Source organism: Luteipulveratus halotolerans, assembly GCF_001247745.1.
GTDB lineage: Bacteria > Actinomycetota > Actinomycetes > Actinomycetales > Dermatophilaceae > Luteipulveratus > Luteipulveratus halotolerans.
Genome location: NZ_LAIR01000002.1, coordinates 564892 through 619758, shown reverse-complemented (window position 1 = coordinate 619758; position 54867 = coordinate 564892). Strand labels below are relative to the sequence as shown.

Annotated in this window: 64 protein-coding genes, 1 pseudogene and 3 riboswitches (2 of these 68 cut by a window edge); of the genes and pseudogenes, 13 read left to right on the top strand and 52 right to left on the bottom strand. The window is 70.0% G+C overall.

Annotated features, from left to right (window positions below):
* Positions 1-131 carry the start of a tRNA pseudouridine(38-40) synthase TruA gene (gene truA, locus VV01_RS03525; RefSeq protein ID WP_050668679.1) on the bottom strand. The gene continues 712 nt to the left of window position 1, outside the view, so only the first 131 of its 843 coding nucleotides appear in the window; its start codon is at positions 129-131; its stop codon lies off the left edge, out of view.
* Positions 132-252: 121 nt separating this feature from the next.
* Here truA and VV01_RS03520 point away from each other — a divergent pair, with 121 nt between their 5' ends.
* On the top strand, positions 253-1422 hold the full coding sequence (locus tag VV01_RS03520; RefSeq protein WP_050668678.1) for an MFS transporter: 1170 nt from the start codon (positions 253-255) through the stop codon (positions 1420-1422).
* A gap of 51 nt (positions 1423-1473) precedes the next feature.
* On the opposite strand, the gene rplQ is transcribed toward VV01_RS03520, so the two are convergent.
* The 32 genes from rplQ to VV01_RS03360 all read right to left on the bottom strand — a co-directional run bounded on the left by rplQ (position 1474) and on the right by VV01_RS03360 (position 19664).
* Positions 1474-2229 (bottom strand): 50S ribosomal protein L17, sunset domain variant, encoded by a 756-nt coding sequence (gene rplQ / locus VV01_RS03515; RefSeq protein ID WP_050668677.1) that lies wholly within the window; start codon positions 2227-2229, stop codon positions 1474-1476.
* Between the two features lie 59 nt (positions 2230-2288).
* Entirely contained in the window at positions 2289-3329 is a 1041-nt protein-coding gene (locus tag VV01_RS03510) for a DNA-directed RNA polymerase subunit alpha (protein ID WP_050668676.1), read from the bottom strand.
* 159 nt (positions 3330-3488) lie between these two features.
* Positions 3489-4097, bottom strand: a complete 609-nt coding sequence (gene rpsD, locus VV01_RS03505; protein WP_050668675.1) for a 30S ribosomal protein S4 — start codon at positions 4095-4097, stop codon at positions 3489-3491.
* Between the two features lie 32 nt (positions 4098-4129).
* Positions 4130-4537 (bottom strand): 30S ribosomal protein S11, encoded by a 408-nt coding sequence (rpsK, locus tag VV01_RS03500; protein ID WP_050668674.1) that lies wholly within the window; start codon positions 4535-4537, stop codon positions 4130-4132.
* Positions 4538-4636: 99 nt separating this feature from the next.
* A complete protein-coding gene (rpsM, locus tag VV01_RS03495) occupies positions 4637-5014 on the bottom strand; it encodes a 30S ribosomal protein S13 (protein ID WP_050668673.1) in 378 nt (125 codons plus the stop codon).
* A gap of 188 nt (positions 5015-5202) precedes the next feature.
* Complete coding sequence (gene rpmJ, locus VV01_RS03490; protein ID WP_007928044.1) at positions 5203-5316, bottom strand: 50S ribosomal protein L36; 114 nt, start codon at positions 5314-5316, stop codon at positions 5203-5205.
* A 59-nt stretch (positions 5317-5375) separates the two neighbouring features.
* Positions 5376-5597, bottom strand: a complete 222-nt coding sequence (infA, locus tag VV01_RS03485) for a translation initiation factor IF-1 (RefSeq protein WP_006946284.1) — start codon at positions 5595-5597, stop codon at positions 5376-5378.
* Between the two features lie 181 nt (positions 5598-5778).
* On the bottom strand, positions 5779-6639 hold the full coding sequence (map, locus tag VV01_RS03480; protein WP_050671697.1) for a type I methionyl aminopeptidase: 861 nt from the start codon (positions 6637-6639) through the stop codon (positions 5779-5781).
* 12 nt (positions 6640-6651) lie between these two features.
* Positions 6652-7233 (bottom strand): adenylate kinase, encoded by a 582-nt coding sequence (locus VV01_RS03475; RefSeq protein ID WP_050668672.1) that lies wholly within the window; start codon positions 7231-7233, stop codon positions 6652-6654.
* The gene (gene secY, locus VV01_RS03470; protein ID WP_050668671.1) at positions 7233-8555 is read right to left on the bottom strand and encodes a preprotein translocase subunit SecY; all 1323 of its coding nucleotides are present in this window, start codon (positions 8553-8555) and stop codon (positions 7233-7235) included. The genes VV01_RS03475 and secY overlap by 1 nt, the downstream gene beginning before the upstream one ends.
* A gap of 156 nt (positions 8556-8711) precedes the next feature.
* On the bottom strand, positions 8712-9179 hold the full coding sequence (gene rplO, locus VV01_RS03465; RefSeq protein ID WP_050668670.1) for a 50S ribosomal protein L15: 468 nt from the start codon (positions 9177-9179) through the stop codon (positions 8712-8714).
* Positions 9179-9361: a 50S ribosomal protein L30 gene (rpmD, locus tag VV01_RS03460; protein WP_050671696.1), complete on the bottom strand. Its 183-nt coding sequence runs from the start codon at positions 9359-9361 to the stop codon at positions 9179-9181. Before rpmD ends, rplO begins: the two co-directional genes overlap by 1 nt.
* Positions 9361-10035 (bottom strand): 30S ribosomal protein S5, encoded by a 675-nt coding sequence (gene rpsE / locus VV01_RS03455; protein ID WP_050668669.1) that lies wholly within the window; start codon positions 10033-10035, stop codon positions 9361-9363. The genes rpmD and rpsE overlap by 1 nt, the downstream gene beginning before the upstream one ends.
* A 34-nt stretch (positions 10036-10069) precedes the next feature.
* Entirely contained in the window at positions 10070-10444 is a 375-nt protein-coding gene (gene rplR, locus VV01_RS03450) for a 50S ribosomal protein L18 (RefSeq protein WP_050668668.1), read from the bottom strand.
* A gap of 3 nt (positions 10445-10447) precedes the next feature.
* Positions 10448-10987: a 50S ribosomal protein L6 gene (rplF, locus tag VV01_RS03445; RefSeq protein WP_050668667.1), complete on the bottom strand. Its 540-nt coding sequence runs from the start codon at positions 10985-10987 to the stop codon at positions 10448-10450.
* A gap of 25 nt (positions 10988-11012) precedes the next feature.
* Positions 11013-11411: a 30S ribosomal protein S8 gene (gene rpsH, locus VV01_RS03440; RefSeq protein WP_050668666.1), complete on the bottom strand. Its 399-nt coding sequence runs from the start codon at positions 11409-11411 to the stop codon at positions 11013-11015.
* 77 nt (positions 11412-11488) lie between these two features.
* A complete protein-coding gene (locus tag VV01_RS03435) occupies positions 11489-11674 on the bottom strand; it encodes a type Z 30S ribosomal protein S14 (protein ID WP_050668665.1) in 186 nt (61 codons plus the stop codon).
* 2 nt (positions 11675-11676) lie between these two features.
* Positions 11677-12246: a 50S ribosomal protein L5 gene (rplE, locus tag VV01_RS03430; RefSeq protein ID WP_050668664.1), complete on the bottom strand. Its 570-nt coding sequence runs from the start codon at positions 12244-12246 to the stop codon at positions 11677-11679.
* Entirely contained in the window at positions 12246-12614 is a 369-nt protein-coding gene (gene rplX, locus VV01_RS03425; RefSeq protein WP_050668663.1) for a 50S ribosomal protein L24, read from the bottom strand. The genes rplE and rplX overlap by 1 nt, the downstream gene beginning before the upstream one ends.
* Before the next feature lie 3 nt (positions 12615-12617).
* Positions 12618-12986: a 50S ribosomal protein L14 gene (gene rplN, locus VV01_RS03420; RefSeq protein ID WP_050668662.1), complete on the bottom strand. Its 369-nt coding sequence runs from the start codon at positions 12984-12986 to the stop codon at positions 12618-12620.
* Between the two features lie 116 nt (positions 12987-13102).
* Positions 13103-13405, bottom strand: a complete 303-nt coding sequence (rpsQ, locus tag VV01_RS03415; RefSeq protein WP_050668661.1) for a 30S ribosomal protein S17 — start codon at positions 13403-13405, stop codon at positions 13103-13105.
* A gap of 2 nt (positions 13406-13407) precedes the next feature.
* Positions 13408-13656: a 50S ribosomal protein L29 gene (gene rpmC / locus VV01_RS03410; RefSeq protein ID WP_050668660.1), complete on the bottom strand. Its 249-nt coding sequence runs from the start codon at positions 13654-13656 to the stop codon at positions 13408-13410.
* Positions 13656-14075: a 50S ribosomal protein L16 gene (gene rplP / locus VV01_RS03405; protein ID WP_050668659.1), complete on the bottom strand. Its 420-nt coding sequence runs from the start codon at positions 14073-14075 to the stop codon at positions 13656-13658. Before rplP ends, rpmC begins: the two co-directional genes overlap by 1 nt.
* On the bottom strand, positions 14075-14902 hold the full coding sequence (gene rpsC, locus VV01_RS03400; RefSeq protein WP_050668658.1) for a 30S ribosomal protein S3: 828 nt from the start codon (positions 14900-14902) through the stop codon (positions 14075-14077). The genes rplP and rpsC overlap by 1 nt, the downstream gene beginning before the upstream one ends.
* Positions 14902-15267, bottom strand: coding sequence for a 50S ribosomal protein L22 (rplV, locus tag VV01_RS03395; protein ID WP_050668657.1), 366 nt, complete (start codon positions 15265-15267; stop codon positions 14902-14904). Before rplV ends, rpsC begins: the two co-directional genes overlap by 1 nt.
* 55 nt (positions 15268-15322) lie before the next feature.
* Positions 15323-15604 carry a 30S ribosomal protein S19 gene (gene rpsS, locus VV01_RS03390; protein ID WP_022919833.1) on the bottom strand — a complete coding sequence of 94 codons (282 nt, stop codon included), beginning with the start codon at positions 15602-15604 and terminating at the stop codon, positions 15323-15325.
* A 15-nt stretch (positions 15605-15619) separates the two neighbouring features.
* A complete protein-coding gene (rplB, locus tag VV01_RS03385) occupies positions 15620-16456 on the bottom strand; it encodes a 50S ribosomal protein L2 (RefSeq protein ID WP_050668656.1) in 837 nt (278 codons plus the stop codon).
* Positions 16457-16473: 17 nt separating this feature from the next.
* On the bottom strand, positions 16474-16773 hold the full coding sequence (rplW, locus tag VV01_RS03380; RefSeq protein WP_050668655.1) for a 50S ribosomal protein L23: 300 nt from the start codon (positions 16771-16773) through the stop codon (positions 16474-16476).
* Positions 16773-17699, bottom strand: a complete 927-nt coding sequence (gene rplD / locus VV01_RS03375; protein WP_050668654.1) for a 50S ribosomal protein L4, sunset domain variant — start codon at positions 17697-17699, stop codon at positions 16773-16775. The genes rplW and rplD overlap by 1 nt, the downstream gene beginning before the upstream one ends.
* Positions 17696-18358, bottom strand: a complete 663-nt coding sequence (gene rplC / locus VV01_RS03370) for a 50S ribosomal protein L3 (protein ID WP_050668653.1) — start codon at positions 18356-18358, stop codon at positions 17696-17698. The genes rplD and rplC overlap by 4 nt, the downstream gene beginning before the upstream one ends.
* Before the next feature lie 26 nt (positions 18359-18384).
* On the bottom strand, positions 18385-18693 hold the full coding sequence (gene rpsJ, locus VV01_RS03365) for a 30S ribosomal protein S10 (RefSeq protein WP_050668652.1): 309 nt from the start codon (positions 18691-18693) through the stop codon (positions 18385-18387).
* A gap of 305 nt (positions 18694-18998) precedes the next feature.
* Positions 18999-19664 (bottom strand): FadR/GntR family transcriptional regulator, encoded by a 666-nt coding sequence (locus VV01_RS03360; protein WP_050668651.1) that lies wholly within the window; start codon positions 19662-19664, stop codon positions 18999-19001.
* A 56-nt stretch (positions 19665-19720) separates the two neighbouring features.
* On the opposite strand from VV01_RS03360, the gene VV01_RS03355 reads away from it, so the two are divergent.
* Positions 19721-20947, top strand: coding sequence for an MFS transporter (locus VV01_RS03355; protein WP_050668650.1), 1227 nt, complete (start codon positions 19721-19723; stop codon positions 20945-20947).
* A gap of 54 nt (positions 20948-21001) precedes the next feature.
* Here the strand turns inward: VV01_RS03355 and ppsA are convergent, their stop codons facing one another.
* Genes ppsA through VV01_RS03340 form a run of 3 tightly spaced genes read right to left on the bottom strand, consistent with a single transcriptional unit; the run spans position 21002 to position 25505 of the window.
* Entirely contained in the window at positions 21002-23392 is a 2391-nt protein-coding gene (gene ppsA, locus VV01_RS03350) for a phosphoenolpyruvate synthase (RefSeq protein WP_050668649.1), read from the bottom strand.
* Between the two features lie 40 nt (positions 23393-23432).
* Positions 23433-24272, bottom strand: a complete 840-nt coding sequence (locus VV01_RS03345) for a pyruvate, water dikinase regulatory protein (protein ID WP_050668648.1) — start codon at positions 24270-24272, stop codon at positions 23433-23435.
* Positions 24273-24314: 42 nt separating this feature from the next.
* Complete coding sequence (locus VV01_RS03340) at positions 24315-25505, bottom strand: endonuclease (protein WP_050668647.1); 1191 nt, start codon at positions 25503-25505, stop codon at positions 24315-24317.
* Between the two features lie 176 nt (positions 25506-25681).
* On the opposite strand from VV01_RS03340, the gene VV01_RS03335 reads away from it, so the two are divergent.
* Complete coding sequence (locus VV01_RS03335) at positions 25682-26074, top strand: hypothetical protein (RefSeq protein ID WP_050668646.1); 393 nt, start codon at positions 25682-25684, stop codon at positions 26072-26074.
* Here the strand turns inward: VV01_RS03335 and VV01_RS03330 are convergent.
* The 5 genes from VV01_RS03330 to VV01_RS03310 all read right to left on the bottom strand — a co-directional run bounded on the left by VV01_RS03330 (position 26064) and on the right by VV01_RS03310 (position 31574).
* The gene (locus tag VV01_RS03330; protein WP_050668645.1) at positions 26064-26831 is read right to left on the bottom strand and encodes a VOC family protein; all 768 of its coding nucleotides are present in this window, start codon (positions 26829-26831) and stop codon (positions 26064-26066) included. The genes VV01_RS03335 and VV01_RS03330 overlap by 11 nt on opposite strands.
* 6 nt (positions 26832-26837) lie before the next feature.
* Positions 26838-28124: an aminotransferase class I/II-fold pyridoxal phosphate-dependent enzyme gene (locus VV01_RS03325; protein ID WP_050668644.1), complete on the bottom strand. Its 1287-nt coding sequence runs from the start codon at positions 28122-28124 to the stop codon at positions 26838-26840.
* 99 nt (positions 28125-28223) lie between these two features.
* The gene (locus VV01_RS03320; protein ID WP_050668643.1) at positions 28224-29615 is read right to left on the bottom strand and encodes a DUF222 domain-containing protein; all 1392 of its coding nucleotides are present in this window, start codon (positions 29613-29615) and stop codon (positions 28224-28226) included.
* Between the two features lie 76 nt (positions 29616-29691).
* Entirely contained in the window at positions 29692-30927 is a 1236-nt protein-coding gene (locus VV01_RS03315; RefSeq protein ID WP_197274982.1) for an MFS transporter, read from the bottom strand.
* Positions 30924-31574: an ArsR/SmtB family transcription factor gene (locus VV01_RS03310; protein WP_050668642.1), complete on the bottom strand. Its 651-nt coding sequence runs from the start codon at positions 31572-31574 to the stop codon at positions 30924-30926. Before VV01_RS03310 ends, VV01_RS03315 begins: the two co-directional genes overlap by 4 nt.
* A 70-nt stretch (positions 31575-31644) precedes the next feature.
* Between VV01_RS03310 and VV01_RS03305 the strand changes: the two genes are divergently transcribed.
* Entirely contained in the window at positions 31645-33141 is a 1497-nt protein-coding gene (locus VV01_RS03305; protein ID WP_050668641.1) for a cobyric acid synthase, read from the top strand.
* Entirely contained in the window at positions 33138-33893 is a 756-nt protein-coding gene (locus VV01_RS03300) for a cobalt-precorrin-6A reductase (protein WP_050668640.1), read from the top strand. Before VV01_RS03305 ends, VV01_RS03300 begins: the two co-directional genes overlap by 4 nt.
* Here VV01_RS03300 and VV01_RS03295 read toward each other — a convergent pair.
* Genes VV01_RS03295 through VV01_RS03280 form a run of 4 tightly spaced genes read right to left on the bottom strand, consistent with a single transcriptional unit; the run spans position 33871 to position 36799 of the window.
* The gene (locus VV01_RS03295; RefSeq protein ID WP_050668639.1) at positions 33871-34791 is read right to left on the bottom strand and encodes a cobalamin biosynthesis protein; all 921 of its coding nucleotides are present in this window, start codon (positions 34789-34791) and stop codon (positions 33871-33873) included. The two genes, VV01_RS03300 and VV01_RS03295, sit on opposite strands and share 23 nt — an antisense overlap.
* Positions 34788-35816: a nicotinate-nucleotide--dimethylbenzimidazole phosphoribosyltransferase gene (gene cobT, locus VV01_RS03290; RefSeq protein ID WP_050668638.1), complete on the bottom strand. Its 1029-nt coding sequence runs from the start codon at positions 35814-35816 to the stop codon at positions 34788-34790. Before cobT ends, VV01_RS03295 begins: the two co-directional genes overlap by 4 nt.
* Entirely contained in the window at positions 35813-36562 is a 750-nt protein-coding gene (locus VV01_RS03285; RefSeq protein ID WP_050668637.1) for a CbtA family protein, read from the bottom strand. Before VV01_RS03285 ends, cobT begins: the two co-directional genes overlap by 4 nt.
* Before the next feature lie 12 nt (positions 36563-36574).
* Complete coding sequence (locus VV01_RS03280; RefSeq protein ID WP_050668636.1) at positions 36575-36799, bottom strand: CbtB domain-containing protein; 225 nt, start codon at positions 36797-36799, stop codon at positions 36575-36577.
* 52 nt (positions 36800-36851) lie between these two features.
* Positions 36852-36986, bottom strand: a riboswitch (cobalamin riboswitch).
* 32 nt (positions 36987-37018) lie between these two features.
* On the opposite strand from VV01_RS03280, the pseudogene VV01_RS24255 reads away from it, so the two are divergent.
* Positions 37019-37498: pseudogene (locus VV01_RS24255) on the top strand (histidine phosphatase family protein); the annotation flags it as partial.
* Here the strand turns inward: VV01_RS24255 and cobA are convergent.
* Genes cobA through VV01_RS03255 form a run of 4 tightly spaced genes read right to left on the bottom strand, consistent with a single transcriptional unit; the run spans position 37493 to position 43657 of the window.
* Positions 37493-38617 (bottom strand): uroporphyrinogen-III C-methyltransferase, encoded by a 1125-nt coding sequence (cobA, locus tag VV01_RS03270; RefSeq protein ID WP_050668634.1) that lies wholly within the window; start codon positions 38615-38617, stop codon positions 37493-37495. The pseudogene VV01_RS24255 and the gene cobA sit on opposite strands and share 6 nt — an antisense overlap.
* Complete coding sequence (locus VV01_RS03265; RefSeq protein WP_050671694.1) at positions 38614-41055, bottom strand: cobyrinate a,c-diamide synthase; 2442 nt, start codon at positions 41053-41055, stop codon at positions 38614-38616. The genes cobA and VV01_RS03265 overlap by 4 nt, the downstream gene beginning before the upstream one ends.
* Positions 41052-41666, bottom strand: coding sequence for a cob(I)yrinic acid a,c-diamide adenosyltransferase (gene cobO, locus VV01_RS03260; protein WP_050668633.1), 615 nt, complete (start codon positions 41664-41666; stop codon positions 41052-41054). The genes VV01_RS03265 and cobO overlap by 4 nt, the downstream gene beginning before the upstream one ends.
* On the bottom strand, positions 41666-43657 hold the full coding sequence (locus VV01_RS03255; RefSeq protein WP_050668632.1) for a magnesium chelatase subunit D family protein: 1992 nt from the start codon (positions 43655-43657) through the stop codon (positions 41666-41668). The genes cobO and VV01_RS03255 overlap by 1 nt, the downstream gene beginning before the upstream one ends.
* A gap of 37 nt (positions 43658-43694) precedes the next feature.
* A riboswitch (cobalamin riboswitch) is annotated at positions 43695-43870 on the bottom strand.
* Positions 43871-43905: 35 nt separating this feature from the next.
* On the opposite strand from VV01_RS03255, the gene cbiE reads away from it, so the two are divergent.
* The 3 genes from cbiE to VV01_RS03240 are packed head-to-tail and all read left to right on the top strand — an operon-like array spanning position 43906 to position 46538.
* Positions 43906-45102: a precorrin-6y C5,15-methyltransferase (decarboxylating) subunit CbiE gene (gene cbiE / locus VV01_RS03250; RefSeq protein ID WP_050668631.1), complete on the top strand. Its 1197-nt coding sequence runs from the start codon at positions 43906-43908 to the stop codon at positions 45100-45102.
* Positions 45099-45848, top strand: a complete 750-nt coding sequence (gene cobM, locus VV01_RS03245; RefSeq protein WP_050671693.1) for a precorrin-4 C(11)-methyltransferase — start codon at positions 45099-45101, stop codon at positions 45846-45848. Before cbiE ends, cobM begins: the two co-directional genes overlap by 4 nt.
* Positions 45849-45857: 9 nt before the next feature.
* Positions 45858-46538, top strand: a complete 681-nt coding sequence (locus tag VV01_RS03240; protein ID WP_050668630.1) for a Pr6Pr family membrane protein — start codon at positions 45858-45860, stop codon at positions 46536-46538.
* Here the strand turns inward: VV01_RS03240 and VV01_RS03235 are convergent.
* Genes VV01_RS03235 through VV01_RS03225 form a run of 3 tightly spaced genes read right to left on the bottom strand, consistent with a single transcriptional unit; the run spans position 46459 to position 49511 of the window.
* Positions 46459-48006 (bottom strand): precorrin-2 C(20)-methyltransferase, encoded by a 1548-nt coding sequence (locus VV01_RS03235; RefSeq protein WP_050668629.1) that lies wholly within the window; start codon positions 48004-48006, stop codon positions 46459-46461. The genes VV01_RS03240 and VV01_RS03235 overlap by 80 nt on opposite strands.
* A complete protein-coding gene (locus VV01_RS03230) occupies positions 48003-48665 on the bottom strand; it encodes a precorrin-8X methylmutase (RefSeq protein ID WP_050668628.1) in 663 nt (220 codons plus the stop codon). The genes VV01_RS03235 and VV01_RS03230 overlap by 4 nt, the downstream gene beginning before the upstream one ends.
* Entirely contained in the window at positions 48666-49511 is an 846-nt protein-coding gene (locus VV01_RS03225; protein ID WP_197274981.1) for a precorrin-3B synthase, read from the bottom strand. It lies immediately after the preceding gene.
* A gap of 52 nt (positions 49512-49563) precedes the next feature.
* Between VV01_RS03225 and VV01_RS03220 the strand changes: the two genes are divergently transcribed.
* The 4 genes from VV01_RS03220 to VV01_RS03205 form a co-directional block, all read left to right on the top strand.
* Positions 49564-50205, top strand: a complete 642-nt coding sequence (locus VV01_RS03220; RefSeq protein ID WP_050668626.1) for a LysE family translocator — start codon at positions 49564-49566, stop codon at positions 50203-50205.
* Between the two features lie 18 nt (positions 50206-50223).
* A riboswitch (cobalamin riboswitch) is annotated at positions 50224-50344 on the top strand.
* A gap of 37 nt (positions 50345-50381) precedes the next feature.
* On the top strand, positions 50382-53990 hold the full coding sequence (gene cobN, locus VV01_RS03215; RefSeq protein WP_050668625.1) for a cobaltochelatase subunit CobN: 3609 nt from the start codon (positions 50382-50384) through the stop codon (positions 53988-53990).
* Positions 53987-54754 carry a precorrin-6A synthase (deacetylating) gene (gene cobF / locus VV01_RS03210; RefSeq protein ID WP_050668624.1) on the top strand — a complete coding sequence of 256 codons (768 nt, stop codon included), beginning with the start codon at positions 53987-53989 and terminating at the stop codon, positions 54752-54754. The genes cobN and cobF overlap by 4 nt, the downstream gene beginning before the upstream one ends.
* Positions 54755-54829: 75 nt before the next feature.
* A protein-coding gene (locus VV01_RS03205; RefSeq protein ID WP_050668623.1) for a hypothetical protein crosses the window boundary here: on the top strand, positions 54830-54867 show its 5' portion. Its footprint extends 817 nt past the window's final position; only the first 38 of its 855 coding nucleotides appear in the window; it begins with the start codon at positions 54830-54832; its stop codon lies off the right edge, out of view.

Sequence of the window (54867 nt, the reverse complement as noted above, 5' to 3'; positions counted from 1 at the left end):
ACGGGCTCGGGCGCGCGCAGCACCGTCGTCAGAGCAGCTGACAGCTCGCTCTCGACCGTCCGGCGTCCGGGTTGGGCCGCCCAGCCCGAGAAGTCGGTGCCGTCGTAGGCGAAGTCGATCCGCAGGCGCACGGGTCAGGCCTCGGCGAGCACGAGCGTGACGTCGATGTCGGTGAAGGTCGTCTCTGCGCGGGCCACGACAGGTGAGCGTAACTGAGCCACGGAAGTTGGTCGCCTGTGCAAGAGTGCGCGGGTGACCGTCACCGCAGTGCGTTCGTGGACTCCGCAGCGGCGGGCCGTCGCCCTCGCCTTCCTGTCACAGGGTCTGGTGTTCATCAGCCTCACGACGCGCCTGCCGCGCATCCAGGACGACTTCGACCTGTCGTCGGTCCAGACGTCCGCGCTGCTGCTCGTCGTCGTCCTCGCGGCCGGAGCGGGCTCGGTGCTGTCCGAGGCCGTGGCTCGGCGCCGCGGCAGCGGGCTCACCCTGCGCTCGGGCCTGGTCGGCACCGCTCTGGCGCTGCTCGTCATCGGGCCGGCGCCCAACGTGCCCGTCCTCGTCGTCGGACTCGCGGTCTACGGAGTCGCGCTCGGCATGGTCGACGCCACGAGCAACATGCAGGCCGTTGCCCTCGAGCACCGCGAGCGTCACGCGATCCTGCCGTCGTTCCACGCGGCCTGGACGCTCGGCGGCATCGGCGGCACGCTGCTGACCCTGGCCACGCCGGACATCTCGCTCGGCGTCGGCGCGCTCGTCCTGGCGCTGCTACCCCTGGGTGTCAGCACTCGCCCGTTCCTCGGGCACGAACGCGGCGAGGCCCTCACGGCCGCCGAGGCGGTCGCGGTGCCCTGGCGCCGCATCCTGCTGGTAGGCGCTGCGATCGTGCTGTTCTACATGGTCGACACCGCGTCGACGACCTGGGGCTCGATCTACTTCGACGACGTGCTCGACTCGCCCTCGCGACTCGTCGCGCTCGCGACGCTGCCCTATCTGGTCGCCTCGCTCATCGCCCGCACCCTCGGCGACGGCCTCACCGACCGCTACGGCGCCGCGCCACTGCTGCGCGGCGGAGCCGTGGTGTCCGCCGCCGGACTCGCCGTCGTGGTGCTCGCGCCCTCCTGGCCCGTCGGCATCGTCGGGTTCTTCGTGCTCGGCCTCGGGGTCGCCGTCATCGCACCCTTGAGCTTCTCGGCCGCCGCAGCCATCGCCCGTGAGGACGCCGGCGAGGACCCCGAGCTGCTGCGCGCACGGGTCGACTCGGTGATCGCCCGCTTCAACCAGTTCAACTACGTCGGCGGTCTGCTCGGCGCGGTGATGACCGGGGTGTTCGGCGCGAGCACCCTGCGTGCCGGTTTTGCGGTGCCGATGGTGCTGATCCTCGGCATCCTCCCCCTGGCGTCCGCCTTCGCCGCCGAACGCTGACGGCCCCTGCACCGTGAGGTGCAGGGGCCGTCGTACGGCACGAGGTGCCCGTCAGGCGTCGACCTGCTGGGCGGCCTCGCCGCCGGCGGGCTCGAAGCCCGCAGCAGCAGCGGCCTCAGCGGTCGTGAACCAGACCTCGGCCTCGGTCGCGTCGTACCAGCGCGAACCCGCGACGTGGTACTTCATCGAGTCCTTGTTGCCCTTGACGGTGAAGCCCTCAGGGGCCGAGCCGTCCGCGAGCGGAGCCGCGGAGTCGGCACCGAAGCCACCGTCAGCGGCCTCGTTCTTGGCGGCGTCCGCGGCGGCGGCGTCGTCCACGGGGACCTCGACGGCCTCAGCGGTCTCGGCGTCGACCAGCGGAGCGGCCTCAGCAGCCTCGGCGTCCTTGGCGGACTTCTTGGCAGCACCCTCGGCCTCGGCGACCACGGCGCGCCTCGGCTTGGCGTTGACGGGCTCGCGGACGAGCTCGATCACGGCCATGGGCGCGTTGTCGCCCTTGCGCGCAGCGATCTTGGTGATGCGGGTGTAGCCGCCCTGGCGCTCGGCCATGTCGGGCGCGATCTCAGTGAAGAGACGGTGCACGACGCCCTTGTCGCGCACGACCGTGAGGACGCGACGACGGGCGTGCAGGTCACCGCGCTTGGCGAACGTCACCAGACGCTCGGCCAGCGGACGCAGGCGCTTGGCCTTGGCCTCGGTGGTGGTGATGCGGTCGTGCTCGAACAGCGCCGTGGCCAGGTTGGCCAGGATGAGCCGCTCGTGCGCGGGACCGCCGCCGAGGCGGGGGCCCTTGGTGGGGGTAGGCATGGTTTCTCCTTGGTTCCAAACGGCTGACGACTACGTCGCCGGCCGAATCACAAAGCGGCTCAGTACTGCTCGTCCTCGGCGAAGCTGGTGTCGTCAGCCTCACCGGTGGTGGACACGTCATCGTCCTCGTAGCGGTCGGCGATGGCGCTCGCGTCGAACCCGGGCGGGCTGTCCTTGAGCTGCAGACCCATCTCGCGCAGCTTGTCCTTGACCTCGTCGATCGACTTCGCACCGAAGTTGCGGATGTCGAGCAGGTCGGCCTCGCTGCGGCCCACGAGCTCACCCACGGTGTGGATGCCCTCGCGCTTGAGGCAGTTGTACGACCGCACCGTGAGGTCCAGGTCCTCGATCGGCAGCGCCAGGTCGGCGGCCAGCGCGGCGTCGGTCGGCGACGGGCCCATGTCGATGCCCTCGGCCTCGACGTTGAGCTCGCGGGCCAGACCGAACAGCTCGACCAGGGTCTTGCCGGCCGAGGCCATCGCGTCACGGGGCGCCATCGAGTTCTTGGTCTCGACGTCGACGATCAGCTTGTCGAAGTCGGTGCGCTGCTCGACTCGGGTGGCCTCGACCTTGTAGGTGACGGCCAGGACGGGCGAGTAGATCGAGTCGACCGGGATGCGGCCGATCTCGTTGTCGGCCGACTTGTTCTGCTGCGCCGAGACGTAGCCGCGACCGCGCTCGACGGTCAGCTCCATCTCGATCTTGCCCTTGTCGTTGAGGGTCGCGATGTGCAGGTCGGGGTTGTGCACCTCGACACCGGCCGGCGGCGCGATGTCGGCGGCGGTGACCGCACCCGGGCCCTGCTTGCGCAGGTACATCACCACGGGCTCGTCGTGCTCGGAGGAGACGACCAGACCCTTGATGTTGAGGATGATCTCGGTGACGTCCTCCTTGACCCCGGGGATCGTGGAGAACTCGTGCTGCACACCGTCGATGCGGATGCTCGTGACCGAGGCGCCCGGGATCGAGGAGAGCAGCGTGCGACGCAGGGAGTTGCCGAGGGTGTAGCCGAAGCCCGGCTCGAGGGGCTCGATGACGAACCGCGAGCGGCTGTCGGAGACCACGTCCTCGGACAGGGTGGGGCGCTGTGCGATGAGCACTGGTGTTTTCCTTCCCACTCAGGCGACCGCTATATGACGCCTGGTGTGCGCGGGTCGCAAACCCGCTGCAGCGACTGACTCTGTCCTCAGTCGCCGCCTGTACGCCGCTCGGCGGGCTTCACGAAGAAGCCCGCCGACGGCGTACGGGTCAGACCTGGATCAGTTCTTGGAGTAGAGCTCGACGATCAGCTGCTCGGTGAGCTGGCTGTCGATCTGCTCGCGCGTCGGCACGGAGTGCACGAGCACCTGGAGGGTGCCCTCGACGACGTGCAGCCACGCCGGGATCGGACGCTCGCCGAAGGTCTCACGGGCGAGCTGGATCGGGAACGCCTCGCGCGACTTCTCGCGGACGGTGATGATGTCGTACTGCTCGACGCGGTAGGACGGGACGTCGACGCGCTTGCCGTTGACCTCGAAGTGACCGTGGCTGACCAGCTGGCGAGCCGCACGACGGGTGCGGGCCAGGCCGGCGCGGTAGATCACGTTGTCCAGGCGCGTCTCGAGGATGACGAGCAGGTTGCTACCGGTCTTGCCGGGGCGGCGGGCCGCCTCCTTGTAGTAGCGGACGAACTGCTTCTCCATGACGCCGTAGGTGAAGCGAGCCTTCTGCTTCTCCTGCAGCTGCGTCAGGTACTCCTTCTCCTGAATGCGACCGCGGCCGTGCTGGCCGGGCGGGAAGGGGCGCATCTCGAAGTTCTTGTCACCGCCGACGAGGTCGGTCTTCAGGCGACGCGACTTCTTGGTGATGGGGCCGGTGTAACGGGCCATAGTTCAAAGTCTCCTTGAAATCCGTCGCGAGATCAGACGCGGCGACGCTTGGGCTGGCGGACGCCGTTGTGGGGCGTGGGGGTGACGTCGCTGATCGCGCCGACCTCGAGGCCGGTGGCGGTGAGCGAACGGATCGCGGTCTCGCGACCGGAGCCCGGGCCCTTGACGAAGACGTCGACCTTGCGCATGCCGTGCTCCATGGCACGACGCGCGGCAGCCTCAGCGGCCATCTGCGCGGCGAACGGGGTGGACTTGCGCGAGCCCTTGAAGCCGACCTGGCCGGCCGAGGCCCACGAGATCACCGCACCGGTCGGGTCGGTGATGGAAACGATGGTGTTGTTGAACGTGCTCTTGATGTGGGCCTGGCCCGCAGCAACGTTCTTCTTCTCCTTGCGGCGCACCTTCTTGGCGCCCGCAGCCGCACGGCTCTTGGGAGGCATGTGCTGGTTACTCCTTGATCGAAGAAAGGGGGTGGGTGGTCCGGCTCTGCCAGATCACTGCGATTGGCGTACGACGACCGAGTGGTCGTCGGAGCGGACTTACTTACCGGCCTTCTTCTTGCCGGCGACGGTGCGCTTGGGGCCCTTGCGGGTACGCGCGTTGGTCTTGGTGCGCTGACCGTGGACGGGCAGGCCACGACGGTGGCGCAGGCCCTGGTAGCTGCCGATCTCCACCTTGCGGCGGATGTCGGAGGCGATCTCACGGCGCAGGTCACCTTCGAGGCGGAAGCTGCCCTCGAGGTGGTCACGCAGCTTGACGAGATCTTCCTCGGTCAGGTCACGGACGCGGGTGTCGGGGCTGACACCGGTCGCGGCCAGCGTCTCCTGCGCGCGGGTACGACCCACGCCGAAGATGTAGGTGAGGGCGACCTCGACGCGCTTCTCGCGCGGCAGGTCGACACCGATCAGACGTGCCATGTGGCGGTTCTCCTGGAATCTCGCGGAGGTCTGGTGCAGTACCTGTCCCGTTGGCCGACCGGAGTGGTCGCGGGTCCCCGGCCTCCGCGCCGGGGGTGACGTCCTGAGCTGGGCTCAGGGGCCGGGTACTGCGGTCTTGAGTTACTTGCGTCCTGGGTGGAAGACGCGATTCGTGCGGTGGAGCTGCTTCAGCCCTGGCGCTGCTTGTGGCGCAGGTTGTCGCAGATCACCATGACCCGACCGTTGCGGCGGATCACCTTGCACTTGTCGCAGATCTTCTTGACGCTCGGCTGGACCTTCATCTGCCTACTGTCTTGAAGTCGGGCCGTCCCCGGACGGGGCTCGGCGATGCGGTGTTGTCTCAGCGGTAGCGGAAGACGATGCGGCCGCGGGTCAGGTCATACGGGCTGAGCTCGACGACAACCCGGTCCTCGGGGAGGATCCGGATGTAGTGCTGACGCATCTTCCCTGAGATGTGGGCGAGCACCTTGTGACCGTTGGTCAGCTCCACCCGGAACATTGCGTTCGGGAGAGCCTCGACGATCGTGCCCTCAATCTCGATGACACCGTCCTTCTTGGCCATGTCCTCCACAATCTGCTGAGTCGGGCTCACTCCGGCTGAGTGGACCCTCGGCTCGGTCGCACGACGTGCTGGACCCCCTGGGACACACGTGAACCCCACTCGAAACCGGCGTGGCCGGCCCGGAGTTGGGTCGTGGGTGTCGCCCGGCTGTCACGAGACGCTCGTGAACCGACGCACCAGCCTACCGCGGACCCCGAGAAGTCCCCAAATCCAGGGGTGCGTAGCGGTCACCGAGGTCGGCCTCTCCCCCGTCGAGCGCGGTGAGGACCCACAGCCCGCCGTCGGTCACAGCGACGGTGTGCTCCCAGTGGCACGCGCGCGAGCCGTCGTCCGTGACGACGGTCCACTCGTCGTCGAGCTCGTGCGACTCGTGAGTGCCGAGGGTCACCATGGGCTCGATCGCCACCGTGGTGCCGACCGTGACGGTCGGGCCCTTCTCACGCACGCGCTCGTTGAACACGTGCGGGTCCTGGTGCATCTCGGTGCCGATGCCGTGGCCGGTGTAGCCGTCGACGATCGACAGCGTGCGACCCAGGTCTCGTGCCGATGCGGCGATGCTGTCCTCGACGGCCCCGCCCACGTCGTACAGACGGCTGCCCGGGACGAGGGCCCTGATGCCCTCCCACATCGAACGCCTCGTGGCGGCACTCAGGTCGAGGTCCTCCGGACGCGCCGCGGCGTCTCCGCCGACGACGACGGTGACTGCGGCATCGCCGTGCCAGCCGTCGACGATGGCTCCGCAGTCGATGGACACCAGGTCACCCTCCTGGAGCACCCGGTCGCCGGGGATCCCGTGGACGATCTCGTCGTTGACGCTGACGCAGATGGAGCCCGGAAACCCTTGATAGCCAAGGAAGCTCGGCGTCGCACCGCGCCCGCGGATCGCCGCCTCGGCGACGGTGTCGAGCTCACCGGTGGTCAGACCCTCACGCGCGGCGTCGACCAGCTCGGCCAGGGTCTCACCGACGACCAGGCCCGCTCGACGCATCGAGCGGACCTGGTCCGGAGTCTTGGCCGGCATCTTGCTGCTGCGGCCGAACATCATGTGCCCTCGTCAGCCGGCGTGCGCCGACAGTCCGTCGAGGACCTCGGTCACACGGCCGGCGACCTCGTCGACATCGCCCATGCCGTCGATCTCGACGAGCAGGCCGCGCTCCTTGTAGGTCGCCGCGAGCGGTGCGGTCTCACGGTTGTAGATGTCCTGGCGCTCGCGGATGACGTCCTCGGTGTCGTCCGCGCGACCTGAGGTCTGGGCACGCTTCAGGAGGCGCTGCACGAGCTCTTCGTCGTCGACCGTGAGTTGCAGGACGGCGTCGATGCTGTGGCCCTCGGCCGCGAGCATCTCGTCGAGCGCGGCCACCTGCGGCATCGTGCGCGGGTAGCCGTCCAGCAGGAAGCCCTCCTGCGCGTCGGCCTGCGCGAGCCGGTCCTTGACGATCTCGTTGGTGATCTCGTCGGTGACGTAGCCACCCGCGTCGAGGATGCCCTTGACCTGCAGGCCGAGAGGCGTCTCGTTCTTGATGTTGGCGCGGAAGATGTCGCCGGTGGAGATGTGCGGGATGCCGCGGGCCTCGGTCAGGCGCTGCGCCTGCGTGCCCTTTCCAGCTCCGGGAGGACCAAGGATGATCAGACGCATCAGCGGAGGAACCCTTCGTAGTGGTGCTGCTGGAGCTTGGAGTCGATCTGCTTGACCGTCTCGAGGCCGACACCCACGAGGATGATGATCGACGCTCCACCGAACGGGAAGTTCTGGTCGGCGCCCACCATCGCCAGGGCGATCAGCGGGATGAGGGCCAGGATCGACAGGTAGATCGCGCCGACGACGGTGATGCGCGTCAGCACGTAGCCGAGGTACTGGGCGGTCGCCTTGCCTGCGCGGACACCCGGGATGAAGCTGCCGGCCTGCTTGAGGTTGTCGGCCACCTCATCGGGCTGGTAGGTGATCGACACGTAGAAGAACGTGAAGAACAGGATCAGCACGGTGAACAGGAGCATGTAGAACGGGTGGTCACCCTTGGACAGGTTGTTCATGACCCACTCGACCCAGCCGGCCGGCGCCTCGCCGGGCTTGTCGGGCTGGTTGAACGTCGCGAGCAGCACCGGCAGCGACAGCAGCGAGCTGGCGAAGATCAGCGGGATCACGTTGGCCATGTTGACCTTGAGCGGGATGTACGTGCTCGTGCCGCCGTAGGAACGCCGGCCGATCATCCGCTTGGCGTACTGCACCGGGATGCGGCGCTGGGCGTTCTCGACGAAGACCACCGCGGTGATGATGACCAGGCCCATGACCAGGACGAGGAAGAACTTGCCCCAGCCCTGGTTGTGGATCGCCCACACCGAGCCGGGGACGCTCGCGGCGATCGAGGTCAGGATGAGCAGCGACATGCCGTTGCCGACGCCGCGCTCGGTGACCTGCTCACCGAGCCACATGACCAGGCCGGTGCCGGCGGTCAGGGTGAGCACCATGATGAGCAGCGTCGGGATGCTCTCGTCGTTCATGATCGTGGGGCAGGTCGCCGCCGAGCCACCCAGCAGGGTGGAGGGGTTGCGCGCCGTCGTGATCAGCGTCGAGGACTGCAGGATCGCCAGGCCGATCGTCAGATAACGCGTGTACTGCGTCATCTTGGTCTGGCCGGCCTGCCCCTCCTTCTTGAGCTGCTCGAACCGAGGGATGACCACGGTGAGCAGCTGCACGATGATGCTGGCCGTGATGTACGGCATGATCCCCAGCGCGAAGATCGACAGCTGCAGCAGCGCGCCACCGGAGAACAGGTTGGCCAGGCCGAGCAGGCTGCCCTGCGGGCCGGCGGCCTTCTGACACTGCTGGACCAGCTCGTAGCTGATGCCCGGTGTCGGGACGTGGGAGCCAAGGCGGAAGATCGCCATGATCGCCAACGTGAACAGCAGCTTCTTGCGCAGGTCCGGCGTGGTGAACGCGCGGCCGAAGGCGGTGAGCACTGATCCTCCTGCTGCCACCTCGGCGGGCGGCACGTTGCTCTGAGGGAAACTTGGATGACGATACCTGGAGCAGATACGCCCCGGACGATCGGTCCCACAAACTGGGGACCGATCACCCGGGGCGTATGTCAGCTCATCTAGCCGGAACGGACAGCGTCACTCAGCGGTGACGGAACCGCCCGCAGCCTCGATCTTCTCCTTGGCCGAGTCCGAGAACTTCGTCGCGGTCACGTTGACCTTGACGGAGATCTCGCCGGTGCCGAGCACCTTGACCGGCTGGCCCTTGCGGACCGCACCCTTGGCCACGAGAGCGTCGACGGTCACGTCGCCACCCTCGGGGAACAGGCTGGAGATCTTGTCCAGGTTGACCACCTGGTACTGGATCTTGGCCGGGTTCTTGAAGCCACGGAGCTTGGGCAGACGCATGTGCAGCGGCGTCTGACCACCCTCGAAGCTCTCCGGAACCTGGTAGCGCGCCTTCGTACCCTTGGTACCGCGACCAGCAGTCTTGCCCTTGGAGGCCTCACCGCGACCCACACGGGTCTTGGCGGTCTTGGCTCCGGGGGCCGGACGCAGGTGGTGCACCTTCAGGGCGTGCGACTTCGGCTCGTTGGTGTCAGCCATCAGTCAACCTCCTCCACCGTCACCAGGTGGGCGACGTGACGGACCATGCCACGGAACTCCGGGCGGTCCTCCTTGACGACGGTGTCGCCGATGCGCTTGAGACCGAGCGAACGCAGGGTCTCGCGGTGCTTCGGCTTGCCACCGATCTCGGAACGGATCTGGGTCACCTTGAGGTTCGCCATCACTCCCCCGTCCCCGGCTTGGACGCGGCAGCAGCGGACGCGGCCATCGCGTGCTGCATCGCAGCCGGCGCCACCTGGTCCAGCGGCAGACCGCGGCGAGCCGCGACAGCCTCCGGACGCTCGAGACCGCGCAGGGCCTCGACCGTCGCGTGAACGATGTTGATCGCGTTGTCCGAGCCGAGCGACTTGGACAGCACGTCGTGGATGCCGGCGCACTCCAGGACGGCGCGCACCGGACCACCGGCGATCACACCGGTACCGGGCGAAGCCGGACGGAGCAGGACGACGCCGGCAGCAGCCTCACCCTGGATGGGGTGCGGGATGGTGCCCTGGATGCGCGGGACGCGGAAGAAGTTCTTCTTCGCCTCCTCGACACCCTTGGCGATCGCCGCGGGCACCTCCTTGGCCTTGCCGTAGCCGACACCGACCGTGCCGTCGCCGTCACCGACGACGACCAGGGCGGTGAAGCTGAAGCGACGTCCACCCTGGACGACCTTGGCGACACGGTTGATGGTGACGACGCGCTCGACGTACTGGTTGCGGTCGTCGCCGCCGCGACGGTTGTCGCGGCCACCATCACGCCCGCCGCGGCCACCGCGACGGTCGTTGCTGTTGCTGTTGTCGTTGCCTCCGCTGGTCGAACCAGCGGCGCCTCGACGCTGGGGTCCAGCCATCAGAAGTTCCTCTTCTCAGCGGTGTTGTTGGACATCACAGGGTCAGCCCGCCCTCACGGGCGCCGTCCGCGATCGCGGCGACGCGACCGGCGTACCGGTTGCCACCACGATCAAAAACGACGGAGACGACTCCGTTTGCCTTGGCGCGCTCGGCGAGCAGCTCGCCGACACGCTTGGCCTTGGCGGTCTTGTCGCCCTCGAAGGAGCGCAGGTCGGCCTCCATGGTCGACGCCGACGCCAGGGTCTTGCCCACGGTGTCGTCGACGACCTGCACGAACACGTGGCGGCTCGAGCGCGAGACGACCAGACGCGGACGCGCCGTGGTGCCGCTGATGCGCTTGCGCACCCGCAGGTGACGGCGACCGCGCGCAGCCGACTTCGTCGTAGAACGCTTGACGATCTTTGCCATGGCCTACTTACCAGCCTTTCCGACCTTGCGGCGGATGTGCTCGCCTTCGTAGCGGACACCCTTCGCCTTGTACGGGTCGGGCTTGCGCAGCTTGCGGATGTTGGCCGAGACCTCGCCGACGAGCTGCTTGTCGATACCCGAGACGGAGAACCGGGTGGGGTTCTCCACCGCGAACTGGATGCCCTCAGGGGCCTTGACCAGGATCGGGTGGCTGTAACCGAGGGCGAACTCCAGGTCCGAGCCCTTGGCGGTCACGCGGTAACCCGTACCGTGGATCTCCAGCTTCTTGGTGTAGCCCTCGGTGACACCGACGACCATGTTGTTGATGAGGCTGCGGGTCAGGCCGTGCAGGGCACGCGACTCGCGCTCGTCGTTGGGGCGGGACACCTCGACCGCGCCGTCGTCGCCCTTGGCAACGGTGATCGGCTCGGCGACGGTGATCGCCAGCTGGCCCTTGGGGCCCTTGACGGCAACGTCATTGCCGTTGATGGTCACATCGACGCCCGAGGGCACCTGGACCGGAAGACGTCCAATACGAGACATCGTCGAATCTCCTCCTAGTCCCTGGTCACCAGACGTAGGCGAGGACTTCCCCGCCTACACCCTTGGCGGCAGCCTGCTTGTCAGTCAGGAGGCCGGACGACGTGGACAGAATGGCCACACCGAGACCACCGAGAACCTTGGGAAGGTTGGTGGACTTGGCGTAGACGCGCAGACCCGGCTTGGACACCCGGCGAACGCCCGCGATGGAGCGCTCACGGTTGGGGCCGTACTTCAGGTCGATGGTCAGGGTCTTGCCCACCTCGGCGTCCTCGACGCGCCAGCCGGCAATGTAGCCCTCGGCCTCGAGGATCTCTGCGATGTGGGACTTCAGCTTCGAGAACGGCATGGACGTCTCGTCGTGGTGCGCCGAGTTGGCGTTCCGGACGCGGGTCAGCATGTCCGCAATCGGGTCAGTCATGGTCATGGGGCTTGTCTGCCCTTCCTCACCGTGGTTTCAGCACTGTGTGCCGACCTTCGGTGTTGGTGGTTCGAAGAGGTGGTTTACCAGCTGCTCTTGGTGACGCCGGGCAGCTCGCCCCGGTGCGCCATCTCGCGCAGGCAGATCCGGCACAGGCCGAACTTGCGGTAGACCGAGTGAGGACGGCCGCAGCGCTGGCAGCGCGTGTAGGCACGCACACCGAACTTCGGCTTCTTGTTCGCCTTGTTGACGAGCGCGGTCTTGGCCACGATCAGTTCTCCTTGAACGGGAAGCCCAGGTGCTTCAGCAGCGCCCGGCCCTCGTCGTCGTTGCTCGCGGTGGTGACGACCGTGATGTCCATACCGCGGACGCGGTCGATCTTGTCCTGGTCGATCTCGTGGAACATCGACTGCTCCGTGAGACCGAACGTGTAGTTGCCGTTGCCGTCGAACTGGTTGCCCGAGAGGCCGCGGAAGTCGCGGATACGGGGCAGTGCGATGGACGTCAGGCGGTCCAGGAACTCCCACATGCGGTCGCCGCGCAGCGTGGTGTGCGCACCGATCGGCATGCCCTCGCGCAGCTTGAACTGAGCGATCGACTTGCGGGCCTTGGTGACGGCCGGCTTCTGACCGGTGATCGCCGAGAGGTCCTTGATCGCGCCGTCGATGAGCTTGGAGTCGCGCGCAGCGTCACCCACACCCATGTTGACGACGACCTTGGTCACGGTCGGCACCTGCATGACGTTGGCGAAGGTGAACTCGCTCTGCAGGGCGGCCTTGATCTCGTCGTGGTACTTCTGCTTCAGGCGCGGGGCCTGGGCAGTCGCGGTGTTGTCGGTCATCACAGCTCCTTACCCGAGCGCACGGACTCACGAGTACGGACCTGCTTGGCCCGGCCGTCGCGCTCCACGGTCTCGACGCGGGTACGAACCCGGGTCGGCTTGTTGGTCTCGGGGTCGACGACGGCCACGTTGCTCACGTGGATCGGGGCCTCGACGACCTCGATGCCGCCACCGGACTGGCCGGGCTGACCGGCACGCACGTGCTTGGTCACACGGTTGATGCCCTCGACCAGCACACGCTGGCTCTCCGGGTACACCGCGATGACCTTGCCCTGCTTGCCCTTGTCGCCGCCCTTGTCCTGGGAGCGTCCGGTGATGACCTGGACCAGGTCGTTCTTCTTGATCTTCATCTTCGGCTTGCCTGCCATGAGTCAGAGCACCTCCGGCGCGAGCGAGATGATCTTCATGAACTTCTTGTCACGCAGCTCGCGACCCACCGGGCCGAAGATGCGGGTTCCACGGGGGTCGCCGTCGGTCTTGAGAATGACCGCGGCGTTCTCGTCGAACTTGATGTAGGAACCGTCGGGACGACGCTTCTCCTTGACGGTGCGAACGATGACGGCCTTGACCACATCGCCCTTCTTGACGTTGCCACCGGGGATCGCGTCCTTGACGGTCGCGACGATGGTGTCACCGATGCCGGCGTAGCGACGGCCCGAGCCGCCGAGCACGCGGATGCACAGGATCTCCTTGGCACCGGTGTTGTCGGCGACACGAAGTCGCGACTCCTGCTGGATCACAGTTTCACTCCTGTCGTCTCACTGGTTCTCGCCTCCGGTGAGGGATGCGAGCCTTGCGGAACGGATACGGGTCTGGGGTTCGTACGCCGGGCGCTGGGCGCCCGACGTACGAGACATCACTTGGCGCGCTCGAGGATCTCGACGATGCGCCAGCGCTTGGTGGCCGACATGGGTCGGGTCTCCATGATGAGGACGCGGTCGCCGATGCCGGCGCTGTTCTCCTCGTCGTGGGCCTTGACCTTGCTGCTGCGACGCATGACCTTGCCGTAGAGCGCGTGCTTGACGCGGTCCTCGACCTCGACCACAACGGTCTTGTCCATCTTGTCGCTCACCACGTAGCCCTGACGGGTCTTGCGGTAGTTGCGCTCCTGGACGGACTCAGCCTGCTCAGCCACTACGTTCTCCTGCTTGTCAGTCATGCTCAGACCGCCTTCTCGTCGGTCTGGGGCGCACGGCCGATGCTCAGCTCGCGCTCACGCATCTCGGTGTAGATCCGCGCGATGTCCTTGCGGACCGCACGCAGACGCGAGTTGTTCTCCAGCTGGCCGGTGGCCGACTGGAACCGCAGGTTGAACAGCTCCTGCTTGGACTGGGTCAGCTTCTCGGCGAGAGCGGAGTCGTCCAGGCCGCGCAGCTGCTCCGGCATCAGGTCCTTGGAACCGATAGCCATCAGAAGTCACCACCCTCACGCGCGACGAAGCGGCACTTCATCGGCAGCTTGTGCATCGCCAGGCGCATGGCCTCGCGAGCAACATCCTCGGAAACACCGGACAGCTCGAACATGACCCGACCCGGCTTGACGTTGGCGACCCACCACTCGGGGGAACCCTTACCGGAACCCATGCGGGTCTCGGCCGGCTTCTTGGTGAGCGGACGGTCCGGGTAGATGTTGATCCAGACCTTTCCGCCACGCTTCATGTAGCGGGTCATCGCGATACGAGCGGACTCGATCTGACGGTTGGTGACGTACGCGGGCTCGAGGGCCTGCAGACCGTAGTCACCGAACGCGATCGTGGTGCCGCCCTTGGCAGCGCCGCCCCGCTTGGGGTGGTGCTGCTTGCGGTGCTTCACACGACGGGGAATCAACATCAGGACTCAGCTCCCTGCTCGGTCGCCGGGGCAGCGGCCTCGGCCGCGGGCGCCTCGGTGGCCGGAGTCTCGTTCTGCGGCGCAGCGTCACGGCGGCCACCACGGGCGCCGCCACCACCGCGACGGTCGTCACGACGACCGCGGGCCGGACGGGACGGCGCAGCGGCCTGCTCGCGGGCGAGCTCCTTGGCGGTCAGGTCGCCCTTGTAGATCCAGACCTTCACACCGATGCGGCCGAACGTCGTCTTGGCCTCGTAGAAGCCGTAGTCGATGTTGGCGCGCAGGGTGTGCAGCGGCACACGACCCTCGCGGTAGAACTCGGTGCGGCTCATCTCGGCGCCACCGAGGCGGCCCGAGACCTGCACGCGGATGCCCTTGACGCCGGCGCGCGTGGCGGACTGCATGCCCTTGCGCATCGCACGACGGAAGGACACACGAGCAGCGAGCTGCTCGGCGATGCCCTGGGCGACCAGCTGAGCGTCGGCCTCGGGGTTCTTGACCTCGAGGATGTTCAGCTGAACCTGCTTGCCGGTGAGCTTCTCGAGCGCACCACGCAGGCGGTCGGCCTCGGCGCCGCGGCGACCGATGACGATGCCCGGACGGGCGGTGTGGATGTCGACGCGGACCCGGTCACGGGTGCGCTCGATCTCGACACGGCTGATGCCGGCGCGCTCCATGCCCGTGGACATGAGGCGGCGGATCGCCACGTCTTCCTTGACGTAGTCGCGGTAGCGCTGACCCTGCTTGTTGCTGTCAGCGAACCAACGGCTCTTGTGCTCGGTGGTGATACCGAGGCGGAAGCCGTTCGGGTTGACCTTCTGACCCATTAGTTCTGGCCTCCCTTGGTGCTCGGTGCCACGTGCACGGTGATGTGGCTCGTACGCTTGAGGATTCGGCTCGCACGGCCCTGCGCCCGGGGGCGGAACCGCTTCATCGTCGGACCCTCGTCGACATAGGCGGCGCTCACGACGAGCTCACGCTCGTCGAAAGGCTGCGACGCCTGGTCGGCTGCGTAACGCGCGTTGGCAATGGCGCTCTCGAGCACCTTGCGGATCGGCTCGCTCGCACCCTGCGGCGCGAACTGCAGCACGGCGACGGCCTCCGAGGCCTGCTTGCCACGGATCAGGTCCACGACGCGGCGGGCCTTCTGCGGCGTCACGCGGACGAACCGCGCCTGCGCCTTGGCTTCCATCGCTGTCCCTTTGCTGTCAATCGTCTTCTCTGCCATGGGTATTCACTCCACCGCGTCAGCGGCGGCGACCCTTCTTGTCGTCCTTCTCGTGACCCTTGAAGGTCCGAGTGGGGGCGAACTCACCGAGCTTGTGGCCGACCATGGACTCGGTCACGAAGACCGGCACATGCTTGCGGCCGTCGTGCACGGCCAGGGTGTGGCCGAGCATGTCCGGGCTGATCATGGACCGGCGCGACCACGTCTTGATGACGTTCTTGGTGCCGGCTTCGTTCTGGGCGTCCACCTTCTTGGCGAGGTGGTCGTCGATGAACGGACCCTTCTTCAGGCTACGAGGCATTTCCAAAGGCTCCTATCAGCGCTTCTTGCCAGTACGACGGCGACGGACGATGAGCTTGTCGCTCTCCTTGTTGGGGCGGCGGGTACGGCCCTCGGCCTGACCCCACGGGCTGACCGGGTGGCGACCACCGGAGGTCTTGCCCTCACCACCACCGTGCGGGTGGTCGACCGGGTTCATCGCGACACCGCGGACGGTCGGGCGCTTGCCCTTCCAGCGCATACGGCCGGCCTTACCCCAGTTGATGTTGCTCTGCTCGGCGTTGCCGACCTCGCCGATCGTCGCGCGGCAGCGCGCGTCGACGTTGCGGATCTCACCGGAGGGCATACGCAGCTGGGCGTAGGGGCCGTCCTTGGCGACGAGCTGCACGCGCACACCGGCCGAGCGGGCGATCTTCGCACCGCCGCCGGGCCGCAGCTCGACGCAGTGGACGACCGTACCGGTCGGGATGTTGCGCAGCGGCAGGTTGTTGCCGGGCTTGATGTCCGCCCCGGGACCGTTCTCGATCGGGTCGCCCTGCTTCAGCAGACGCGGCGCGATGATGTAGCGCTTCTCGCCGTCGGCGTAGTGCAGCAGCGCGATCCGCGCGGTGCGGTTGGGGTCGTACTCGATGTGCGCGACCTTGGCGGGGATCCCGTCCTTGTCGGCACGACGGAAGTCGATCACGCGGTAGGCACGCTTGTGGCCACCACCGATGTGGCGGGTGGTGATGCGACCCGACGCGTTGCGACCGCCCGACTTGGTCAGCGGGCGAACCAGCGACTTCTCGGGCGTGCTGCGGGTGACCTCGGCGAAGTCCGCCACGCTCGAGCCGCGGCGGCCCGGCGTCGTGGGCTTGTACTTACGGATAGCCATCGTCTACGTCCTTACCCTCAGCCGACCTGGCCGAAGATGTCGATCGAGCCCTCACGCAGCGAGACGATCGCGCGCTTGGTGTCCTTGCGCTTGCCCACGCCGAAGCGGGTGCGGCGCGACTTGCCCTGACGGTTCAAGGTGTGAACCGAGTCGACCTTGACGTCGAAGATCTTCTCGACGGCGATCTTGATCTCGGTCTTGTTGGCCCGCGGGTCGACGAGGAAGGTGTACTTGCCCTCGTCGAGCAGGCTGTAGCTCTTCTCCGAGACGACCGGGGCGATCAGGATGTCGCGCGGGTCCTTGTTGATGTTCGTCATCAGTTGTCCTCAGCGATCTTCTGCGCAGCGGCACCGCCGGCCGGGGCGAAGCCCGCAGCAGCAGCAGCGTCCGCGGTGCGGAACCAGACCTCGGCCTCGGTGGCGTCGTACCAGCGCGAACCCGGGACGTGGAACTTCATCGAGTCCTTGTTGCCCTTGACCTCGAACCCGGCCGGAGCCGAGCCGTCCGCGGTCGGAGCGGCGGAGTCGGCACCGAAGCCACCGTCGGCGGCAGCGGTGTCGGCCACGGCGGCGACCTTGGTGGCGCCGGCCTTCTCGGCCACGCGCGCCTGCTCGCCCGTCCCGAGGAACCCGTTGAGGGCGGCCTCGGTGAAGACGACGTCGTCGGCGCACAGCACGTCGTAGGTGTTGAGCTGGTCAGCGAACAGCACGTGCACGTCCGCGAGGTTGCGCACGCTCTTGAGCGCGAGCTCGTCGGCGCGGTCGAGCACGACCAGCAGGTTCTTGCGCTCGGACAGGTTGCCGAGCAGCTGGGCGGCCGAGCGGGTCGACGGGGCGTCGCCCTCGACGACCGCGGACAGCACGTGGATACGGCCGTGGCGCGCCCGGTCCGAGAGGGCACCGCGCAGGGCGGCAGCCTTCATCTTCTTGGGAGTGCGCTGGCTGTAGTCACGCGGCTGCGGGCCGTGGACGGTGCCACCACCGGCGAACTGCGGCGCACGGGTCGAGCCCTGACGGGCGCGGCCGGTGCCCTTCTGGCGGTACGGCTTGCGACCACCACCGCGGACCTCGCCGCGGGTCTTGGTCGAGTGCGTGCCCTGACGCGCGGCGGCCAGCTGGGCCACCACGACCTGGTGGATCAGCGGAACGTTGGTCTGCACGTCGAAGATCTCGGCGGGCAGCTCGAACGAGCCGGCCTTGTCGCCCGTGGGCTTCAGGATGTCAACGGAAGTCATGAAGCTCAGGCCTCCTGCTTCGACTTGGCCGCCGTCTTGACCAGGACGATGCCGCCGCGGGGGCCGGGAACGGCACCCTTGACGAGCAGCAGACCCTTGTCGGCGTCGACAGCGTGGATCGTGAGGTTCTGGGTGGTCTGGCGCACGCCACCCATGCGGCCGGCCATGCGCATGCCCTTGAACACGCGGCCCGGGGTGGCGCAGCCACCGATCGAGCCCGGCTTGCGGTGGTTCTTGTGCGCACCGTGGGAGGAGCTGACGCCGTGGAAGCCGTGACGCTTCATGACGCCGGCGAAGCCCTTGCCCTTGGTGGTGCCGACGACGTCGATCGTGGCGCCGGCCTCGAAGGCCTCCGCGGTGATCTCCTGGCCGGGCTCGTACGAGGCGGCGTCGGAGGTGCGGACCTCGGCGAGGTGACGACGCGGGGTCACGCCGGCCTTGTCGAAGTGGCCCTTCATCGGCTGGTTGACCTTGCGCGGGTCGATGGCGCCGTAGGCCAGCTGCACCGCGTGGTAGCCCTCGCCGTCACCGCGGACCTGCGTGATGACGCAGGGGCCCGCCTGGATGACGGTGACCGGGACGAGGCGGTTGTCGGCGTCCCAGACCTGGGTCATGCCGAGCTTCTCGCCGAGGAGTCCCTTCACGGGACGCTCAGTAGTTGAAGTCATTTCGAGTCATTCCTCCTTCGGCCCGATCAGAGCTTGATCTCGATGTTGACGTCGGCCGGAAGGTCCAGACGCATCAGCGAGTCAACGGCCTTGGGAGTCGGGTCCACGATGTCGATGAGGCGCTTGTGGGTGCGCATCTCGAAGTGCTCGCGGCTGTCCTTGTACTTGTGAGGCGACCGGATGACGCAGAAGACGTTCTTCTCCGTCGGGAGCGGCACAGGGCCCACCACGGTCGCACCGGCACGGCTGACCGTGTCGACAATCTTGCGCGCCGAGCTGTCGATGACCTCGTGGTCGTACGACTTCAGCCGGATGCGGATCTTCTGTCCCGCCATTCGCGTGCGTCTCTCTCTCGCGTCCATCTGAACTGTCAAAGGCCGGGCCGCCAGGGGTGTTCCTCCGACCCCCGCGCTCGGGTGTGTCGCGGGCGCCTCGCGGCGCACCGGACGAAAATCATCCGAGTGGTGGATCGGTGGTCCTGGTGGACCGGGGCTTGCGCTTCCCTGTGCTGCGCCGCGGCCCCGTGAGCGGGTCCTGCAAGGCGTACATCACCGGGACGGTGGAACCGACATGGGTCAGCGCCACGCGTCAAGCAACCTGAACAGTGTGCCAGAGGACGGCGGGCACGGCCAAATCGAGCCTACGAGCGCATCTTGAGCAGCTCGTTGAGCAGGCATCGCGCCGACCGCGAGGCCCGCTCCGGGTCGCGCTCGATGATGGCGTCGACCATGTCCTCGTGCTCGTCGTCGTACTTGTCGTCGATCTCCTGGACGTTGGCCGCGATGGCGGCCTCCAGCGTCGGCACCAGCGAGTCGTAGACGTCACCGTAGACCGAGTTGCCGCTCGCCGCGATGACGGCCCGGTGCAGCGCGAGATCGGCTGCAGCAGTAGCGGGGTCGTCACCCGAGCTGCGGGCCCGCGCGCGTTCGGCGAGCACGGACCGCAGCACCTCGACGTCCTGGTCGGTACGCCGCTCGGCGGCCAGCCGGGCCGCGGTCACGTCGAGCGCGAGCCGCAGCTCGAGGACCTCGCGGTGCTGGGCGGCCGACAGATAGCTGCCGAGGACGCCGGACACCTCGGAGGTGGCCATCACGTAGGTGCCCGACCCCTGCCGGCGTTCGAGGAGGCCGGCGTGCACCAACGACTGCACGGCCTCACGGACGGTGTTGCGCCCCACACCGGTGAGCCGGACCAGCTCCGCCTCCACGGGGATGCGCTCCCCGACCGCCCAGCGCCCGTCGGCGATCTCGGCCCGGAGCAGGTCGGTGACCTGGTCGATGAGGCTGCTGCGTCGGACGGGCTGCACGGCCGGAACTGTAGCCGATTCGATCAGGAGAGCGGATCATCCTATGATTTGGCGCGATGGCTTCTCAGACCGCTCCGCCCGCTCCCCGGTTCCTCCGACCGAGCACTCCTGCCCGCGCCCGGGTGCTCATCCTGGCGGGCATCGTGCTGTCGGCGTTCTCGCTGCGCACGGCCGTCACCTCGCTCACCCCGCTGCTCACCCAGGTCGGCGACGACATCGGCTTCGGCTCAGCCGTCGTCGGCGTCTTCGGCATGGTGCCGCCTGCGATGTTCGCGGCGTTCGGACTGGCCACGCCCCTCGTCGTACGCCGGTTCGGCCTGGAGCACACCGCGCTCGCGGCGATGGCCCTGGCCACCATCGGCCTGTTCGGCCGGAGCCTCGTGTCGGGCACGGCCGGTCTGCTGCTGCTGTCGGCCGTGGCGCTGGCCGGCATGGGCATCGGCAACGTCGTGATCCCGCCGCTGGTGAAGCAGTTCTTCCCCGAGCGGGTGGCCACCCTGAGCACGGTCTACATCACCGTGCTGCAGCTCGGCACGATGGTGCCGCCGCTGCTCGCCGTGCCCGTCGCCGACGCGCACGGCTGGCGCACCTCGCTCGCGCTGTGGTCGGTGTTCTCGCTCATCGCGGTCGTCCCGTGGGTGGCGGTGCTGCTCAGCCGCACGGCACCCGACCCGCACGACCTGGACGCGGCCGCCCCCGTCGCGGCACCCGTGCAGGTCTGGCGCTCCCCCGTCGCCTGGGGTCTGGCGATCATGTTCTCGATGACCTCGCTGAACACCTACGCGATGTTCACGTGGCTGCCGCCGGTGCTCACCTCGGCCGGCCACAGCGAGTCGTTCGGCGGCACGATGGTCGCGCTGTTCTCGGGCATCGGCCTGATCTCCGCGCTGGTCGCGCCCCAGCTCGCAGGCCGGATGCGCAACCCCTTCCCCGTCGTCATCGCGAGCGTCACGTGCTTCGTGCTCGGGTACGCCGGCCTGCTGGTCTTCCCCGAGAGCGGCGCCGTGCTGTGGGTGACGCTCGTCGGCTTCGGACCCACGACGTTCCCGCTCGCGCTCACGCTGATCAACCTGCGCTCGCGCACCCAGACCGGCTCGGCCGCACTGTCGGGCTTCGCCCAGGGCGTCGGCTACACGATCGCGAGCCTGGGCCCGGTGGTGTTCGGACTGCTGCACGAGGGCCTCGGCGGCTGGACCCCGTCGTTCGCGTTCCTCGGTGCCACCCTCGTCCTGCTCGTCGCCGGCGGCTGGGTGGTCTGCAAGCCACGCATGCTGGAGGACTGAAGAACGGCTCCCACCCCGCGGGGTGGGAGCCGTTCTCGTACGGACGCTGCGGCGTCAGGCCTTGCTGCGCTCGGCCAGTCGCATCCAGGTCTCGACGACCGTGTCGGGGTTGAGCGACATGGACTCGATGCCCTGGTCGAGCAGCCAGTCGGCGAGGTCAGGGTGGTCACTCGGGCCCTGACCGCAGATGCCGACGTACTTGCCCTGCTTGCGGCACGCCTCGATCGCCATCGACAGCATCTTCTTGACGGCCGGGTCACGCTCGTCGAACTTGTCGGCGACCAGACCCGAGTCGCGGTCCAGACCCAGCGTCAGCTGCGTCATGTCGTTGGAGCCGATGGAGAACCCGTCGAAGTGCTCCAGGAACGCGTCGGCGTTGACCGCGTTGGAGGGGATCTCGCACATCATCACGACCTGCAGGTCGTTCTCGCCGCGCTTGAGGCCGTGCTGCGCGAGCAGGTCGATGACACCCTCGGCCTCACCGAGCGTGCGCACGAACGGGATCATCACCTTGACGTTGGTGAGACCCATCTCGTCGCGCACGTGACGCAGTGCGGCGCACTCCATCTCGAAGCACTCGGCGAAGTCCTCCGAGAGGTACCGCGATGCACCGCGGTAGCCGATCATCGGGTTCTCCTCGTGCGGCTCGTAGCGCGGGCCGCCGATGAGGTTGGCGTACTCGTTGGACTTGAAGTCGGACATGCGCACGATGACCGGCTCGGGCGCGAACGCCGCTGCCAGCATCGCGATTCCCTCGGCGACGCGCTTGACGAAGAAGTCGCGCGGACCGTCGTACGCCGCCGTCAGCGACTCGATCTGCGCCTTCAGCTCGGCGTCGAGGTCGGCTCCCCCAGCCTCCAGCTCCAGGAGCGCCTTGGGGTGGATGCCGATCTGGCGGTTGATGATGAACTCCAGCCGCGCCAGGCCGATGCCCTTGTGGGGCAGGCGCGAGAACTCGAACGCCTGCTCCGGGGTGCCGACGTTCATCATCACCTTGACCGGGACCTCGGGCATCTGGTCGAGCTCGGTGCGGTTGACCTCGAAGTCGAGCAGACCGTCGTACACCAGGCCGGTGTCGCCCTCGGCGCACGAGACCGTGACCTCGGCGCCGTCCTGCAGCGCCTCGGTGGCGTTGCCGGTGCCGACGACCGCGGGGATGCCGAGCTCGCGGGCGATGATCGCGGCGTGGCAGGTGCGGCCGCCGCGGTTGGTGACGATTGCGCTGGCGCGCTTCATGATCGGCTCCCAGTCGGGGTCGGTCATGTCGGCGACGAGCACCTCGCCCGGCACGAACTCGTGCATCTTGTCGATGTCGGTCAGCCGGCGCACCGCGCCCGAGCCGATCTTCTGGCCGATGGCGCGGCCCTCGACGACGACGTCGCCGCGCTCCTTGCCCATGACGTAGCGCTCGAGCGTCGAGCCGCCCTGGCGCGACTTCACCGTCTCGGGGCGCGCCTGCAGGATGTGGAGCTTGCCGTCGTCGCCGTCCTTGCCCCACTCGATGTCCATGGGGCGGCCGTAGTGCTCCTCGATCTTGAGGGCGTGCTGCGCGAGCTCGGTGACCTCGTCGTCGGTGAGGCTCAGCCGACCGCGCTCGGCCTCGTCGACCGGGACGAACTCGACGGTCTTCCCGACCGACGCGTCCTGGGTGTAGACCATCTTGGTCGCCTTGCTGCCGACGCCACGCTTGAGCACGGCGGGCCGACCGGCCTTGAGCGCCGGCTTGTAGACGTAGAACTCGTCGGGGTTGACCGCGCCCTGCACGACCGCCTCGCCGAGGCCGTAGCTCGACGTGATGAACACCGCGTCCTCGAAACCGGACTCGGTGTCGATCGTGAACATGACGCCCGAGGCGCCGATGTCGGAGCGCACCATCCGCTGCACGCCGGCGCTCAGCGCCACGACGTCGTGCGCGAAGTTGCTGTGCACGCGGTAGGAGATCGCCCGGTCGTTGTAGAGCGAGGCGAACACCAGCTTGATCGCATGCAGGATGTTGTCGATGCCGCGGACGTTGAGGAACGTCTCCTGCTGACCCGCGAACGACGCGTCGGGCAGGTCCTCGGCCGTCGCGCTGGAACGCACGGCCCACGAGACCTGGTCGCCCTGCTCGCCCACCAGCCGGTCGTAGGAGTCGCGGATCTCCTGCTCGAGATCGGCCGGGAACGGGTGGTTCTCGATCGTCTCGCGGATGCCGCGGCCGACCCGCGCGAGCTCCTGGACGTCATCGACGTCGAGGGCGTCGAGCTGGGCGTTGATCGACGTCGCGAGGTCGCCCTCGGCGAGGAACCGCCGATAGGCGTCAGCGGTCGTCGCGAACCCGTCGGGGACGCTCACCCCCGCCTTGGACAGGTGCTGGACCATCTCGCCCAGGGAGGCGTTCTTGCCGCCGACGCGCTCGACGTCGCCCAGGCCAAGGTCCTTGAACCACTCGACATTGCTGCTCACGGTGTGTCTCTTCCTCGCGGGGTGTGCACCGACGCCGTCCTCAGCGCCGGCCGTTGTCCATGGACTGCAGGATGACCGCCGCCATCTCCTCGACCGACATCGAGGCCGAGCTGACGGAGGGGATGCGGTGCATGGCGTACATGGCCTCGGCCCGCCGCAGCTCATAGGTGACCTGCGGCAGGGAGGCGTATCGGGAGCCGGGGCGGCGTTCGCCGCGCACCTGGCTGAGTCGAGCCGGTGTGGACAGGATGCCGAAGCACTTGCCGGCGTACGGGCGGATCGGCGCCGGCAGCTCGGAGGACTCGAAGTCCTCCTCGACCAGCGGGTAGTTGGCGACCTTGAGGCCCTGCTGCAGCGCGAGGTACATCGACGTCGGTGTCTTGCCGCAGCGCGACGGCGCGATCAGGATCAGGTCGGCCTGGTCGAGGGCCTTCACGCTCTGGGCGTCGTCGTGCTCCATGGCGTAGTCGACGGCCTTCATCCGGGCTTCGTAGCGGCCCTGGTCACCGACGCCGTGGACGCTCCCGACGTTGTGGGCCGCGTTGACGTGCAGCACGCGCTCGACCGTGTCGAGGTGGCTGCCGAACAGGTCGATGAACGCGCACTCGGTCTGCTGCAGCGCCGAACGGACCGCCTCGTCGGCGACCGTCGAGAACACCAGCGGCTGCACCGAACCCGTGCGGGCGGCGTCCATCATCGCCACGACCTCACGGGCGCGCTCGACCGTGGTGATGAACGGGATCTTGCGCGTGTGGAACGGCACGCCCGGGAACTGGCCCAGGATCATGTTGCCCAACGTCTCGGCCGAGATGCCGGTGCCGCCCGCCAGGAAGAAGGCCGGGGTCGGCTCTCCCGAGGCGGGCGGCGGCGGCAGACTCATGGCGCACACTCTCGCAGGTGCGAGATCGTGTCGCGCGCCGGGTCAGAAGATGGACCCGACCCACTCGGGGTGATCGATGAACGGGTTCCGGTTGTGCTGCCAGGTCGTGAAGATGACCTCGTTGCGGCGCTTCTCGAACGCGTCGGGCGGATCCTGCTGGGCCCACTGCTTCAGCACCGAGACCTTGCCGATGTACGGCGCGGTGCCGTTGCCCACCTGGTCGTTGACCTCCAGGTTGGGCGCACCGTCGGTGCCTTCGTACCGGACGGCCATGTAGAAGATCATCCGGGCGACGTCACCCTTGACGGCGTCCCGCGGCTCGAAGGAGTCGCCGTCGCGCCAGCAGTCGGAGCACTGGTTGACCGCGCTGCCGCCGTTGTCGAAGTCGAGGTTGCCGCGATCGGCGTTGACCGTCACGTCCTCGGGTCGCAGGTGATGGACGTCGGTCCCCGGGCCGGGCGTCGTACCGAAGTCGCCGTGGCTCTTGGCCCACACGTGCTCGCGGTTCCAGTTGTCGACGTCACCGCCGTTGTTGGTCTTGGGCGTCGACCTCCCGCTGTAGACCTCGATCACGTTGTTGCTGTTGGCGGGGTCCTGGTCGGTGTCCTTGAGCGCGTCCCACACACCGTCGTACGACAGCACGGTCTGGTGGCTGATGATCTGGTTCAGCTTGGCCTTGAACGCAGCGCCGGAGAGGCCGTCCGTCCCGTCGTAGTAGGTGCCCGGGTCGGACGAGGGCGGCGGGTCGGTGGGGTCGCCCGGGTCGGTCGTGCCCGTGGCCGCGATCGCGGAGGTGTTCTTCATGCCCGGGTGGGAGAAGTACGCCGACAGCGCGCCGGTCGCGTCGACCTGCTTGCCGAGGTTGGTCGGGTGCGACTTCAGGCCCCACTGCGAGCGCAGCGCCGTCGGCAGCTGGACGTAGAGCATCTTCGCGGTGCTCGTCTCGCTCGGTGAGTCGGCGAGCGCGATCGCGTAGTCGTCGGGGAAGCCCGAGCGGATGACCGTCGACGTGGCCGTCGGCTGCCCGACGATGTAGCCGCGGACCTGCTGGGTGGCGCCGGTCTGGGTGCCGATCGCCTGCGCGACCGTGAGTGGCGTGGCCGCGGTGGCGGCCTGTACGCCGGTGGGCGCCGTGCTGCGGGTCGCCTCCTGACCGACGGCGGTGGGGGTGAGGGCCAGGGTGATGACGCCGAGGCCGGCCAGACTGCGTACGAGGGTGTGACGCGTCCGCATGGGGTCCTCCGAGGTTGGGAGCGGGAGCGCTCCCGATCCTCGCGACGACCAGGTCGCTCATGGGCGAACACCGGTTAAAGGAACGGTCAACGCTCGAAACACGTCCCTGCCCCGGCGTGCGGCCCTACGCTCACGCCCGGCCCTTCACCCATCACCCCTCGAGGAGACGACGACCCATGGCCCTGCGCGACAAGCTGGCGAAGCGGATGGAGCCCTACCTGGAGCCCGGCGAGCGGATCCAGTCGGTGTTCATGGCCCAGGCCGGCCCGTCGCCGTACTGGCTGTTCCTGACCTACCTGATGTTCTTCTGGTTCCGCCCGGTCGTGATCGCCGTGACCGACCGCAACGTCGTCATCGTCAACACCGGCAAGTTCTGGACCACCACGTTCCCGAAGAAGCTGCACCTGCGCGGACCGCGGATGGTGTGGTTCGGCGAGCAGAGCGGCCTGTGGGGCAGTATCCAGCTCGACGAGAAGTACTACGTGCACAAGCGGTTCCACAAGGACGTGCGCGCCGCGGACGCCGCATTGCACCAGATGCAGCAGGCGGGCGTGCCGATCAGCCGGTGAGCAGCAGCCGGCCCGTGGCCGGGTCGCGCATCGTCAGGCAGTACGCGCGTCCGGCCGGGTCGGTCATCACCTGCCAGTGCTCGAACATCTCGCCCGCGGTCGCGCCGCGGGCAACGTGCTCTCGTGCGGCAACGGCCACGTCGTCCATGGTCGGCCCGGCTGCGAGGTCGACGTGGGCTCGCACCCGGCCGTCGACGTCACCCGTTCGTTGCAGCAGCAGCCGCACCGACTGATCGTCACCGGCCCGCATCCACGCGAACTCCGGCAGGACGCCCTGGCCCACCGGCCACCCGGTGAGCGCCGACCAGAAGGCGACCTCGTCGTCGTACACCCCGCTCGGGATGTCGAGGCAGACCTGGTCGAGGCGGGTACGAGCCCTGCCGAGCTGGACCGGCGGCGGCACCTCGCGCTGGCCCGCCCACTGCACGAGGCAGAACGGCATGTCGTGCGGTGAGCGCAGCACGTGCAGACCCGGCTCGCGGTGCGTCAGCGTCGCACCGGCAACGGTGGCACGCGCCGACGCCTCGTCGACGTCGTCGACGTGCAGGTCGAGGTGTACGCCGGCGGGCCCGGCCTCGAGGACCTGGGCCCGCCAGCACGCGTCACCGCTGCTCGGGACGAGCGTGACGAACGCACCGCCACCGCGACGGGTGGAGGCCTGCGACGCGGTCACGGTGAGCCAGAACTCCTCGGCGGCGGCCGACCGTGCTGCCGGCGTGTCGAGGAATCCGGTCACCCAGCGGACGTCCGAGACCATCGCGAATCACGATGCGGCAGAAAGCTTTTCGGCTGCTGCGAGCAGCACGCACGTCGCGACGGCGTCCATCGCGGCGGTCACCTCGTCGACGGGCGGCATGGTCGGCGCGAGACGGATGTTGGTGTCCGTCGGGTCCTTGCCGTAGGGGAAGGACGAGCCCGCCGGCGTGAGCGCGATGCCCGCACCCTTGGCGAGCTCGACGACCCGCGCGGCCGTGCCCTCGACGACGTCGAGGTTGACGAAGTAGCCGCCGGTCGGGTCGTTCCAGGTCGCCACATCGTGCTCGCCCAGGCTCTCGCGCAGCACCCGCTGCACCTCGGCGAACTTGGGCGCGATGATGTCGCGGTGGCGACGCATGTGCTCGCGCACACCGTCGGCGTCCTTGAAGAACTGGGCGTGCCGCAGGTGGTTGACCTTGTCGGGGCCGATCGAGCCGGCGCCGAGGTGCTTGACGTACCAGGCGATGGTGTCGGTCGAGGCGGCGAGGAAACCGACGCCCGCGCCCGCGAAGGTGATCTTCGAGGTCGACGCGAACATGATCGGCCGGTGCGGGTGGCCGGCACCCGAGGCGAGCGTGACGATGTCGACGCTCTTGGCCTCGTCCTCGGTGAGGTGGTGCAGGGCGTAGGCGTTGTCCCAGAAGATCTTGAAGTCGGGTGCCGCCGTCGGCATGCCCGCGAGCGCCGAGGCGACCTCGAGCGAGCACACCGCGCCGGCCGGGTTGGAGTAGGTCGGCACGATCCACATGCCCTTGACGCTCGGGTCGTCCTTGACCAGCGCCTCGACCGCGGCCACGTCAGGGCCGTCGTCGTTCATCGGCACGGTCACCATGTCGATGCCGAGCGAGGCCAGCAGCCCGAAGTGGCGGTCGTAGCCGGGCACCGGGCAGATGAAGGTGACCTTGTCCTCCTGGGACCAGGGCCGCTCGGAGTCGACACCGCCGTGCAGCAGCAGGTTGACCAGGCAGTCCTTCATCATCGTCAGGCTGGAGTTGCCGCCCGCGACGACCTGCTCGGGCTCGACCCACAGCAGCTCGGCGAACATCTCACGCAGCTCGGTCAGGCCCTTGAGCCCGCCGTAGTTGCGAGTGTCGGTGCCGTCCGCGGCCGTGAAGCCCTCGGGCAGCCGCAGCAGGTCGTTGGACAGGTCGAGCTGCTGCGCTGAGGGCTTGCCCCGCGTCAGGTCGAGCTTGAGCCCTCGGGTGACCAGATCGTCGTACGCCGTTCGCTGGGTCTGCAGGAACGCGTTGAGGTCACTCGGCGACATGTCGGACAGGGCCACGGTCTCACCCATCTCGGTGCGGTTGGTGTGGACGAACGCCTGGCATTGTCGCAAGGGAGCGCATCGCGCGCCGGGCCGGTCCGCGGGATGGGCCTCTGGCAGCACGCCGGGTCACGCACTCCGGCGAATGAAATCGCTCAGCCGGGTCACTGCGTCGGGGTCGTCCCGCAGGTCGTCGTACGTGAGTCGCACCAGGCGCGGTCGCTGATGTCGGCGAGTGAGGTCGGCGCCGGCGCCGAGCGCCGGTGGTGCGGTCGAGCGATAGGTGTGGCCGGTGGGGGTGGCCGTGGTGACGGTGTGCGGGCTGTCCGCGACCACGCGCGCCCGCCAGCCGGGCACCTGCTTGGCGTAGTTGCCGCGTTCGCACATGCCCTGCCCGTTGGCGGCATCGGTGGCGCCGCCGTCGGCGTACGCGGTGACGTGGTCGCGGTGACGAATCGCGCTGTCGCAGAACGGTGTTCGGCAGGTCTGGTCGCGGGCGTCGAGGTGGCGGCGCACGTGCCGGTCGAAGATGCGACGGCGCGGGTCAAGACTGTCGAGTACGCCGGTGACGGGGTCGGCGAACAGACGCCGCACCCACGCCCTGGCCTTGGCCGTGCCCGTCCCTGCGGCGATCGCACGCGCCAGCGCGGCCGGGACCGGGCCGTGACCGCGCAGCGTCGCCGGCTCGTCGGCATCGTCCAGCAGAGCGCCGGCGGTCATCACCAGGCTGATCTCGACATCGGCACCGTCGCTCACCGAACGACCAGTCAGCCGCTCCGTGAGCAGGTCGGCCCGCAGCTGGGCGAGCGTGCACTCGTCGCCGGCCGCGCGCTGCGCCCGGGCAGCCCGGTCGAGCGCGGCGTAGGAGGTCACCCCGTCTGCGGCTGGCAGCATCGCGGTCAGCTTGACCATGGCGTCCGGCGCCGGACGCGCCCACACACCGCGCTCCGCGGCGGCGGCCTCCGCCCGTCGACACGCGCTCTCGGGATCGCGCTCGATCGCCAGCCGTCGCACGGCGTCCTGCGCCTCACGGGCGGACATGCGCACCAGGTGCGGTGCGATCACCGCATCGACCGCGCGCCGGTCGTGCTGGCTCAGGTGGGTGGTCTGGCGCACCACAGCATCGGCGGCCCGGTCGCTGATCAGCCCGGCGGACAGCTCGTCGTAGACCCTCGGAAGGTCAGCCATCAGAGTGCGCGCTCGACCGAGGCGGGACGAAGCGGCCTGCGGCGAGATCTTGCACGCCAACCCGATCTGATCTGCCACACCACGACCCCGCTCACGCACGGGCACACCCGCCGCAGCCTGCTGCTCGCGCTGAGAATCAGCGAACGCGACCATGACCCGCGCCTGAGCCGCCACACACGCCGCCCCGATCTGCTCCAGCAACGCCAGCTGGTCGATGCGCGCAGCATCGTCGTCAGCGTCGTCACCCACGGCCGCGAGCGAAGCCACGAACGCACGCAGCTCGACAGCACCGACCGCCGTGACGGTGCTGTCGAGCCGAGTGGTCTTCCCCATGCCGCTATCGTACACATGTTCGAGTGCGGCGCGGGCGAGTTCGCCAAAGTCGTCCCGGAGGACTACCCACGGCGGTTCAGGCAAGCGCGCGGATCGTGGGCCGAGTCGCGAACCACAGGCACAGCACCGACATGGCCACCCCGAACGCGCCGACCGCGGCGGCCACGCTGGTGGCCGTCACCAGCGCACCGAGCAGGGGTGTCGTCACGGGGATGAGCGCGAGGTCGCCGAGCTGGTTCAGTGACGACACGCGGCCGAGGTACGACGTCGCGACGGTGCGCTGGAACGCACCGCTGATCCACACCGACGCGAGCCCGGCCGTGACCCCGATCCCGAGCGCCCCGACGACGAACAGCGGTCTCGACGGCGCTCCGACCGCTGCGATCGCCCCGCCCTGCACGACGAGTGCCCCGAACCCGCGGCGCGCGAGATGCGTTCCCTGCCAACGGATTCCGCCGATGCTGCCGAGGATCGCGCCGACACCGAACACGACCTCCGCGGCTCCGACCCATCCTGCGGACCAGCCCGCGTGACTCACCCGCAGCGCCACGCCGAGGCCGAGGACGGGTCCGATGAAGATGTTCAGCGCGCAGATGCCGACGACCAGCGAGCGCGCGGTCGGCGTACGACGCAGGTAGGCGACACCTTCGCCGAGCGAGGCGCGCCAGCGTTCGCGGGGAGCCCGCGGGAGGGCGTACCGGGGACGCACGACGGTCAGCAGCAGCACCGAGATGACGGCGAACGACACGGCGTTGAGCAGCATCGCGGCCAGCATGCCGCCGTGCACCACGACGAGAGCGCCGACGGGTGCCCCGGCGAGCCGCGCCAGCCGACCGCTCACCTGCGACCAGCCGGCCACCGTGGCGATGTCGTCGAGAGGGACCAGCTGGCGGCTGAGCGTCGCGGTGGCGGGCAGCGTGAGCCCGGCGATCGCCCCGAAGCACAGGGCCACACCCACGAGCACGCCCGGGGTCGGGCCGAGGAGCATCCAGCAGGCCGAGCCGGCCACGAGGACGGCCACGCGCGCGCTGTGACCGATGACGAGTACCCGCCGGGTGTCGACCCGGTCGGCGAGGACACCCCCGACCAGCATCAGCAGCGCCTGCGGCACCATCTCGACCGCGACGACGAGCCCGGCCGCCGCCGGCGACACCAGGTGCACAGCCGTCCAGACGAGCGCGATCGCGAACACGGCGTCGCCGAACCACGACACCGCCGCACCGACCAGCCACACGCGTACGACGGGGTCGCGCCGCACGGGCGGTGGCCGTACGCCGATCAGCCGGGGTCCGTCGTCGACCGTGGTCGTCACGACTCGCCCCAGGTCGGGTCGCTCGGGAAGCCGCGTGCCACGACACGCACCGGATGGCGCTCCAGATCGGGATGCTCCTCACGATCCGCGACGCACGCGTCGCTCCACTCGCGGATCGTCACGTCGAGGCGACGCTGCAGGTCATCGACCTGCTCCGCGGTCGCGGCCACGAAGGCGTCGCTGGAGAAGCCGCTGTCGCTCCACGGCGTCGGCAGGTCGTGCCGCCGCCGCAACCACTGCCGCGTCGCGCGTTCCTGGTGCTCGTAGTTGGTGCGCTCGGCGAGCCGGCCGATCTCGTGTGCGGCCGAGCCCTCGTCGTAGTCGTCGCTGCTCCACGAGAGTCTGCGCTGGTGCGCCTGCCACCACGACTCCCTCGTGTCTCGCGCCAGGCCGGGCGCGAGAGAGACGAAACCGCTGCGGTGCAACGGTTTCAGGTGGTGACTCACCGAGCCGGGCGCCAGACCGGTCAGCTCGACGAGGCGACCGACACTGCACGGGCCCTGGGCTCGTAGCACCTCGTACAGGCGCCGACGCGTGGGGTGATGAATGGCGACGAGCGCGTCGATCAGGGCAGTGCCCTCCGGTGGCCAGCTGTCATCAGCGGGTGCCGAGTCGGAGTGGCGGTCCTGGGCGGTACGACGGGTCATGGCTCGATCGTCACGGCACCGGACTCGTCGTACAAGACGTCTTGTATAAGTCCCCGACTAGGCTGCCGGGGTGCCTGGAAGCCTTCTCGTCGCTGGTACGACGTCCGACGCCGGCAAGTCGGTCGTCACCTCCGGCATCTGCCGGCTGCTGTCTCGCGCGGGCGTGAAGGTCGCACCGTTCAAGGCGCAGAACATGTCGAACAACTCGATGGTCACGGCCGCCGGCGCCGAGATCGGCCGAGCGCAGTGGATCCAGTCGATCGCTGCTGGCGCCGAGCCCGAGCCCGCGATGAACCCCGTACTCCTCAAGCCGAGCTCGGACCGGCGCTCGCACGTCGTGGTCATGGGCGAGCCGGCCGGACGTCTCGAAGCGGGTGAGTACGCCGGCGGCCGGGCTCACCTCGCCGAGGCCGCGTACGCGGCGTACGACGACCTGCGCTCGCGCTTCGACGTGGTCGTCTGCGAAGGAGCGGGTGGCGTCGCCGAGATCAACCTGCGTGCCTGGGACTACGTCAATCTCGGTCTCGCACAGCATGACTCGATGCCGACCATCGTCGTGGCCGACATCGACCGGGGCGGCGTCTTCGCACAGCTCTACGGCTCGCTCGCGCTGCTCGACGCCGCCGACCAACGGCTGATCGCCGGGTTCGTGATCAACAAGTTCCGCGGTGACGTCACGCTCCTGTCCCCCGGCACTACCGAGCTCGAAAGGCTCACGGGCAGAAGCGTTCTCGGCATCCTGCCCTGGCAGCACGGCCTGTGGATGGACTCCGAGGACGCCGTCGCGATCGACCAACGGCCCACGCCCCGCGACGCCGCCGATGCACTCCGGGTCGCGGTGCTGGCCTTCCCCCGCATCAGCAACTTCACCGACGTCGACGCTCTCTCGTTGGAGCCCGACGTCGACGTGCGCTTCGTGTCGCGGCCCGAGGACGTCGACGCCGCTGATCTGGTCATCCTGCCGGGCACCCGCTCGACGCTCGGTGACCTCGCCTGGGCGCGAGACCGTGGGCTCGACGAGGCCGTGCGCCGGTTCGCGGCCTCCGGGCGACACGTCCTGGGGGTCTGCGGCGGCGCTCAGATGCTCGGGTCCTCGATCGTGGATCCCGTTGGGGTCGAAGGAGACTCGGGCGTCGTCGCCGACGGACTCGGGCTCCTCGACATCACCACAGAGTTCGCGACCGACAAGGCGCTGGCCGTCGTCGAGGGTCGCCACGACGGGCATGCCGTGCGCGGCTACGTCATCCACCACGGGCGGATCCGTCGCGGCGACCGGTCCGCGCCGTTCCTCGACGGCGCCCGGTCCGACAACGTGCACGGCACCATGTGGCACGGCTCGCTCGAGAGCGACGACTTCCGTCGCGCTGTGCTCGCGGACGCTGCCCGGGCCGCAGGTCGCACCACGTTCGCCCCGGACCCGTCGCTGTCGTTCGAGCAGGCCCGCATCGACCGACTCGACGTGCTCGCCGACCTGATCGACGAGCACATCGGCCTCGACCCGTTGATGCAGCTGGTCGAGCACGGCCCGCCGCCGGGCCTCCCCCACATCCAGGCAGGTGTGCGATGACGGTCCTGATCCTCGGAGGCACGGGCGAGGCACGCGAGCTCGCCCGCCTGCTCGTCGCGGACGGCCACGACGTCGTGTCGTCGCTCGCCGGTGCCGTACGCGAGCCCCGCCTGCCCGAGGGCATCACCCGGGTCGGCGGCTTCGGCGGAGTCGATGGACTCACGAGATACCTTCTGACACAACGGATCTCAGCTGTCGTCGATGCGACTCATCCGTTCGCTGCGCGCATCTCGGCCAACGCGGTGACGGCGTGCCGCCAGCTGGACGTTCCCCTGCTGCGCCTCGCTCGGCCGGGCTGGAGCGAGCACCCGGCGGCAGCCACCTGGCACTGGGTCGACGACCACGTCATGGCGGCAGCGACGGCCGCCGACCTCGGCCGACGCGTCCTGCTCACCACGGGCCGGCAGCACCTGGCCGACCTCATCCCACGGTTGCGCCAGCACCAGGTCATCGCACGTGTCGTCGACGACCCCGCGATGGCGCTGCCACCCACCTGGAAGATCCTTCGCAGCCGCGGGCCCTACTACCTCGAGAACGAACGAGATCTGCTGCGGCGCAACGCGATCGACGTCCTGGTCACCAAGGACTCAGGCGGCGCCTACACCGCGCCCAAGCTCGACGCCGCCGCCGACCTGAGCGTGCCCGTCGTCGTCGTACGCCGACCGCAGTGGCCGGGTCAGGAGGTCACCGCACAGGTCGACACGGCAACGGGCGCCCGCGACTGGGCGCTCAGCGCCGCAGCGCGCGACTGACGACTGCCGCGAGCAGCGCGGCGGCGACGTCGACGCGCAGCGCGAGAGCCGTCGTACGCCGGATGTCGCCGACCTGCGCGGAGGGTCCGTCGCCGAGCCGTCCGCGGTCCTCGGATGCCCCGTCGTAGGTGTTGCGCCCGCCGAGCGAGATACCGAGCGCCCCCGCGAACGCCGCCTCGACCGGACCGGCATTCGGGCTCGGGTGCTGGTGCGCGTCGCGTCGCCAAGCACGCAGCGCGGCCACGGGGCGCTCACCGCAGGCCGCGGCGAGCGCAGCAGTCACCCGAGCGGGGACGAGGTTGGCCAGGTCGTCGAGTCGCGCACTCCCCCAACCGAACTCGGCGTAACGCTCGCTGCGGTGTCCGACCATGGCGTCGAGCGTGTTGACGCTGCGGTACGCCAGCAGACCGGGTACGCCGCCGACCGCGCCCCACAGCAGGGGTGCCACAACAGCGTCGGAGGTGTTCTCGGCGACGGACTCGACGGTCGCGCGCGCGACCTCGTCGGCAGACAGGTGATCGGGCGTACGCCCGACGAGGTGGGTGACGCGCACCCGCGCCGCCGCCAGGTCGTCGGCCTCGAGCAGCGATGCCACCGCGTGCGCCTCGCGCTGCAGTGTGAGTCCGCCGAGGACGACGTAGGTGGCCGCAGCCGTGACCGCCACGTGGACGACCGGCCGTCGTCGGACACAGACCTCGACGACGGCCCCACCGGCCGCCACGGTGCCGACCACCACCGCGGTGTACGCCGCACCGCGCGAGCGACGCGGCGCGTAGACGCGGTGCTCGAACCGGGTGGCCGCTCGGCCGAGCAGCGCCACCGGGTGACCGCGGCGCGGGTCACCGAGCAGCCGGTCGGCGGCGAAGCCGACCAGCAGCCCGGCGGCCCGGGCGCTCACGACCCGAGAACGTCCGAGAGCAGCGCGACGTCGGTGAGCAGCGCGGACGCCGACCGCAGCAACGGGATCGCGGCGACCGCGCCCGAGCCCTCACCGAGCCGCATCCCGAGATCGAGCAGCGGCACCAGCCCGAGCTTGTCGAGCGCGAGCGACTGGGCCGGCTCGGGTGAGCGGTGCCCGGCCGCGAACCACGCGACACTGCCGGGTTGCAGGTCCTCGGCGACCAGGGCGCACGCCACGGAGATGACGCCGTCGAGCAGGACGGGCACGCCACGCTCGGCGGCCCGGACGAGGAACCCGGTGTGAGCAGCGAGGTCGGCTCCCCCGAGCGCTGACAGTCGCTGCATCGGGTCGTGCGCCCGCGCGCCCGCCCGCTGCAGCGCGGTGGCGATGACCTGCTCCTTGCGGGACAGGCCGGCGTCGTCGACGCCGGTGCCGCGGCCGGTGATCTCGGCCGCAGGCACACCCAGCGACGCACCGATCAGCGCGGCGGCCGGTGTGGTGTTGCCGATGCCCATGTCACCGCCGATCAGCAGATCGGCACCGTCGTCGATCGCCTCGTCCGCGAGCCGGGCGCCGAGCACGAGCGCCTGCTCGCACTGCTGCGTGGTCATGGCGTCGGCGAGGTGGATCGCGCCGCTGCCCCGCATGACCTTGCCGGCGCTCACAGCCGGTGGCAGGTCGGGCAGGTCGTCGTCAACCGACACGTCGACGACCCGCAGCTGCGCACCGTGCTGACGCGCCAGCACGCATGCACCGGCAGAGCCGGCGACGAACGCCCGGACCATCAGCGGTGTGACGCTCGACGGGAAGGCCGTGACCCCGTGGTCGACCACCCCGTGGTCGCCGGCGAACACCACGATGCGCACGTCGTCCACCGGACGCGGCGGACACGCACCCTGGACGCCGGCGAGCCAGACCCCGGCCTCGCCGAGCCGACCGAGCGCGCCGGGAGGTGTGGCGAGCCCCGCGAGTCGCTCCTGTGCCGCAGATGCCGTGGCGCGGTTGACCTGGGCGGCGCTCATGCGGGCTGCAGCTCGTCCGCGGCGCGCGTCGACGCCACCGCTGCGGCGCGCGATCGGCGTACGAGCAGGAGGCCGAGGACGACCGCGATGCCGACCCACAGCGTCAGCTGCGTCGCGAAGGTCGCGAAGCGGAACTCGTACAACGTCGTCGCTGGGAAGTCACGGGGCACCTCGTGATAGGTCGGCATCAGCCGCGCGATGACCATCATCACGACGGCGTACGCCGCGAATCCGGTTGCCACACCGACGAATCCGCCGTAGCGGGCGACGAGTGCCTTGGCGAGGTAGACCGCCGCGACAGCCACGAGGAGGCTCAGACCGATGAACCCGAAGAACGTCGTCGTACGCTCCCCGATCGTGTCGGGGTTGCCGACGGCCGGTGGGTTGGGTGGGTACTTGGCGAACGGCACGGCGTAGGCGGCGAGGAAGCCGATGCCGATCACGACGGCCGAGGACGCCTCGGGCCGCAGGCGGCCCATGCGCCCGACCGCAAGGGCCGACATCAGGGCGGCCAGGCCACCCAGGGCGGTGCCGAACACCTGCGTCGCGGTGAGCAGGCCCCACGTCGACTGGGTGTCGCGCGAGACGAGCTCCTCGTCGTCGTGGTGGTGCGCCGCTGCACCCTCCTCGACGGAGATGGCGGCGTTGACGGAGGGTTCACCGACGGTGTGGGCGACCGCGAAGGCCAGCAGGCCCGCGACGAAACCGGCGATGAGCCCGTGGACCAGGAACTGGCGGGCTGTCATGAGCGACTGCGCTCAGTGGCAGGGGAAGCCGAGCAGGTGGCGTCCGTCGTGGACCCACTCGTGCACACCGGCGCCGGAGATCAGGTGCGTCGCACCCTGCTCGGCTCCGACGAAGTACATCGCCAGCAGCGCGACCAGACCGAAGAACGCGAGCCAGGGCAGGACCTGACGCACGGAGATCGTCGGGATCTCGACGGCGGGGGTGGTGGGGGTGCTCACAGCGGCAGGCTGAGCCATGGTGACCTCCTGGGATGGTGCGTCCCAAAGATGCGGAACCACGCACCGGTCGGTGCCTGGCGTTGCCGCGGACGGGGTCTGACTCGGCCCGAGAAGGGCCACACAGTAGCGCCACTGCGCCGGATTCTCACCGGCTTCCCGCTGTCGCAGCAGGGTCAATCTATGCTCTGCCGCGGCGGGCGGTCAACGCCGTCCGCATGACGTCACCGGAGGTCGCCGATGGGTTCGAGACTGCTGGCCGTCGCGCACGCTCCGACTGCTGCGACGTACGCCGACCGCTTCCCTCTCCCTGACGACTCGCTGGCCGGTGGTCCTTCGGTCCCGACGCTCCGAAGACGGATCAAGACGGCCGAGCGCGGGACCGAGAACCGTTGTGCTGCAACGGCTCTCGCACTCGGAGTGACCGCATCGCCCACATCAGCCTGGGATGACCTCGAAGTCGGCCACTGGTCCGGTCTGCGGCTCGACGAGGTCGTCGAGCGCCACGGTCAGGACGCACTCATGCAGTGGCTGCACGACCCGGCGTACGACGGTCACGGCGGCGAGAGCATCGAGGCGCTGCACGCACGGGTCGGGTCCGCCCTTGCTGCGGTCGACCGGCCCGGCATCACCCTCGCGGTGACCTCCCCGGCCGTGCTGCGCGCCCTGGTGGTGCTCACCCTCGGCGCTCCCCCGGCCGCGCACCGTCAGGTGTCAGCCGGCCCGCTCGACGCCGTCGAGCTCAGTCGTGACCGCGGGCCATGGAACCTCGTCCGGCTGCGCCCCTGCCCGCAGTGGGTCGACGGCCACGACGTCACCGACGACCGTTATGGCGGGAGCGCCTAGGCCCGCCTCGGCCACCACGCGCGCGAGATCTCGCACCGTAGACCGGACGACCCGCTGGCTCGGCAGGCCGGCGTCCGCGATCGTCGCTGCCGGGGTGCCGGGTGCGAGGCCGCCGCCCTCGAGCGCGTCGAGGATCGCCGGCAGGGTTGCCACGGCCATGAGCAGGACGATGGTCGTCCCGGACCGCGCGAGAGCTCCGTAGTCGACGGTGCTCGCCGGGTGACCGGGTGGCACATGTCCTGAGACCACCGAAAACCCTTGGGACACACCGCGATGCGTCAGCGGGACGCCGGCGAGAGCCGGCCCGGCGACGGCAGACGAGAGTCCGGGCACCACGCGTACGTCGATGCCGGCCTCAGCGCACGCGATGGCCTCCTCGCCTGCACGCCCGAAGACGTAGCCGTCACCACCCTTGAGGCGTACGACGTGCTGTCCGGCACGAGCGCGCTCGACCAGGAGCGCGTTGATGGCCTCCTGCGACGTCGACCGGCCGCGAGGCACCTTGGCGACGTCGACGACCTCGGCGTCGAGCCCGTCGAGGGCTGCCAGCGGCGCCAGGCGGTCGCAGACCACCACGTCGGCCGCACGAAGCGCGTCCAGACCCGCGACCGTGAGCAGCCCGGGGTCACCGGGCCCGCCGCCGACCAGGGTGACGCTGCCGCGCGTGGTGCGCGGGCGTCGTACGGAGCCGGTTCGAGGCGTGCTCAGCCAGACCCGCTCGGCGGCGCAGCACGACCGCAGCGCCTCGTCGGCGTCACTCGCGACGACGAGGTCGGCCGCACGGACGTCGCTCACGGTCCACTGCGCAGTCGTCCAGGTCAGCCGACCACGGTCGGCCAGGTCCTCGATGCTGGCCGGCACCTGCGGTGCCGCGACCGTGAGCTCGGCGCCCGCCGACAGCAACGAAAGTGCTTGTGGTGCAAGCACATCGCCGTCTCCGACGAGCAGCACACAGCGCCCTGCGACGTCGAGGTCCACGGTGTACGCCGTCATGCCAGCACCGCCTTCCGCCGCTGGTGGACATCATCGAGCGCAGCCGCCAGCCGGGCTGTCGTCGCGTGGTCACGCGTGGCGATCCGCACCCATGTCGTGTCCAGTCCGGGGAACGTGTCAGCCCTACGAACGGCGATGCCTCTGTCGCGCAACGCATCTCGTACACCGTCGCCCACCTGCGCGAGGACGAACGGTGCCGCCGACCACTCGACGAACGGGATCGCCCGCTCGGCCAGCAGCCGCTCGAGGTGGCGGCGTTGCTCGACGACCTGCGCGGCGCGCTCGGCCGTCTCGATCCGCGCCTCGGGCGATGCGCACGCCACCAGTGCGGCCAGAGCGGGACTGCTCACCGACCACTCCGGCTGCTGCTCGGCACACGCGCTCAGCACGTCAGGATCACCGAGCACGAACCCCGCCCGCACGCCCGGGATCGCCCACGTCTTGGTCAGGCTGCGGATGACGAACAGGCCCGAGTCCTGCACTCCAGCAACGGATTCGGGCTCGCCGGGGACGGCGTCCATGAACGCCTCATCGACCACGACCACCCGACCCGGACGACACAGCGCCCGGACCGCCGCCGCCGAGTGCAACCGGCCGGTGGGGTTGGTCGGGTTGCCGATCACGACCAGGTCGGCATCGCCAGGGATCGCCGACGGGTCGAGCTCGAACCCGTGCGCCCTGTGGAGCACGACATGGGTCGGCGTGTGTCCCGCCGCGAGCAACGCCCGGTCGGGCTCCCTGAACTGGGGGTGGACGACCACGGGCTGACGCCATGGCCGCGCTCGCGCGATGAGCGTGAACGCCTCGGCCGCGCCGGCCGTCGGCAGCACCTGCTCGGCGGGGCGGGCGAAGCGCGCGGCCAGCGCGTCCACCGCGCGCGACGCATCGGGGTAGGACCGATCACGCAGCGACGCGTGCAGAGCCTCGTCCAACCACTGCGGTCGGTCCAGGTGCTGCACGTTGACGGCGAGGTCGACCAGACCGGGCCCGGTCTCACGGTCGCCGTGGTGCCAGCGGCTCGCCACCGAGGCAGGCCGAGTGCGCATGTCGCGCTGGTCGGCAGGGCCCGCAACTGACACGACATGCGCACTCGGCGACTCGGTGTGCGGCGTCGTACGGCGACCTCGGTCCGCGAATTCCTCTGCAGCAGAAGGGTTTCCGGCCCAGTGCGTGTGAAGGTACGACGCGTGCAGGGTGGCGTGCCCGACGCCGGCCGGGTCGAGCGCGAAGCCCTCAGACTCGCCGTCGAGCACCCAGGCCGGCGTCTCGCCCGATCGGGTCGACAGTGTCGTCCGGTGGAACTCGTGGCCGACGACGCCGGTCTCGGTGCGCCGGTAGCCGAGGGTGAGCCGTGCGGTCATGCGAGCGTCAGCGGGGACCGCGCCCACCATCGGTGTGCCGTCGAGCGTCTCGCACAGGTAGAGCAGGCCTGCGCACTCCGCCACGGTCGGTACGCCGGACCGCACCGCAGAGCGCAGTGACTCCAGCATCGAGGTGTTGCCTGCCAGCGCGACGAGGTGCGTCTCGGGGAAGCCGCCGCCCAGGTAGATGCCCTGCGTGCCCTGCGGCAGCGTGCGGTCGACGAGCGGGTCGAACTCGACCACCCGGCAGCCCGCCGCGCGCAGCAGCTCGTCGGTCTCGGCGTACCTGAAGGTGAACGCCCGTCCGCCGGCGACCGCGATCAGCGGCTCACCACCCACCGGCGAGACCTCGTCCTGTGCGGACCACGCGGTCCCGTCGAGCGCCGGGGCCGTCGCCGCCACGCGCAGCACGGCGTCGAGGTCGACGCACGCCTCGATGCGCGAGGCGAGCCGGTCGATGGACGCCTCCGCCGAGCGCTGCTCAGCCACCGGCACGAGACCGAGGTGGCGGCCAGGAGCGGAGATGCCGGCGTCGCGGTGCAGGACGCCGAGAACGTCGAAGCCCTTCTCCACCAACGCATCTCGCACCTCTGCGGCATGCCGGTCGGACGCCACCTTGTTGAGGATCACGCCGGCGACGCGCACAGACGGGTCGAACGTCGCCATGCCGTGCACGACCGCCGCGACCGAACGCGCCGCGTGCGACACGTCGACGACCAGCACCACCGGGGCATCGAGCACCCCGGCCACGTGCGCGGTCGAGGCGAACCCCTGGCGTCCTGTCGCACCGTCGTAGAGGCCCATCACTCCCTCGACGACGGCCACGTCGGCACCACGAGCGCCGTTCAGCAGCAACGGCACCAGGCGCTCCTCACCGACCATCTGGGGGTCGAGGTTGCGGCCCGGTCGGCCGGTGGCGAGCCCGTGATAGCCGGGATCGATGTAGTCGGGCCCGACCTTGTGGCCGGACACCGCGAGCCCCCGGCGCCGCAGCGCCGCCATCAGCCCGGTCGCGACCGTCGTCTTGCCGTGCCCGGACGCCGGCGCCGCGATCACCACGCGCGGCAGATGTGTCACCACTCGATCCCCCGCTGGCCCTTCTGACCCGCGTCCATCGGGTGGCGCACCTTGGTCATCTCGGTGACTAGGTCGGCGGCGTCGAGCAGGGCCGGGTGGGCGCGACGCCCGGTGATGACGACGTGCTGCTGCCCGGGGCGCTCGGCGAGCGTCGCCACGACGTCGTCGGCGTCGACCCAGCCCCAGTGGATCGGATAGGTGAACTCGTCCAGCACGTACAGCTGATGAGTCTCAGCAGCCAGGCGTCGCTTGATCTCGGCCCAGCCCTCGGCGGCCGCTGCGGCGTGCTCGTCCTCGGTGCCGCTCTTGCGCGACCACGACCAGCCGGAGCCCATCTTGTGCCACTCGACCGGACCGCCGACGCCCTCGGACTCGTGCAGGCGGCCGAGGCGTTCGAGCACCTCCTGCTCGCCGATCTTCCACTTCGCCGACTTCACGAACTGGAACACCCCGATCGACCAGCCCTGGTTCCAGCCGCGCAGGGCGAGTCCGAACGCAGCGGTCGACTTCCCCTTGCCGTCGCCGGTGTGGACCATCACGAGCGGTCGGTTGCGCCGCTGCCGGGTGGTGAGGTTGTCGTCGGGGACGACGGTCGGCTGACCCTTCGGCATCAGGAGGCCCTCTCTCGGACGACGGTCGTGAGGTGGTCGGCGGCGACCTCGCCGACCGCGACGTGCTCGGCCTGCAGGTGCACTGCCAGGTCGCGTGCCAGACCCATCGCGAACTTCCCTGTCTCGCAGTCGATCACGACGGACGCGACACCCGCGTCGGCGAGTATCGCCGCAGCCTGGCGGGACCGGCGTACGGCGTCGGTGCCGTGCGTGGCCCGACCATCGGTGACGAGCACGAGCAGCGGTCGCCGACGTGGATCGCGCAGCCGCTCGACGCGCAGGGTCTCGGCGGCGCGCAGCAGGCCCTCGGCGAGCGGTGTGCGGCCTCCGGCGGGAAGGTCCTCCAGGCGACGAGCGGCGACGTCGACCGACCCGGTGGGCGGCAGCACGAGCTCGGAACCGTTGCCACGGAAGGTGATCAGACCGACCTTGTCGCGCCGCTGGTAGGCGTCGAGCAGCAACGACAGCACGGCCGTCTTGACCTGCTCCATCCGACGGCGCGCGGCCATCGAGCCGCTCGCGTCGACGCAGAACAGCACGAGGTTGGACTCACGGCCGATGCGCCGGGCGTAGCGCAGGTCGCCAGGCGCGACGGTCAGCCGCGGCGACGTGCGTGGTTCACCTCGCCGGGCTGCTGCCTCGATCGTCGACAGCAGGTGCACAGATGCGCCCGCCTCAGGGGTACGCCGGGCGCCGACCGTCCGGCCGCGCGTGGACTCCGCGGTCGAACGGCGGCCCGACTCGCCGGCACCCGTGCCGGAGACGCTGAACAGCCTTGCGCGATAAGGCTTTCCGGCACCGACGCGCGCGGGCTGCGGCGCAGCAGCGCCTTGGCTCTCGGAGCCGCCACCCGGTGCCGCCTCGCCGTCTCCGCCGGTCGGCGCCTCGCCACTCGGCGCGTCGTCGCCCGGCGCGGGCTCGCCGCCGCCACCATCGGACGGCGGCTGCGGCGGCTCGGGGTCGGGATCTGTGTCGTCGTCCGGGCCGAGGACGTCGTCGAGCAGGTCGTCGTCCAGACCCGGCGCGTCGAACGGGTTGCGGCGACGACGGTGCGGGATCGACAGGCGAGCGGCAGCACGGATGTCGTCGACCGTCACCTCGTCTCGGCCGCACCACGCGGCGTGGGCCGTGGCGGCTCGCGCGGTGACGATGTCGGCGCGCATGCCGTCGACCTCGAACGCCGCGCACAGGTCGGCGATGCGCACGAGCGCCTCGTCACCGAGGCGCACCGAGCTGACGGCGTCTCGCGCAGCGGCGATGCGGGCCGCGAGCGCGGACTCCTCCGAACGCCATCGGTCGGCGAACGTCACCGGGTCGGCGTCGAAGGCCAGGCGTCGGCGTACGACCTCGACGCGGGTCTGCGGATCACGCGGAGCCGCGACCTCGACGGTCAGCCCGAACCGGTCGAGCAGCTGCGGGCGCAGCTCGCCCTCCTCGGGGTTCATCGTGCCGATGATCACGAACCGTGAGGCGTGCGAGATCGACACCCCGTCGCGCTCGACCGTGGAGCGACCCATGGCCGCCGCGTCGAGGAGCACGTCGACGAGGTGGTCCTGCAGCAGGTTGACCTCGTCGACGTAGAGCAGCCCGCGGTGAGCCGCAGCGAGGAGGCCGGGGTCGTACTCGGCGACGCCCTCGGACAGCGCCTTGTGCAGGTGCAGCGAGCCGACCAGGCGGTCCTCGCTGGCGCCGACCGGCAGCTCGACGAGCCGAGCCGGGCGTGCGGTGGGCTCGGCCTGCGCATGCGGGCCGTCCGGACACCTCGGGTCGGGCGCCGCGGGGTCACACGAGAACCGGCACCCCTTCACCACCTGCACCGGCGGCAGCAGACTCGTCAGGCCGCGCACCGCGGTCGACTTGGCGGTGCCCTTCTCGCCGCGGACGAGCACACCGCCGACGTCGGGCGCGACGGCTGTCAGGACGAGCGCCAGGGCCATGTCGTCGGAGCCGACGACGGCGGAGAAGGGAAAGGTGGGTAGGGACTGCTGCATGGGGTTGCTCCCGCCGGCGTGCCGGGACCACGCGGCACGATCGCGCTGCTGCGAGGCCGGTCTTCGGACTTCCGAGCCCGGCGGCGCGCCTTCCCGGGTCGTCCCAGTGGCCGGCGCTCTCGCGCCACGCGTCGTCGGCATCCTCGGTCACCGCAGCGGGTCCTGTGCCGGAGTCTCACCGGCTTCCCGTGCACCTCACATCTGCCGGTCCGCACCCTAACCCACCCGAGCCTCTAGGGTCAGCGGCTGTGAACACCGTGACTGTGGTCGGGATCGGCGCCGAGGGGTGGGCCGGGCTCCCGCGCACCCACCAGGACATCATCCAGGGCGCCGAGGTGCTCGTCGGCGGACCGCGCCACCTCGACCTCGTGCCCGAGGTCGCAGGTCAGGTACGCCGCTCGTGGCCCTCTCCCCTGCGTGACGGCCTCGAGCCGCTGCTCGCGCTGTACGACGGCCGGCGCCTGGTCGCCCTCGCGTCCGGCGACCCGCTGCTGTCCGGCGTCGGGACGACCTTGATCGACGTGATGGGCCCGGAGCGGGTCGACGTCGTCCCGGCCGTCTCGTCGGCGAGCCTCGCCCACGCGCGGATGGGGTGGTCGCACGAGACCACCACGGTGGTGTCACTGGTCGGGCGGCCGACGTCGCGGCTGGCCCGACACCTGTCGCCCGGCCGACGGCTGATCGTGCTGTCCTCCGACGAGACCACGCCCGCCGAGGTCGCCAAGCTGCTCGACGAGCACGGCATGGGTGCCGCCGAGATGGTCGCCTGGTCACGCCTCGGCGCGGTCGACGAGTGGCGCTCGCGCGGCACTGCAGCCACCTGGTCGGCCGAGGTCGACCGGCTCAACCTCGTCTGCGTGGTCTGCCCGACCGACGCACCGTCGTACGGCCTGGTCGCGGGTCTGCCGGACGACGCGTTCGAGCACGACGGGCAGCTGACCAAGCGCGACCTGCGCGCGAGCGCCCTCTCTCGTCTCGAACCACGACCGGGACACCTGCTGTGGGACGTCGGCGCCGGCGCGGGTTCGGTCTCCGTCGAGTGGATGCGTTCGCACCTGAGCTGTGGTGCGATCGCCATCGAGGCGAATTCCGAACGCGCACAACGGGTCTCGCGCAATGCCGACCGTTTCGGCCTGTCCGAGCTCGAGGTCGTGTGCGGCTCGGCCCCCGAGGCGCTCACCGGCCTCGACGCGCCCGATGCAGTGTTCATCGGTGGTGGCGCCAGCCGCCCCGGAGTCATCGACACCTGCCTCGCTGCCCTTCGACCGGGCGGACGGCTGGTCGCGCACGCGGTCACCATCGAGACCGAGGCGCTGCTCGTCGCCGCGCAGCGCGAGCACGGCGGTCAGCTCACCCGCATCACGGTCGAGACGGCCGAGCCGCTCGGCACCATGAGCGGCTGGCGCCCCGCGCGACCCGTCACCCAGTGGAGCCTCGTCCGATGACGGTCCACTTCGTCGGGGCCGGTCCGGGAGCGGCAGACCTGCTGACGCTGCGCGCGATCCGCCTGCTGGAGTCTGCGGACACCGTGCTCTACGCGGGCACCTACCTCGACGCGGAGGTTCTCTCACACGCGTCCGCCGACGCGCGCCTCATCGACACCCAGCACCTCGACCTCGACCAGATCACCGCGCACCTCGTCGACGCGCACGAGCGCGGTGACGACGTCGTACGGCTCTGCTCGGGCGACCCGTCGGTCTACTCCGCGCTCACCGAGCAGAAGGCCCGCCTCGATGCGGCCGACGTGCCGTGGGACGTCACCCCGGGCGTGCCGGCGTACGCCGCCGCTGCCGCCCTCCTCGGCGCCGAGCTGACGGTGCCCGAGGTCGCGCAGTCGGTCGTGCTCACGCGCACGCAGGCCCGCTCGACCGCAATGCCCGACACCGAGAGCCTCGCCCGATTCGCTGCGAGCAGAGCGACATTGGTGCTCCACCTGGCGATCCGCCACACCCGTCGACTGACCGGCGAGCTGGTGGAGCACTACGGCTCTGACTGCCCGGTCGCGGTGGTCTACCGCGCGTCACAGCCTGAGCAGATCGTCCTCGCGGGCACGCTGAGCGACATCGCCGACCAGGTCGAGCAGGCCGAGCTGACGCAGGCAGCCGTCATCATCGTCGGTCGCTCACTCGACGCCCAGGCGCCCCGCGGCTCCTTCCTGTACGACCCCGCCCGCGAGCGCCGTCGCGGCTAGGCTGCGGCCGTGCGAGACGTCGCAGACAGCCGGCCCGCCCGCTGGTGGCACGCCCTGACGGCGGTCGTGTGTGCGGGTGCCCTGATCCTGCAGCTCGTCCTCGTCGTGCAGGGCGCCCAGGTGCTGACCACCGCGGAGCCACCGGGGCTCCCGACCCGGCTGCTGCGGTTCGTCTCCTACTTCACGATCCAGAGCAACCTGCTCGTGCTGGCGTCGGTCCTCCCTCTGGTGCGTCGCCCGTCGTACGACGGCCCGCGGTGGCGGGTCGTGCGGCTCGACGCCCTGATCGGCATCACTGGCACCGGGCTGATCCACTGGTTCTTCCTTCGCCCTCTCCTGCACCTGACCGGCGGCCCCTACGTCGCGGACAAGCTGCTGCACGTGGTGGTCCCGCTGCTCGCGGTCGTCGGGTGGGCGGCCTTCGGTCCTCGCCCGCGCATCGACCGCCGCACGGTCGCGCTGAGCCTGGTCTGGCCGCTCGCGTGGGGACTGCTCGTCGTCATCCTGCTCGGCGCCGTCACCGACTGGTACCCCTACCCGTTCGTCGACGTCGGGGTGCACGGCTATCCGCGCGTTCTGCTCAACATCGCCGGCGTCGGGGCGCTGCTGCTCAGTCTCGCGGCCGGCCTGGCCGTGATCGACCGTCGTGGCCGACGAAGCGCGGACTCCACACCTGACCTGCGCTCGTGACCCGCGTGCTCGACGCCCCGACGACGACCAGGCACTTCATGTCGATCGTCTCCGGGTCGAGCTCGCCGAGGGTCGTGACCGTCAGCGACTCCTCGGCCCGCCCGATGTCGCGCCCGACCACCACGACCGTACGAGCGTCCTTGTGCTGCAGCAGAACTCGCTGCGCGTCGGCCATCTGCGTCGGACGGGCCCGCGAGCGCGGGTTGTAGATCGCGAGCACCAGATCGGCCGCCGCGATCGCGGCGAGCCGCTGCTCGACCACCGTCCAAGGCTTGAGCCGGTCGGACAGGCTCAGCACCGCGAAGTCGGCTCCCACCGGCGCTCCCGCACGGGCCGCGACAGCCTGCACTGCGGACACCCCGGGCAGCACGCGGACGTGCACTTCGTCGTACGCCGGGTCGCTCGCCTGGGCCTCGAACACCGCCGCGGCCATCCCGAAGACCCCGGCGTCCCCGCCGGAGACGACGGCGACGCGTTCGCCGGCGAGCGCGAGGTCGAGTGCGTGCCGGGCACGGTCGACCTCGACGGTGTTGCCGCTGGCGTGGCGCCGGAGACCGGGCCGCTGTGGCACGCGGTTGACGTAGGGCGCGTAGCCGATGACGTGCTCGACGTCGGCGAGCGCCTCGGTCACCTCGGGGGTAATCCACCGGTCCGGTCCGGGACCGAGACCGACGACGAGCAGCTCGGCGCGGATCTCGTTGTGCTGCAGGGGTTTCGGTGCTGACTCGGCGTGGCGGGCGCGCGACGGTGCGCTGTCGCCGTCGACCAGGATGATCGAGAAGTACGGCACTGTCGCCGGGTCGACGTCGGCCACCGGCAGGCGCCGCTCACGACCGGTCGTCGCGCGCTCGACATAGACGGCGTGCTCCAGCCTGCCCGCTGACTCCAGGGCGCGGCGTACGGCCGGGAAGGTGCGGCCGAGCTTCATGATGACCGCCGCCTCGGTGTCGGCGAGCCGGCGCGCGAGCTCGGCCTCGGGCAGCGTGCCGGGCAGCACGGTGAGGACGTCGGTCTGACGCATCAGCGGCAGCGCGGCGGTCGCGGTGGCACCGGCCATCGACGTGACGCCGGGGACGATCTCGACCCGGTGGTGGAGGCTGATGCGGTCGTGCATGTACATGAACGACCCGTAGAACAGCGGGTCGCCCTCGGAGAGCAGCACGACGTCGCGGCCCGCGTCGAGGTGAGCGATGAGACGGGCGGCCGAGTCGGCGTAGAAGTCCTCCATCGCGCCGGCGTAGCCACCCGGGTGATCGGTGGTGCCGGTCGTGACCGGGTAGACGAGCTCTTCCTCGACCTGCCCGTCGAGCAGGTCGGCGACGATCGCCCGCGCGTTGGACGAGCCCGGCCGACCGGAGTGGTAGGCGACCACGTCGGCCGCGTCGATCAGCCGAGCAGCCTTGAGCGTCAACAGCTCCGGGTCTCCTGGACCGACGCCGACGCCGTACAGCACTCCACCCTCACTCATCGGACGCTCGCCCCGATCTCGTCGTCCTGGGCGAGAGCGTTGAGCGCGGCGACGGCCATGGCCGACCCGCCGCGCCGACCGCGGACGACGAGGTGCGGCACGCGCGGCTCGTACGCCGCCAACGCGTCCTTGGACTCGGCCGCACCGATGAACCCGACAGGTACGCCGACCACCGCCGCCGGGCGCGGACCGCCGTCAGCCATGAGCTCGAGCAGGTGGAACAGCGCGGTCGGCGCGTTGCCGATGGCGACCACCGCGCCGTCGAGCCGGTCACCCCACAGCGACACGGCCGCCGCCGACCGTGTCGTCCCGAACTCCTTGGCCAGCAACGAAACTCGCTCGTCTCGCAGCAGGCAGAGCACGTCGTTGTCGCGCGGCAGCCGGGGACGCGTGACGCCGGAGGCCACCATGTGCGCGTCGGTCAGGATCGGGGCGCCGGCCTGCAACGCCGCCCGTGTCGCGGTCATGAAGTCGTCGGTGATCCGCAGGTCGTGCGTGAGGTCGGTCTGGCCGCATGCGTGGACCATGCGCACGGCGACCTTCTCGGCGTCTGCCGGCAGGTGCGAGCTGTCGGACTCCGCGCGGATCGTCGCGAACGACTGGCGATAGATCGCAGCCCCGTCGGTCTCGTACTCGTAGCGGCGGGTAGGCGGCTTCACTCAGGCATCCTTCGGGCGGTCGGGCAGGTTGACGGCGATGACGCCTCGCCAGGGCGTGACGACGAGTTCGGTTGCAGCAGAAGCAATCTCGCGCGCGATCTCACTCTTGATCACACCGTCGGGCGCGGCATGGTGCGCAGACCAACGGCCGTTGTCCTGGCGGATCGCACCGTACGCAGGTCGCTCTCCCGAAGGCGGTGTCCACGGCGTCACGGGTACGAGCTCGGTCGCCAGCTCACGGACGTGCCACGCGGCCGTCGGCCCGTCACCGCGCACGGCGAGGAAGCGGTGCGCGAGGTCGAGCAGCGCGGGCACGACGTCGGCGAGCGGCACCTCGCGGTGCGCCGCTCCGTCGACCAGGAGGAGCGCCCGGCTCGCGTCGAGCGCGATCGCGCCGACGTCGTACGACGAGCCGGCGACGTCACCGCGGCCGTCGTCGAGCAGGAGCAGGAACTTGCCGGGCAGCGCGGCGAGCGTGTCGTCCGCCAGCAGGGCTGCGTCGAGGTCGGCGAGCACCGGGCGCAGATCGGCGCGACCACCCGTGAGCCCGGTGAGCGGCGTACAGACGATGTTGCGGACGAGGTCGTGGGAGCGTCGCGGGAGCAGCCCCGCCGCGGCCAGTCGGTCGGCGGCGGCGGATGCGCCGGTCACGCCGCGGATCTGCACGTTGGCCCGTGACGTGAGGTGCAGGTCGCCGTCCCCGAGCTGGTCGGCCACATCGGCGAGCGCCGCGAGTGCCGCGGCGCTCACGCGACCACCGGGCAGGCGTACGCGCAGCAGGTCGCCGTCGTCGGCTCGCCAGGGCCGGGTGATCCCGGGGCAGCGGTCGGAGCGGGTGCGCGTCACGGCGCACATGCTCGCACGAGATCTGTCGGCGCCATCGGCGATGATGGGTCGCATGGTCTCGCTCGCTGCCTGCGCCGGTGTCGCACTCATCGCTCTCGGCATGGTCCTGACGCCCGGGCCCAACATGATCTACCTGGTCTCCCGCACGATCAGCCAGGGCCGCGGCGCCGGACTGGTCTCGCTCGGTGGCGTCGCGGCCGGCTTCGGGTGCTACCTCGCGGCCACCGTCGCCGGTCTGTCGGCCCTGTTCCTGCACGTCCCGCTGGCGTACGACGTGGTCAAGGTCGCGGGTGCCTGCTACCTCGCGTATCTCGCGTGGACGATGCTGCGGCCGGGCGGCCGGTCGGCGTTCGAGGTGCAGGCGGTCGAGCGCCACAGCCGCGCCCGGCTGTTCGCGATGGGCTGGTTCACCAACCTGCTCAACCCCAAGATCGCGCTGATGTACGCCGCGCTGCTCCCGCAGTTCGTCGACCGCAGCGCCGGCCCTGCGTGGGGACAGCTGCTGCAGCTCGGGCTCGTCCAGATCGCCATCGCCCTGACGGTCAACGGCCTGATCGTTCTCGGTGCCGCCCGCCTGTCCGGCTGGTTGAAGCGGCGACCGCGGGCGATGCAGGTCCAGCGCTGGGTGTCGGGCACCGTGCTCGGTGGGTTCGCCGTGCACCTCGCGCTCAGCCAGTCACCCGCCAAGGCCTGACCGGCCGCGGGGTAGCCTGAGCGCGCACGTCCTCGCGGACTTCAGGAACCCGGTGCGACTCCGGGGCGGTTCCGCCACTGTGATGCCGGCGCTCACCAGCGCCGACCAGCCAGACACTGGCCGCGAGGGCCTCCCATCACTACGGGGCGCGAACCCCGCGAAGGAGCTCACCGGCGATGACTCGCATCCTGCTGCTGTCCACGTCCGACACCGACCTGCTGTCCGCGCGCGCGAGCGGTGCGGCGTACGACCTCGGCAACCCGTCCCGTACGCCGGTGGAGACTCTCCCCGACCGTCTCGCCGACGTCGACCTGGTGCTCGTCCGCATCCTCGGCACAGCCCGGACCTGGCAGGACGGCCTCGATGCGATCACCGCCTCCGGCACGCCGACCGTCGTGCTGGGTGGCGAACAGCTGCCCGACGCCGAGCTGATGGCGCTGTCGACGGTGCCGGTGGGCATCGCAGCGCAGGCGCACACCTACCTCGCGCACGGCGGTCCGGCCAACCTCGCGCAGCTGCACGCGTTCCTGTCCGACACGGTGCTGATCACCGGTGAGGGCTTCGAGCCCCCCGCGGCGATGCCGACCTGGGGCTGGCTCGACCGGCCGACCGCCGACCGCGACCTGCCGCGCATCGGCATCCTCTTCTACCGGGCTCACGAGAGCAGCGGCAACGCCCAGTTCGTCCACGACCTGGCCGACTCGATCGACGCCACGGGCGAGGCCGTCGGGCTGCCGATCTTCTCGTCATCGCTGCGCAGCGCCCCCGATGACCTCATCGAGGCGTTCGGCACGCTCGACGCCCTGATCGTCACGGTGCTCGCGGCCGGTGGCAGCAAGCCCGCGACCGTGAGCGCCGGCGAGGACGACGAGGCCTGGGACGTCACCGCGATGGCCGCGCTCGACATCCCGATCCTGCAAGGGCTGTGCCTCACCTGGTCGCGCGAGGACTGGGCCGGCTCCGACGACGGCGTCTCGCCCCTCGACTCCGCCAACCAGGTCGCGATCCCCGAGTTCGACGGCCGCATCATCACGGTGCCGTTCTCGTTCAAGGAGATCGACGAGGACGGCCTGCCCGGCTACGTCACCGACCCCGAGCGCTGCCGCCGTCTCGCGGGGATCGCGGTCTGGCACGCGCGCCTGCGCCACGTCGCTCCGGCCGACCGCAAGGTCGCGCTGATGCTGTCGGCCTACCCGACCAAGCACAGCCGCATCGGCAACGCCGTCGGCCTCGACACCCCCGTCACCACGATCCGGCTGCTGCGTGCGATGCGCGAGGCGGGGTACGACCTCGGGTCGCCCGGCGACATCCCGGGCCTCGAGCTCGACGACGACACCGAGGCCGGCAACGCGCTCATCCACGCGATGATCGACGCGGGCGGCCAGGACGAGGAGTGGCTCACCCAGGCGCAGCTCACCGAGAGCACCGTGCGCATCAGCGCCGACGCCTACCGCGCGTGGACCGCCGACCTGCCCACCGACCTCACCGACGCGATGCGCGAGACGTGGGGCGAGGCACCCGGCGAGCTGTTCGTCAACGACGCCGGCGAGATCGTCCTGGCCACGCTCCAGGCCGGCAACGTCGTCATCATGATCCAGCCGCCCCGCGGCTTCGGCGAGAACCCCGTCGCGATCTATCACGACCCCGACATGCCGCCGTCGCACCACTACCTCGCCGCATACCGTTGGCTCGAAAGGGATTTCGGCGCTCACGCGGTCGTTCACCTCGGCAAGCACGGCTCGATGGAGTGGCTGCCCGGCAAGAACGCCGCGCTGTCCGCCTCGTGCGCGACCGACGCCGCAATCGGCTCGATGCCGCTGATCTACCCGTTCCTGATCAACGACCCCGGTGAGGGCGCGCAGGCCAAGCGCCGCGCGCACGCCACCATCGTCGACCACCTCATCCCCCCGATGGCGAGGGCCGAGTCGTACGGCGACATCGCCCGCCTGGAGCAGCTGCTCGACGAGCACGCCAACATCGCCGCGATGGACCCCGCCAAGCTGCCCGCGATCCGCGCGCAGATCTGGACGCTCATCCAGGCGGCCAAGATGGACCACGACCTCGGTCTCGACGACCGACCCCACGATGCGGAGTTCGACGACTTCCTGCTGCACGTCGACGGGTGGCTGTGCGAGGTCAAGGACGCCCAGATCCGCGACGGCCTGCACGTCCTCGGGCAGTCGCCCACGGGTGAGGCGCGGGTGAACTTGGTGCTGTCGATCCTGCGCGCCTCGCAGGTGTGGTCCGGCCAGGCAGGTGCCCTGCCCGGTCTGCGAACTGCGTTGGGGCTCAAGGAAGGCGGCGCCGACGCACGCACGGTCGACGCGGTCGAGCAGCACGCGCGCACGCTCGTGCAGGCGATGGAGGACGCCGACTGGTCGCCCTCGGCAGCGGCGACGGTCGTCGCCGAGCACGCACCCTCCGCAGATCCCGACGTACGCCGGGTGCTGGAGTTCGCAGCCACCGAGGTCGTCCCGCGGCTCGCCCGCACGACCGACGAGCTGACCAACGTCCTGCACGCTCTCGACGGCGGCTACATCCCGGCCGGTCCGTCCGGCTCTCCCCTACGCGGCCTGGTCAACGTGCTGCCGACCGGTCGCAACTTCTACACCGTCGACCCCAAGGCCGTGCCGAGCCGGCTCGCGTTCGAGACCGGCCAGCAGCTCGCCTCTTCGTTGATCGAGCGTTATGTCGCTGACACGGGCGACTACCCGCGCTCGGTCGGGCTGTCCGTCTGGGGCACCTCGGCCATGCGCACCTCTGGTGACGACATCGCAGAAGTGCTGGCGCTCATGGGAGTTCGGCCCGTCTGGAACGAGGAGTCGCGCCGCGTCACCGACCTCCAGGTCGTCCCGCTCGACGAGCTCGGCCGGCCGCGCATCGACGTGACCGTACGCATCTCGGGCTTCTTCCGTGACGCCTTCCCCCACGTCGTCGCGATGCTCGACGACGCCGTGCAGCTCGTCGCGGCCCTCGATGAGCCGCTCGACCAGAACTTCGTGCGAGCCCACGCCCAGGCCGACCTCGCCGAGCACGGCGACGAACGGCGTTCGACCACAAGGATTTTCGGCTCCAAGCCCGGTGCGTACGGCGCGGGCATCCTGCCCCTGATCGAGGCCGGGTCGTGGCGGGACGACAAGGACCTCGCCGAGGTCTACACCACCTGGGGCGGCTACGCCTACGGCCGCGGCCTCGACGGCGTACCGGCTCAGGACGACATGCGCACCTCGTACAAGCGCATCGCCGTGGCCGCCAAGAACACCGACACCCGCGAGCACGACATCGCCGATTCCGACGACTACTTCCAGTACCACGGCGGCATGGTCGCGACGGTGCGCGCGCTGACGGGCGCCGAGCCCGCCGCGTACATCGGCGACTCGACCTCGCCCGACGTGGTCCGTACGCGATCGCTCGACCAGGAGACCTCGCGCGTCTTCCGCTCTCGTGTGGTCAACCCGCGCTGGATCTCCGCGATGCAGCGGCACGGCTACAAGGGGGCGTTCGAGCTCGCAGCGACGGTCGACTACCTGTTCGGCTACGACGCCACCACGGGTGTCGTCACCGACCACATGTACGAGACCCTCGCCCAGACGTATGCCCTCGACGAGACCAATCAGCAGTTCATGCGTGAGGCCAACCCGTGGGCGCTGCGCGGCATCGTCGAGCGCCTGCACGAGGCCCACGAGCGACAGATGTGGGCCGAGCCCGAGCCGGGCACGCTGGAGGCTCTGCAGCAGGTCTACCTCGAGCTCGAGGGCGACCTCGAAGACCGTGACCAACGATGAGCACGGTGCACGTCAGCGTCATCGGCATCGGCTGCGGCAGCCCGGATCACCTGACGCTGCAGGCGATCTCAGCGATCCGCAGGCTCGACGCGATCGTGCTCACCGACAAGCGCAGGGGTGACGACCCGCTCGTGCACGTGCGCGAACGGATGCTCGCCGAGCACGCTCCTGGTGTCGAGACCGTGGTCGTGCACGACCCGCCTCGCGAGCGGCGCGCCGACCACGTCGGCGACCAGGCGTCGTACGAGGACGCGGTCGAGGTCTGGCACGCTGCCCGCGCGGCGGCGTACGCGAAAGCCCTTGAGCCGTATGGCGATCGGCGCGTCGGCTTCCTCGTCTGGGGCGACCCGGCGTTCTACGACTCGACCCTGCGCATCCTCGACCGTGTCGCCGCGACCGGCCTCACGCTCGACGTCGAGGTGCTGCCCGGCATCAGCGCGGTCCAGCTGCTCGCCGCTCGACATCGGTTGGTGCTCAACGAGATCGGCGCCTCGATCACGGTCACCACGGGACGACGCCTCGCCGACGAGGTCGCACACGGCGCCGACAACATCGTTGTCATGCTCAACCGCTCCCTCGACGCCGGCGAGCTCGAGGGTGACTGGCGCATCTGGTGGGGCGCCAATCTCGGCACCGAGCACGAGTCGCTCCTGCACGGCGACCTGCGCGAGCTCGCGCCCGCCGTCGAGGCCGAGCGAGACGTCGTACGCCGGGCCGCCGGCTGGGTCATGGACGTCTACCTCCTGCGTCGATATTTGCAGTAGGGAACCGATCCGGGCGCGCCTCCCGTCGGAGTGTGCGATTGCGAATCACCACACTCACCACGAAGGATCACCACCATGCGTACCCACCGACGTGCCATCGCCCTGCCCGCCAT

Bases quoted from the DNA above. Each gene is read 5' to 3' on its own strand.
- rplQ (WP_050668677.1), bottom strand. From the start codon at position 2,229: ATGCCTACCCCCACCAAGGGCCCCCGCCTCGGCGGCGGTCCCGCGCAC.
- rpsD (WP_050668675.1), bottom strand. From the start codon at position 4,097: ATGGCCCGTTACACCGGCCCCATCACCAAGAAGTCGCGTCGCCTGAAG.
- rpsK (WP_050668674.1), bottom strand. From the start codon at position 4,537: ATGCCTCCCAAGAGCCGTGCGGCTGCGGGCGCCAAGAAGGTGCGCCGC.
- rpsM (WP_050668673.1), bottom strand. From the start codon at position 5,014: ATGGCACGTCTGATCGGTGTCGACCTGCCGCGCGAGAAGCGCGTCGAG.
- rpmJ (WP_007928044.1), bottom strand. From the start codon at position 5,316: ATGAAGGTCCAGCCGAGCGTCAAGAAGATCTGCGACAAGTGCAAGGTG.
- infA (WP_006946284.1), bottom strand. From the start codon at position 5,597: ATGGCCAAGAAGGACGGTGTCATCGAGATTGAGGGCACGATCGTCGAG.
- map (WP_050671697.1), bottom strand. From the start codon at position 6,639: ATGTTCGGCCGCAGCAGCAAGATGCCGGCCAAGACTCCGGACCAGGTC.
- VV01_RS03475 (WP_050668672.1), bottom strand. From the start codon at position 7,233: ATGCGTCTGATCATCCTTGGTCCTCCCGGAGCTGGAAAGGGCACGCAG.
- rplO (WP_050668670.1), bottom strand. From the start codon at position 9,179: ATGGCTGACACCAACGAGCCGAAGTCGCACGCCCTGAAGGTGCACCAC.
- rpmD (WP_050671696.1), bottom strand. From the start codon at position 9,361: ATGGCGAACCTCAAGGTGACCCAGATCCGTTCCGAGATCGGTGGCAAG.
- rpsE (WP_050668669.1), bottom strand. From the start codon at position 10,035: ATGGCTGGACCCCAGCGTCGAGGCGCCGCTGGTTCGACCAGCGGAGGC.
- rplR (WP_050668668.1), bottom strand. From the start codon at position 10,444: ATGGCAAAGATCGTCAAGCGTTCTACGACGAAGTCGGCTGCGCGCGGT.
- rplF (WP_050668667.1), bottom strand. From the start codon at position 10,987: ATGTCTCGTATTGGACGTCTTCCGGTCCAGGTGCCCTCGGGCGTCGAT.
- rpsH (WP_050668666.1), bottom strand. From the start codon at position 11,411: ATGACCATGACTGACCCGATTGCGGACATGCTGACCCGCGTCCGGAAC.
- rplE (WP_050668664.1), bottom strand. From the start codon at position 12,246: ATGACCGACAACACCGCGACTGCCCAGGCCCCGCGCCTGAAGCAGAAG.
- rplX (WP_050668663.1), bottom strand. From the start codon at position 12,614: ATGGCAGGCAAGCCGAAGATGAAGATCAAGAAGAACGACCTGGTCCAG.
- rpsQ (WP_050668661.1), bottom strand. From the start codon at position 13,405: ATGACTGACAAGCAGGAGAACGTAGTGGCTGAGCAGGCTGAGTCCGTC.
- rpmC (WP_050668660.1), bottom strand. From the start codon at position 13,656: ATGGCTATCGGTTCCAAGGACCTGATGCCGGAGCAGCTGCGCGGCCTG.
- rplP (WP_050668659.1), bottom strand. From the start codon at position 14,075: ATGTTGATTCCCCGTCGTGTGAAGCACCGCAAGCAGCACCACCCCAAG.
- rpsC (WP_050668658.1), bottom strand. From the start codon at position 14,902: ATGGGTCAGAAGGTCAACCCGAACGGCTTCCGCCTCGGTATCACCACC.
- rplV (WP_050668657.1), bottom strand. From the start codon at position 15,267: ATGGAAGCCAAGGCGCAGGCGCGGTTCGTCCGCGTGACGCCGCAGAAG.
- rpsS (WP_022919833.1), bottom strand. From the start codon at position 15,604: ATGCCTCGTAGCCTGAAGAAGGGTCCGTTCATCGACGACCACCTCGCC.
- rplB (WP_050668656.1), bottom strand. From the start codon at position 16,456: ATGGCTATCCGTAAGTACAAGCCCACGACGCCGGGCCGCCGCGGCTCG.
- rplW (WP_050668655.1), bottom strand. From the start codon at position 16,773: ATGACGAACATCAACAAGGACCCGCGCGACATCCTGATCGCCCCGGTC.
- rplC (WP_050668653.1), bottom strand. From the start codon at position 18,358: ATGACTTCAACTACTGAGCGTCCCGTGAAGGGACTCCTCGGCGAGAAG.
- rpsJ (WP_050668652.1), bottom strand. From the start codon at position 18,693: ATGGCGGGACAGAAGATCCGCATCCGGCTGAAGTCGTACGACCACGAG.
- VV01_RS03355 (WP_050668650.1), top strand. From the start codon at position 19,721: ATGGCTTCTCAGACCGCTCCGCCCGCTCCCCGGTTCCTCCGACCGAGC.
- VV01_RS03345 (WP_050668648.1), bottom strand. From the start codon at position 24,272: ATGAGTCTGCCGCCGCCGCCCGCCTCGGGAGAGCCGACCCCGGCCTTC.
- VV01_RS03340 (WP_050668647.1), bottom strand. From the start codon at position 25,505: ATGCGGACGCGTCACACCCTCGTACGCAGTCTGGCCGGCCTCGGCGTC.
- VV01_RS03335 (WP_050668646.1), top strand. From the start codon at position 25,682: ATGGCCCTGCGCGACAAGCTGGCGAAGCGGATGGAGCCCTACCTGGAG.
- VV01_RS03330 (WP_050668645.1), bottom strand. From the start codon at position 26,831: ATGGTCTCGGACGTCCGCTGGGTGACCGGATTCCTCGACACGCCGGCA.
- VV01_RS03325 (WP_050668644.1), bottom strand. From the start codon at position 28,124: ATGGGTGAGACCGTGGCCCTGTCCGACATGTCGCCGAGTGACCTCAAC.
- VV01_RS03320 (WP_050668643.1), bottom strand. From the start codon at position 29,615: ATGGGGAAGACCACTCGGCTCGACAGCACCGTCACGGCGGTCGGTGCT.
- VV01_RS03310 (WP_050668642.1), bottom strand. From the start codon at position 31,574: ATGACCCGTCGTACCGCCCAGGACCGCCACTCCGACTCGGCACCCGCT.
- VV01_RS03300 (WP_050668640.1), top strand. From the start codon at position 33,138: ATGACGGTCCTGATCCTCGGAGGCACGGGCGAGGCACGCGAGCTCGCC.
- cobT (WP_050668638.1), bottom strand. From the start codon at position 35,816: ATGAGCGCCGCCCAGGTCAACCGCGCCACGGCATCTGCGGCACAGGAG.
- VV01_RS03285 (WP_050668637.1), bottom strand. From the start codon at position 36,562: ATGACAGCCCGCCAGTTCCTGGTCCACGGGCTCATCGCCGGTTTCGTC.
- VV01_RS03280 (WP_050668636.1), bottom strand. From the start codon at position 36,799: ATGGCTCAGCCTGCCGCTGTGAGCACCCCCACCACCCCCGCCGTCGAG.
- cobA (WP_050668634.1), bottom strand. From the start codon at position 38,617: ATGACGGCGTACACCGTGGACCTCGACGTCGCAGGGCGCTGTGTGCTG.
- cobO (WP_050668633.1), bottom strand. From the start codon at position 41,666: ATGCCGAAGGGTCAGCCGACCGTCGTCCCCGACGACAACCTCACCACC.
- VV01_RS03255 (WP_050668632.1), bottom strand. From the start codon at position 43,657: ATGCAGCAGTCCCTACCCACCTTTCCCTTCTCCGCCGTCGTCGGCTCC.
- cobM (WP_050671693.1), top strand. From the start codon at position 45,099: ATGACGGTCCACTTCGTCGGGGCCGGTCCGGGAGCGGCAGACCTGCTG.
- VV01_RS03235 (WP_050668629.1), bottom strand. From the start codon at position 48,006: ATGAGTGAGGGTGGAGTGCTGTACGGCGTCGGCGTCGGTCCAGGAGAC.
- VV01_RS03220 (WP_050668626.1), top strand. From the start codon at position 49,564: ATGGTCTCGCTCGCTGCCTGCGCCGGTGTCGCACTCATCGCTCTCGGC.
- cobN (WP_050668625.1), top strand. From the start codon at position 50,382: ATGACTCGCATCCTGCTGCTGTCCACGTCCGACACCGACCTGCTGTCC.
- cobF (WP_050668624.1), top strand. From the start codon at position 53,987: ATGAGCACGGTGCACGTCAGCGTCATCGGCATCGGCTGCGGCAGCCCG.